Raw genomic sequence first — 57,671 nt, 5'->3', positions numbered from 1 at the left:
ACTACCACGGGGCCGGCAAGCCGAACCTCATCGGGGAGAACACCACCGATCTGGACACGGTCGCCGAGCTGATGGATATGGCCTCCGGATCGCCAGCCTACGGGCGGGTGCAGGGGCTCTGAGGGACTCCGGCTGTGCTGGTCGGCGGGGTTCCGTACACTGGGTGTCCATGACACAGGACGAGACCATCTCCGCTCCGGCGCCCCAGCGGGCCAAGCGGATGCCGCGAGAGATGCGGCGACGCCAGCTGCTGGACTGTGCCCTGCAGGTCTTCGTGGCCAAGGGGTACCACAGCGCCTCGATGGACGACATCGCCGACGTCGCGCAGGTCTCCAAACCCGTGCTCTATCAGCACTTCCCGGGCAAGCATGAGCTGTTCCTGGATCTGCTGGACTCCCACCTGGGCCAGCTGGAGCAGATGCTCACCCAGGCTCTGGGCTCCACGGAGGACAACAAGGAGCGCGTCTCGGCCACGATGACGGCGTTCTACGAGTTCATCTCCCGTGAGGACGAGGCCTATCGGCTGCTCTTCACCTCGGGGATGGACAATGACGAAGCCGTGCAGCCCCGCATGGACCGGTTCCATGACAACGTCGCCGTCGCCATCGCCGAGGTCATCGCCGACGACACCGGTCAGCCGATGGCCGAGGCCACGCTGCTGGGCCACGGGCTCATCGGCATGGTCACCTCGGCGGCCCGGCACTGGAGCAGACTCTCCGAGCGGCCGGACCTGGATGTCTCCTCGCAGCTGACCTCTCGTTTGGCTTGGCGCGGAATCTCGGGCTTCCCCAGGGAGCAGGACGGCGTCGTGCCGACACAGTAGGTAGTATCGGATCGGCACAGATCGCGCCGAGTCGAAGGAGTGGCATGGAAATTCGCATCGGAATCCAGAACGTCTCCCGCGAGATCGTCATCGAGACGGACGTCTCCGCGGAGGAGGTCGAGAAGTCGGTGGCCGACGCACTGGAGAACGCCAAGCCGCTGCTGACCCTCACGGACCGTCGTGAGAAGAAGATCGTGGTGCCGGTCGCCAGCATCGGATATGTGGAGATCGGCTCCGACACCAAACAGACTGTCGGCTTCGCCGCAGTCGCCGAATGAAAGTACCTATGACTGAAAAGACTGCTGAATCGGCCGAGGGCCTCGCGCAGGACGACGGCGGCGAGACCGCCGAGTCTGTCGTGACCTTCGCCGACTTCAACGTCCGCCCAGAGATCGTCGAGGCGCTCGCGGAGAAGGGGATCATCACGCCGTTCCCCATCCAGGCCGAGACGCTGCCGATCGCCCTGGGCGGCTATGACATCATCGGGCAGGCCAAGACCGGCACGGGCAAGACCCTCGGTTTCGGAATCCCCGCACTCCAGCGCGTCACCGCGCCGCAGGACCCCGGTTTCGACGAGCTGCCCGTCCCGGGTGCGCCGCAGGCGCTGGTCGTCGCGCCGACCCGTGAGCTGGCCGTGCAGGTCGCCTCGGACATCAAGGTCGCCGGCTCCACGCGCGGCGCCCGGGTGGCCACCATCTACGGCGGACGGGCCTACGAGCCGCAGATCGAGGAGCTGCAGCGCGGCGTCGAGATCGTCGTCGGCACCCCGGGTCGTCTCATCGACCTGCACCGCCAGCGGCACCTGAAGCTGAAGAACGTCCAGATCGTCGTGCTCGACGAGGCCGACGAGATGCTCGACCTGGGCTTCCTGCCCGACGTCGAGACCATCCTCGGCGCTCTGCCCCCGGTGCGTCAGACGATGCTGTTCTCGGCCACCATGCCGGGTCCGGTGGTGAGCATGGCCCGCCGCTACATGACCAAGCCGACCCACATCAGCGCGGCGGACCCCCTGGATGAGGGTGTGACCAAGAAGGACATCCGGCAGGTCGTCTACCGGGCGCACCACCTGGACAAGGACGAGGTCGTGGCCCGGATCCTGCAGGCCGAGGGCCGGGGCCGGACGATCGTCTTCACCCGGACCAAGCGCCAGGCCGACAGGCTCTCCACGGAGCTGATCTCTCGTGGCTTCGCCGCCGGCGCCATCCACGGCGACCTCGGTCAGGGCGCTCGCGAGCAGGCCCTGCGGGCGTTCCGCAATGAGAAGATCGACGTCCTGGTCGCCACCGACGTCGCCGCCCGGGGCATCGACGTCACCGACGTCACCCACGTCATCAATCTGACGGCCCCGGATGACGAGAAGACCTACCTCCACCGCATCGGTCGCACCGGCCGGGCCGGGCAGAAGGGCACTGCGGTGACCTTCGTGGACTGGGAGGACGTCCCGCGCTGGAAGCTGATCAACCGGGCGCTGGACCTGGGCATCGATGACCCCGTGGAGACCTATTCCTCCTCACCGCACCTGTTCGCCGACCTGGACATCCCCAAGGGCACGAAGGGGCGGCTTCCGCGCCATAAGCGCTCCAAGACCAACCTGGACGACGAGACTCTCGAGGACCTCGGCGGGCCCTCTGCCGGCAAGGGCCGCGGCGGCTCCCGCGAGGGCCGCGACTCCCGTTCCGGCGGAGGCTCCCGTGAGGGCGCCCGTGAAGGCTCCCGCGGCGGTTCGCGCGGTGGTTCTCGGGGCGGCCGCGACCGTACGCGTCGTTCCTCCGAGGGGGAGCGTCAGGAGTCCGGGGAGAAGCAGAACGGCACCACGGCCTCGGCCCAGAGCGAGGAGGCCTCGGGCGGGCAGCGGAGGCGCCGCCGCCGTCGTCGCACCGGCTCCGGCTCGAACTCGTCCTCCGCCGACTGAGCGTCCCCGGACCTGCGAGGACCCGAGGATGACCACCTTCGCCGTGGACGGGCCGTCGTTGGTGCTCGAGGGAGAGAACCTCGAACACCTGCGGCGGCTCCCCGACGGGGCCTTCGCGATGATCTACCTGGATCCGCCGTTCAACACCGGGCGGGCCCAACGGGCGGTCCGCACCACCACCGTCCGCCGTCAGGAGGGCACCGGTGGACGCGTCGGATTCGCCGGGCGCAGCTATGACACCTTTCGTGAGCTGCTGGCCCAGTATGACGACTCTTTCCCGGACTACTGGGAGTTCTTGGAGCCCCGCCTGCTCGAAGCCTGGCGGCTGCTCGATGAGACCGGAACCCTCTACCTGCACCTCGATTACCGCGAGGTCCACTACGCCAAGGTCATGTGCGATGTGATCTTCGGGCGGGACAGCTTCCTCAACGAGATCATCTGGGCCTATGACTACGGCGCCCGTACACGGAAGCGCTGGCCCACCAAGCACGAGACCATCCTGGTCTATGTGAAGGACCCCTCGAAGTACCACTTCGACTCCGAGGAGGTCGACCGCGAGCCCTACATGGCCCCCGGTCTCGTGACCCCGGAGAAGGCCGCCCGGGGCAAGCTGCCCACCGACGTCTGGTGGCACACGATCGTCTCCCCGACGGGCAAAGAGAAGACCGGTTACCCCACGCAGAAGCCCGTGGGCCTGGTCCGCCGCATGGTGCAGGCCTCCTCGCGCCCCGGCGACTGGGTGCTCGACTTCTTCGCCGGGTCCGGGACGCTCGGCGCGGCCGCCGTCGAGACCGATCGTCGGTTCGTCTGCATCGACTCCTCCGCGGAAGCCGTGGACGTCATGGCCTCGCGCCTCGAGGAGCACGCGGAGGTGCATCGGGCGCTGCGCGAGGACACTGCGGCAGATGCCGTCCTGGTCGGCGATGAGAGGGAGGCCCCGGCATCATGATCGAGTTCGACCAGGTGACCAAGACCTATCCGGACGGCACGACGGCGGTGCGCAGCTTCAGCCTGACCGTGCCCTCCCACACGACCACAGTGCTGCTGGGCTCCTCCGGCTGCGGCAAGACCACGTTGCTGCGCATGGTCAATCGGATGGTGGAGCCGACCTCCGGGGCGGTGCGCATCGATGGCCAGGACATCGCCGCCCGCCCACCGGTGCAGCTGCGGCGCAGCATCGGATACGTCATGCAGCACTCCGGGCTGATGCCGCACCGTCGGGTGCTGGACAACATCGCCACCGTGCCCCGGCTCAACGGGGTCTCCCGCGCGGAGGCGCATGGGCGCGCCAGGGACCTCATGGAGCTGGTGGACCTGTCTGCGGAGCTGGCGCAGCGTTTCCCAGGCCAGCTCTCCGGGGGGCAGCAGCAGAGGGTTGGTGTGGCGCGTGCGCTGGCCGATGACCCGAACATCCTGCTGATGGACGAGCCCTTCGGCGCGGTGGATCCTCTGGTGCGTGTGGAGCTTCAGGTGCAGCTGAAGCGGCTGCAGGAGGAGCTGCGCAAGACGACCATCTTCGTCACCCATGACATCGACGAGGCGCTCACCCTGGGTGACCAGATCGTGGTGCTGCGCGCCGGGGGAGAGGTGGCGCAGGTCGGTTCTCCCCGCGAGCTCGTGGAGGACCCGGCCGACGCCTTCGTCTCGCGCTTCCTGGGTCTGGAGGAGGGCCGGCGTCGCCTCCATGCCTCACCCCGCGCCGATGGCGGGTGGACCGTCACCGACGGAGTCGGGCGGCCGGTGGGACTGATCGACGGAGCCGCTGGCGCCGAGAGCCTGGGTCATCTGCCCGGAGAGCACTGATGGAGTGGATCCTGGCGAACCTGCCACGCATCCTCGGCCTGACCGCGGACCACCTTCTGCTCAGTCTTCCTGCCGTGGCGGCCGCGTTCCTGATCTCCCTGCCGGTGGGGCGACTCGCCGATCGGCTCGGGCGGCTCCGTGAGCCGCTTCTCGGCTCGGTGGGGCTGCTCTACGCGATCCCGTCCCTGCCGCTGTTCATCGTCCTGCCGATCCTGATCGGTACCGGTGTCCGTGACAGCCTGAACGTCATCGTCGCCCTCACCCTCTTCGGCCTGGCCCTGATGGCCCGTTCCTCTGCGGACGCCTTCGCTGCCGTGTCCGAGGACGTCCGGCTGGCCGCCACGGCGGTGGGCCACTCCCGGTGGGGCGGGTTCCTCACCGTGGAGCTTCCGTTGGCCGGGCCGGCGCTGCTCGCCGGGCTCCGGGTGGTGTCGGTGAGCACCATCAGTATGGTCAGCGTGTCCGCGGTGCTGGGGGTGACCAGCCTCGGATCGCTGTTCACCGACGGGTTTCAGCGCGGCATCGTGCCCTCGATCGTGGCGGGCATCGTGATGACGGTGCTGCTCGCCGTCGTCGTGGACCTGTTGCTGGTGGCGCTGGGTCGGCTGGTCATGCCCTGGCAGCGCCCCCGGAGCCGGGCAGGTGCGGCATGAACCAGCTCGTCGAAGCGCTCCACTGGGTGCTCAGCGCCGAAGCCTGGGCCGGTCCTGGCGGGCTCGGGGCGCGCACGGCCGAACACCTCTGGTACACCCTGATCGCGGTCGGACTCTCGGTGCTGGTGGCTCTGCCGGCGGGCCTGATCATCGGCCATACGGGCCGGGGGCGTGCCGTGGCGGTGCTCTCCACCGGAGCCGCACGCGCGCTGCCCACTCTGGGGCTGATCACGCTGGCCGCACTGGCGGTGGGCATCGGACTCACAGCGCCGATGATCGCCTTCGTGGTGCTCGCGGTGCCCTCGATCATCGCAGGGGCATACTCCGGGGTGGAAGCAGTGGATCGGCGGGTGGTCGACGCGGCCCGCGCACAGGGGTTGAGTCCCTGGCAGGTGCTGACCACGGTCGAGGTGCCGCTGGGGTTGAGGATGATCCTCGGCGGCATCCGCCTGGCGACGCTCCAGGTCATCGCCACAGCCACGCTGGCCGCTTACGTGGGTGCCGGGGGCCTGGGCCGGCCGCTGTTCCTGGGCCTGCGCAACCATGACTATGCCATGATGCTGGGAGCGTCGCTCATGGTCATCGCCGTGGCGGTCCTGGTCGACGCCATGTTCGTCATCGCCCAGCGGACGCTCAGGAGGATCCCCGGGATCGTCTGAGCCTCAGGAGAGGATGGTCCCCGTGCCCAGCCCCATCAGTGAATCTTCCGGCCCTCGCACCGTTCGTGTGCGTCTCGCCCTCTCCTTGGTCGGCGTGGCCGCTCTCGGTCTGACCGCCTGTGCAGCGGATGATCCGCTGGCGGAGGGCGGGGGTGGCGACGACGGCGGGGGAGAAGGGGGCCCGATCGTCGTCGGCTCCCAGCAGTACTACTCGAACACGATCATCGCGGAGCTGTACGCCCAGCGTCTGGAGGCGGCCGGCCACGAGGTGGACCGGCAGTTCGACATCGGCCAGCGGGAGGTCTACATGCCGGAGCTGGAGGCCGGGGACATCGACGTCTTCCCCGAGTACGCCGGGAACCTGCTGCAGTATGTGGACTCGGAGTCGGAGGCCGCGGACCTGGAGAGCATCCTGAGCGGTCTCGAGGAGGGCCTGCCGGAGGGGATCACCGCGCTGGCGCCTGCCGAGGCCACCGATCAGGACAGCTTCGTGGTCACCGAGGATTTCGCCCAGGAGCATGGGCTCAGCAGCGTGGGGGATCTGGCCGGGGTCGAGGAGGAGCTGCGGATCGCGGCGAACTCCGAGTTCGAGACCCGGCCCTACGGGCCGGACGGCCTGCAGGAGGTCTACGGGGTGGAGGTCACCCTGGTGCCGGTGGAGGACTCCGGAGGGCCGTTGACCGTGCAGGCGCTGCTGGACGGCGACGTGCAGGTGGCCGACATCTACAGCGCCGATCCCGCCATCGAGGCCAATGACCTGGTCATGCTGGAGGACCCTGAGGATCTGGTGCTTCCGCAGAACATCGTCCCCCTGGTCTCGGAGGCCGTGGATGAGGAGGCGGCTGCGCTGATCGAGGAGGTCAACGCGGAGCTGACCCAGGAGGAGCTCAACGGACTCAACGCCGTCAGCGTCGATGACCAGGCCGCGGCCGCGGACGTCGCCGCCCAGTGGCTCGAGGAGCAAGGGCTCGACGACGCCTGAGCACCTCCGCCTCTCATCGAGTGGGGGATCCACTGCCGCTATGGCGCCGATTTCGCCTGAAAGCGGTAGCGAATCCCCCACTCGACGGGATCGGCAGCGCGTCCGCGGCTCCGTCGCGACCACCGCGCAATCCTGAATGAACACATGAACATAGATGACGGCATATGACGTCTTATCTTCTCCTGTGCCCTGACGTGCAGTAGCGTGGTGCTCACCACCGACCATCCAGAGCGGCCGAGAGATCTGGCTCCACGACGCCGCAGCAACCCGGGAGAGCCGGGTGCTCACGCCAGAACCGATGGAGGAGCATGAGCACCGATGTGTCTGCCGTGTCCACTCGCCGGCCGCAGAAGCGCCCGAACGGACAGTGGAAGATCGATGGCACCGAGCCGCTGAACCACAACGAAGAGTTCAAACAGGACGACAACGGATTGAACGTCCGCGAGCGCATCGAGACGATCTACTCGAAGCAGGGCTTCGACTCCATCGACCAGGACGACCTGCGCGGCCGCTTCCGCTGGTGGGGTCTCTACACCCAGCGCCGCCCGGGAGTGCCGGCAGGCGCGCACAACTCGCTGCCGCCCGAAGAGGTGGATGACAAGTACTTCATGCTCCGGGTGCGCATCGACGGCGGCGCGCTGACCACCGAGCAGCTGCGGGTCATCGGGGAGATCTCCCGGGAGTTCGCCCGAGACACCGCCGACGTCACCGACCGGCAGAACATCCAGCTGCACTGGGTCGCCGTGGAGGACGTCCCGGAGATCTGGCGCCGTCTCGAATCCGTCGGCCTGGGCACCACCGAGGCCTGCGGGGACACCCCGCGGGTGATCCTCGGGTCTCCTGTGGCCGGCATCGCCGCCGACGAGATCATCGATCCCACCCCGGTCATCCAGGAGATCGCACAGCTCTACATCGGAGACCCGGAGCTGGCGAACCTGCCGCGCAAGTACAAGTCGGCCATCACCGGCCACCCCTCCCAGGACGTCGTCCATGAGATCAACGACTTCGCGCTGGTCGGCGTCGTGCACCCCGACCACGGCCCCGGCTACGACCTGTGGGTCGGGGGCGGACTCTCCACCAATGCCCGGCTGGCCGAGCGGCTGGGGGTCTTCGTCCGGCAGGAGGAGGCCGCCGAGGTCTGGCACGCCGTCACCCAGACCTTCCGCGACTACGGCTTCCGTCGGCTGCGGAACAAGGCCCGGCTGAAGTTCCTGCTGGCCGAATGGGGTCCTGAGAAGTTCCGTCGGATCATCGAGGACGAGTACCTCGGCCGGCGTCTCACCGACGGTCCGGCGCCCGCCGCCCCGGACACCCCGGGAGACCACGTGGGCGTCCACCGGCAGAAGGACGGGAAGTTCTACATCGGGATCACCCCCACGGTGGGTCGGGTCTCCGGCACGCTGCTGGTCCAGCTGGCCGATCTGCTCGAGAAGCACGGCTCCCACCGGCTGCGCACCACCCCCCACCAGAAGCTGGTGGTCCTCGACCTCCCGGAGAAGGAGGTCGAGGCCGCCTCCGCCGCGCTGGCCGACCTGGGGCTGGACCCCCGGCCGAGCGTCTTCCGCCGCTCCACCATCGCCTGCACCGGCATCGAGTTCTGCAAGCTGGCCATCGTGGAGACCAAGACCACCGCGGCTCGGACCATCGACGCCCTGGAGGAGCGCCTGGCCGACGTCGCCGACCAGATGCCGGTGCGGCTGACCCTGCACATCAACGGCTGCCCCAACTCCTGCGCCCGCATCCAGACCGCCGACATCGGGCTCAAGGGCCAGCTGCTGCCCGACGGCGACGGCGGCACGAGCCCGGGGTTCCAGGTCCATCTCGGCGGCGGGCTCACCTTCGTGGACCGCGACGAGGCCGGCCTGGGGCGCACCGTGCGCGGACTGAAGGTCACCGCCGAGGAGCTCGTCGACTATGTGGAGCTGCTGGTGCGTCGCTATCTCGCAGGACGCCAGACGGGCGAGACCTTCGCCCGATGGAGTCACCGCGTGGACGAGTCCGAGCTGCAGAAGGAGGCCGAGCCGGCATGACGGCCACGACTGACCCCCAGACCGACCAGCAGCTGCGGGCGCTGGCCGCCGCCGGCGCCGAGGAGCTCGGCTGGGACGCCCCTGCCGAGCAGATCATCGGCTGGGTGGCTCGGAACGTCGCCACCGCCGACGTCGCCGTCGCCTGCTCCATGGCCGACGCGGTGCTGCCGGCGCTGGTCGCCGAGCAGCTGCCCGGGGTGGATGTGCTGTTCCTCGAGACCGGCTACCACTTCAGTGAGACCATCGCCGCCCGTGACGAGGTCGCCCGCCGGCTGGACGTCAACGTCGTCGACGTGACTCCGCGGCTGACCGTGGCGGAGCAGGATGTCGAGCACGGCAAGGACCTCTTCAGCAGGGACCCCGCCGCCTGCTGCCGGATGCGGAAGATGGAGCCCCTCGGGGAGGCGCTGAGCGGGTACAGGCTCTGGTTCACCGGAGTGCGTCGTGACGAGGCGCCCACCCGCGTGGACACCCCGCTGATCACCTTCGACGAGCTGCACGGGCTGATCAAGGTCAACCCGGTCGCCCCCTGGACCTTCGACGACCTCGTCGACCACTCGAACCGTCACGACCTCCCGGTGAACCTGCTGCTGCAGAACGGCTACCCCTCCATCGGCTGCCGTCCCTGCACCCGCCCGGTCGCCGCGGGCGAGGACCCCCGAGCCGGCCGCTGGGCCGGCAGCGGGAAGGTCGAATGCGGCATCCACACCACCACCGCCACAGGAGCCTGAGATGAGCACCGCCACCGCCGCACCCGCCCAGCGGGCCGCCGACGTCGTCGACCTCACCGGCCAGTCCGCCCTGGCCCGGCTGGAGGCCGAGTCCATCCACATCATCCGCGAGGTCGTCGCCGAGTTCGACCGCCCCGCCATGCTCTTCTCCGGAGGCAAGGACTCGGTGGTGATGCTGCACCTGGCTGCCAAGGCCTTCTGGCCCGGGAAGATCCCGTTCCCCGTGGTGCACATCGACACCGGCCACAACTTCGAGGAGGTCCTGGACTTCCGGGACCGCACCGTGGAGCGGCTCGGCCTGAAGCTGGTGGTCGGCAGCGTCCAGGAGCTCATCGACTCCGGGGAGCTGGCAGAACGTGCCGACGGCACCCGGAACCCGCTGCAGACCGTGCCGCTGCTGCGCACCATCGCCCAGCACCGCTTCGACGCCGTCTTCGGCGGCGCCCGCCGGGACGAGGACCGCGCCCGGGCCAAGGAGCGCATCCTCTCGCTGCGTGACGAGTTCGGCCAGTGGGACCCGCGCAGCCAGCGCCCCGAGCTGTGGAACCTCTACAACGGTCGCCACCGCCCGGGCCAGCACGTGCGGGCCTTCCCGATCAGCAACTGGACCGAGCTGGACGTGTGGCGCTACATCGCCGCCGAGGAGATCGAGCTGCCCCCGCTGTACTACGCCCATGAGCGCGAGGTCTTCCACCGCGACGGCATGATCCGGGCCGTGGGGCCGCACAGCCTGCCCACCCCTGAGGAGCCCACGGAGCAGCTGCGCGTGCGCTACCGGACGGTGGGGGACATGTCCTGCACCGGGGCAGTGCTCTCCGATGCCGCGGACAACGCCGCGGTGCTGCGCGAGGTCGCCGCCGCCACCATCACCGAACGTGGCGCGACCCGCGCTGACGACCGGCTCTCCGAAGCTGCCATGGAGGACCGCAAGAAGGACGGATACTTCTGATGACCGCCACACTGTTCCGGCTGGCCACCGCCGGCAGCGTCGACGACGGCAAGTCCACCCTGGTGGGCCGCCTGCTCCACGATGCCCAGGCCATCCTCTCCGATCAGCTCGACGCCGTCGCACGCTCCTCCAAGGACCGCGGCTTCGGCGAGGACGGCGCGGAGCTGGACCTCGCCCTGCTCACCGACGGTCTGCGCGCCGAGCGCGAGCAGGGGATCACCATCGACGTCGCCTACCGCTACTTCGCCACGGATCGGCGCAGCTTCGTGCTCGCCGACTGCCCCGGGCACGTGCAGTACACGCGCAACACGGTCACGGGCACCTCCACTGCGGATGCGGTGGTGCTGCTGGTCGACGTCCGCCACGGCGTGGTCGAGCAGACCCGTCGCCACCTGGCGGTGGCGCACCTGCTGAGGGTGGAGCATGTGATCATCGCGGTCAACAAGATCGACGCGGTCGACCACCGGGAGGAGCCCTTCCGACAGGTGGAGGCCGACGTCGCCGGCATCGCCGCCGAGCTCGGAGCGGGCTCCAGCGGAGTCTCCGGAGCGTGCGCCCCGATCGTGGTCCCGGTCTCCGCGCTGCGCGGAGACAACGTGGTGGCGCCCTCGGATAACACCCCCTGGTACGAGGGCGAGGCGCTGCTGCCCATCCTGGAGCGGCTGCCCGACGCCGACCACGCCCGGCGCCGCACCGAGCCGCTGCGGCTGCCGGTGCAGACCGTCATCCGTCCCCATTCGGAGTTCCGCGGCTATGCCGGACAGATCGTCTCCGGCTCCCTGGCCGCCGGGGACGAGGTGCTGATCCAGCCCGGCGGGCATCGCACCGCGGTGACCGCCGTGCACCGGACCGCGCTGCAGGCCCGTGCCGCCGCAGAGCAGGGTGGAGCGAGTCTTCGCGCCGAGGCTCCGGAGTCCGTCGTGGTGGAGCTGGCAGGTCAGTTCGACGTCGCCCGAGGCCACCTGCTGGCCGCTCTCGAGGCTCCTGCCACGGAGCGTGACGAGCTGGCCCTGGCCCTGGCTTGGCTCGGCGACGGCGCGCTCACTCCGGGCGCCCGTGTGCTGGTCAAGCACGGCACCCAGACCGTGAAGGGCCTGGTCGAGGAGATCACCGATCGGCTGGACCTGGCCACGCTGACCGCCCAGCCGACCCGGGAGCTGGTCCTCAATGACATCGGGACCGTCACCCTGCGGCTGGCCGGAGCGCTGCCGGTGGACGACTACGCCACTGCCAAGCGCACCGGCGCGGTGCTGCTCATCGATCCGGACAGCGGGGACACCCTGGCCGCCGGCATGGTGCGTCTTCCGGTCCTCGAGGAGTCTGAGGACCAGGACGACGACGCCGCGTGGCTGGCGGGGTGAGCCATGCGTCGCGTCCGCATCACCTCTGAGCTGACGACTGCGCCCGACGGGCGGGTCCTCACCCGGGCCGCGGGGCCGCGGCGCGCGCTCGTGCTCGCCGTCGCCTCCGGCACCGCCCTGCTGGTGGGCAGCACCGCGGTGTTGGGAGCGACCTGGCAGGGAGAGCCGGAGCCTGGTGCGGAGATCTCCGCCGAGGAGCTCTACGCCGGGGACCAGCGGGCAGACTCGGTGCGACTGGGGTACTTCCCCAACGTCACCCACGCTCCCGCACTGGTGGGTCTGCAGGCGGAGCTCTTCACCGAGCATCTCGCGGGGACCGCCTTTCACGCCGAGACCTTCAACGCGGGCCCTGCAGCGGTGGAGGCGCTCACCGCCGGTGCGGTGGACGCCGCGTTCATCGGTCCCACCCCAGCGATCCACTCCTACGCCCAGTCGGCGGGGGAGAGCCTCTACGTGGTCTCCGGGGCGGCAGCCGGAGGAGTCCAGCTCATCGTCCGAGAAGGGATCGAGAGCCCGGAGGACCTGGCCGGGGCCGACCTGGCCACCCCGCAGCTGGGAGGGACCCAGGACGTCGCCGCCCGGGTGTGGCTGGCCGAGCAGGGCCTGACCGAGGACGTGGCGATCACGCCCACGGACAATCCGCAGGTGCTGCGGCTCTTCGAACAGGGCAGGATCGACGCCGCCTGGGTGCCCGAGCCGTGGGCCTCCCGGCTGGTGCACGAGGCCGGCGGGCAGGTGCTCGTCGACGAGCGGGACCTGTGGCCCGAGGGCCAGTTCCCCACCACGGTGCTCGCGGTGAACCAGGAGTTCGCCCAGACATATCCGCAGACGGTCAAGGATCTGGCGGCAGCCACGGAGGCCGCCGTCACCTGGCTGGACGACACCGACGAAGGCCAGGTGCACCGCACCCTGAACGCCCAGCTGGACGAGGATCTGGGCCTGGAGCTTCCTGCTCCGGTGCTCACGCGGTCCCTGGAGCAGCTGAGTTTCACCACCGATCCGCTTCAGGAGGCCTTCCCCCAGCTGGTGGAGGACTCCGAGACCGCCGGCACCGGTGAGGCCGTCGACGTCGGCGGCTTGGTCATCCCGGCACCGGGGGAGACCCCCACAGACCAGAACGGCGCCCCGGGCGTCGAGGAGGAGGACTGATGAACGAGGCCGTGGTCTTCGACGCCGTGGACAAGTCCTTCGCCGCGGGACCGGAGGTGCTCTCCCAGGTCAGCTTCGACATCGCCGAGGGAGAGTTCGTCTGCCTGCTGGGCGCCTCCGGATGCGGGAAGTCGACCCTGCTGAGCATGATCGCCCAGCTGGAGCGGCCCACCGGGGGCGCCATCGAGGTCACCGAGGGCGGGGCGGCGTTCATGTTCCAGGACCCCTCGCTGTTCCCCTGGCTGACCGCCGAGCAGAACATCATGCTCGCCCTGCGTCTGGCCGAGGGCCGCTGCCAGATCCGTCAGCGGAAGGCTCGGCGCGAGCGTGCGGCCGCGCTGCTGGATCTGGTGCGGCTCTCCGACCACGCCGGCCGCCGGCCCCACGAGCTCTCCGGCGGCATGCGCCAGCGGGTGGCACTGGCCCGTGCGCTGGCGCAGGAGCGGCCGGTGATGCTCATGGACGAGCCCTTCGGAGCCCTGGACGCCATCACCCGCTCCCTGCTGCACGAGGAGCTCCTGCGTATCTGGCGGGCCACCGGGCGCACCGTCGTCTTCGTGACGCACTCAGTGGACGAGGCGGTGCATCTGGGGCAGCGGGTGCTCCTGCTCTCCTCCCGCCCGGGCCGGATCATCGGTGAGTGGGAGGTCGAAGAGCAGGACCGTGAGGGCGCTCGGCGAGCAGGACTGGTCGACGAGATCACCGAGCGGCTGCGGAACGAGGTGGGGCGCCATGGTGGTCACGCGAACTGAGGAGCACGCCCACCACGGTGCCTCCCGGGGCACCGGGCAGGGCCTCGGCGGCGCCGAGGCGGGCACCGGCTCCCAGACCCTCCCTGGCGGGTCAGCGCCCGACGTCGCCGACGTCTCCCGCGGCCTGGACGCTCTGGAGCCCCCGGGTTCATCCGCCCGGAGGCGACTGGACCCGCAGTCGGTGCTGCTGCCGGTGGCCGCCCTCGCGGTGGTCATCGTCGCCTGGCAGCTCTACGTGATGACCGGCCACCGGCGTGGGGACCTGGTCCCCGGGCCCTTCGACGTCGCCGCCACCGCCTGGGAGCTCTGGCTCACCGGAGCGTTCTGGGAGGCGGTGAGCACGTCACTGGGGCGAGGGCTCACCGGATTCGCGCTGAGCATCCTCATCGCTACCCCGGTCGGGCTGATCATCGCGCAGGTGCGTCTGCTGCGGCAGGCCTTCGGCCCGCTGATCTCCGGGCTGCAGGTGCTTCCTTCGGTGGCCTGGGTGCCCGCGGCGATCATCTGGTTCGGACTCACCGACGCCACCGTGTACTTCGTGATCTTCATGGGCGCCATCCCCTCGGTGGTCAACGGGCTCATCGCCGGCGTGCGGCAGGTCCCGCCCCAGCACCATCGGGTCGGCCGGGTGCTGGGAGCCGGGCGATGGCAGATGACGACCCGCATCCTGCTGCCGGCCATCCTGCCCTCCTACGTCGGGGGCCTGCGGCAGGGCTGGGCCTTCTCCTGGCGGTCGCTGATGGCCGCCGAGATCATCGCCACCGGTGGCTCCATGGGCTACGGGCTGGGCACGCTGCTGGACCAGGGACGAGCGCTCGCCGACATGTCGGTGGTATTGACCGCGGTGCTGATCATCCTGCTGGTCGGGGTGATCGTGGAGCTGCTGGTCTTCGCCCCGATCGAACGCCGTCTGCTGAAGACGAGAGGACTTCTGGAACGATGAGAGAGACCACGAACATCCATCCCCGCACCTCGCGGACCGACGTGCCCGCTCCGGGCGGCCATGTGGCCCTGATCGGCGGAGGCCCGGCCCAGGCGGACCTGATCACCCATCGCGGCCATGAGCTGCTGCTGGCCGCCGACGTCGTGGTGGCAGACAGGCTGGGCCCCCGGGCCCTGCTGGAGGAGCTCGCCGAGGGCGTCGAGGTGATCGACGTCGGCAAGGCTCCGGGCTGCCACACCGCCACCCAGGACGAGATCAACGACCTGCTGGTGGACCGGGCGCTGCGCGGACTGCGGGTGGCCCGGCTGAAGGGCGGCGACCCCTACGTGCTGGGCCGCGGATCCGAGGAGCGGGAGCATTGCCGCCGCTTCGGGATCCCCGTGGAGGTGGTCCCCGGGATCACCTCGGCGGTCGGAGTCCCGGCGGAGGCCGGCATCCCGCTGACCCACCGCGGTCTGTCGCGCGGCTTCACCGTGATCACCGGTCATGACGACCTCGATGTGGTCCCGCGCTCCGAGCAGCACACTCTGGTGATCCTCATGGGTGTCTCCACCCTGCGGCGCACCGCCACACATCTGATGGTCAACGGTCATGACGCATCCACTCCGGTGGCGATCATCGAGTCAGGCGGCACCCCGGAGCAGCGGGTCACCCTGTCCAGGCTCCACGCGGTGGCCGACGTCGCCGCCCGCCGGAAGGTGGCCAATCCTGCGGTGATCGTCGTGGGTGCGGTGGTGACCTTGGCCGACGACTGGCCGCTGGAGCTCGACACCGACGCTCCGCTCTCGGGCCGCCGCACCGCGGCCACTGTGACCTCCCCCTGACGAACGAAGGACAGACAAGACTATGAGCACTGACATCACGCATCGCGTCGCCGTGGTCGGCGCCGGCCCGGCCGGCGTCTACGCCGCCGACATCATCGCCCGCTCGGAGCATGGCGAGCAGATCGCCATCGATCTCTTCGACCGCTATCCGGCGCCCTTCGGACTGATCCGCTACGGCGTCGCCCCGGACCACCCGCGGATCAAGGGCATCATCAAGGCATTGCACAAGGTGATGGACCGCGGCGGCATCCGGTTCATCGGCAATGTGGACTTCGGCACTGACATCACGCTGGCGGAGCTTCAGGAGCATTACGACGCCGTCATCTTCTCCACCGGGGCGATCGACGATGCCGCACTGAACATCGAGGGCATCGACCTCGAGGGCTCCTTCGGCGCGGCCGACTTCGTCTCCTGGTACGACGGGCACCCCGACTACCCCCGCGAGTGGCCGCTGGAGGCGAAGGAGATCGCGGTGATCGGCAACGGGAACGTCGCCCTCGACGTGGCCCGGGTGCTTTCCAAGCATGCTGACGACCTGCTCACCACCGAGATCCCGGACAATGTGTACCAGGGGCTGAAGGCCTCCCCCGTGACGGACGTGCATGTCTTCGGACGTCGTGGCCCCGCACAGGTGAAGTTCACCCCGCTGGAGCTGCGTGAGCTGGCGCACAGTCATGACGTGGACATCGTCCTGCACCCGGAGGACTTCGAGTTCGACGCCGGCTCTGACGAGGCGATCAAGTCCAACAACCAGGTCAAGACGATGGTCAACACCCTCACCAACTGGCTGGTGGAGCAGGAGGAGCGTGAGGAGGACCCGGAACACCGCCCGGCCTCCCGGCGGCTGCACCTGCACTTCCTGCAGTCCCCGGTGGAGATCCTCGCCGGCGAGGGGGATCGGGCCGGGAAGGTGGACGGCATCCGGCTGGAGCGCCAGGAGCTCGACGGCACCGGCAACGTCCGCGGCACCGGAGAGTTCCTCGAGTACCCGGTGCAGGCGGTGTATCGCGCGGTGGGCTACTTCGGCTCTCCGCTGGCGGACATCCCCTTCGACGCCGACCGCGGCGTCATCCCGCACGAGGCCGGACGGGTGCTCGGCGAGGACGGCCAACCGCTGCCCGGCGTCTACGCCACCGGCTGGATCAAGCGGGGGCCGGTGGGGCTGATCGGCCACACCAAGGGCGATGCGCTGGAGACGGTGGGCTGTCTGCTGGAGGACCTGCCCGCGCTGCCCGGCCGGACCGGGGGAGGGGAAGAGGTCGACGTCGTCGAGCTGCTCGAGTCCCGCGGGGTGGAGGTCACCTCATGGGATGGCTGGCTGCGGCTGGACGATCACGAGCGCACCTTGGGGGCGGAGTACGGCGAGCTGCCGGACGGCTCGGCCCGCGAGCGGGTGAAGGTCGTCGAGCGCGCGGAGATGGTGGGCGTCTCCCGCAGCGGCAGCGCCGTGCGTGTGTGAGGCGCCCCTAGCATCCGTTGAGCTGGTGAGTTTCCGCCCGAATCAGCGCTCACAGAGCCGCATAAGGGCGGAAACTCACCAGCTCAACGTGCTTTCGGGTGGGAACGTCAGTGGGTGATCGTAGTCTGCTGGTACAGGACCAGCCGGGCACGTCCGTCGAGCAGTCGGTATGTGCTGGACATGAGCGCCACGAACGGGTCCTCACCGGTGCGGGAGGCGCGGGCCCGATACATCAGCGCCGCACAGTCTGCACCCAGCGGGATCAGCGCCGGGTCGGTGATCTCGTAGGTGTCCCAGGCGGGAGCCCCATCGAGAGAACCGACGACGCCGTCACGGTCCAGCACCATACCGTTGACCAGGATCATCCGCGCGTCGGGGGCCATCAGGTCGCCGTAGAACGCGCCGCCCCGATTCTCACACAGGGCGTTCCAGCCCTCGTGCTCCAAGGTCAGCAGGGTCGAGAGATCGAGCATGAGGGCACGGTAGCAGCGGAGGCGATGTCCTGGGCACCGTGAGCGACCAGCGCCTCTCGCGCCGGGAAGAGCGGGGCCCGGAGACGGGGAAGGGAGATGCTGTGCGGGAAGGCCCTCAGGAGGCTTGGGCCTCGGCCAGCCGCTGGGCGATCGCGAGGCGCTCCACGGCGAACTCACCGGGGCGGTGGTGCTGGCAGAAGCCTCCGTCGGGGACCTTCTGCAGGTGCGCGGCCATCTGGGCCAGCTCCACGGGGCTGAACTCCTCGGCACGACGGCGCTTGGCCGGCTGCGCGCGTTCGGGCCTGTCCCGCGGCTCGACCTCCAGGCCGAACACGTCCTCCAGCGCCTTCACATAGTCCTCGGTGCGGCCCTCGGCGGCCAGCTCCCGGGCACGGACGGTGGGGGTGTGCAGCAGCTTGCGGACGATCCGCCGCACGGCGAACTCGACCTCCTCGGCCGCCGCGGTGCAGCCGTGCTGCCTGCGGACCTTCTCCATCTCCCCGTCCAGCACGGACTGGGTGTGGCGGCGCAGCGCCACGATGGCGTCGTCGGCGCTCCGCTGCTGACGCTCGGTCAGGTACTCCTGGACCGCCGACTGCACGACCTCGCGGGCCTGCTCCAGGGAGTCCTCGGTCTCGGAGGGGGCTGCCATCTTCACCGACTCCAGGGTGATCAGCTCGACGCCGGGCAGCTCGGCCACATCAGGGGTGAAGTCGTGCGAGAGCGCAAGGTCGATGATCGTCAGGTCCTTCTGGCGACCGGTGGGGCCGACCCCGGCCAGGGAGCGGATCTCCCGGGCGGTGATCTGCCGGTTTCCCCCCGAGCAGCCGATGATGAGGTCCGCGGAGGCGAAGGCCTCGGCCAGATCCTCCATCCTCAGCGCACGGGCCGCGGCACCACGCTCGGCGACGAACTGCTCAGCACGTCCGGAACCGGAGAAGACGGCGATGTCGTGCACCCCGCGTTCCTGCAGCTGGGCCAGTGAGGTGCCCGCGTAGGCGCCGGTGCCGACCAGCACGACGGAGGCGCCGCGATAGAAGGAGGCGCCGTCGCCACGCATGTCTCCGGCGATGTCCAGGGCCACCGAGACGATGGAGCGGCCGCGGGAGCCCAGAGCGGTGCGGGTGCCGACGTCCTTGGCGGTGCGGGTGGCGGTCTCGAACAGCCGGGTGAGGCTGCCGGAGACGGTGCCGGAGTTCTGTGCGTCGGCCAGGGACTTGCGCACCTGTCCGGCGATCTCCCGCTCACCGACCACTGCGGAGTCCAGGCCCGCACCGACCTCGAAGAGGTGGCTGACGGCGTCGTCCTCCACCAGAGTCCGGAACGTGGAGGCGATGGTCTGGCGGTCGACGCCGGAGGTCTCGGCCACCGCGTCGATGAGCTGCTCACGGCTGGACTCGACGGCGGCGGGATCGTCGGCGGGGGACTCGGCGTAGATCTCCAGGCGATTGCAGGTGGCCAGCGTGACGGCAGGCACATTGACAGAACCGGCCACTTCGGCCGCTCCTGAGCTGAGGATGCCGACGGTCTCGAGATCGAGATCGGCGTGGGTTGCCACCAGGGAGAACAGAGTCACGACAGAGTCAATTCTACAACGCGTCGTAGAAAGAGGCAGAATTGGGGGCATGTCTTCTGAAACATTCTCCGGCATGGCCGCCACCTCGCCCCTCACGGCACCCGTGCGGACCGTCGAGGTCCGCCGCGCCGCGGCCGGCAGGAACACCCGGACCGTCGGGTCCGCGCTGCCCGCCGACCATCCGCTGACCAGCGGCGTCACCGCGGACTCCCCGCTGCTCGTGGAGTACCGCGGTGGTCGCGACGCCGCGGGGAACCCGGCCCGCCCGGACCGCCGCCCGGTGTGGTTCATGCGACAGGCCGGCCGCTCGCTGCCGGAGTACCGGACGCTGCGCGAGGGCACCTCCATGCTCGACGCCTGCCTGGACCCGGAGATGGCGGCGGAGATCACCCTCCAGCCGGTGCGCCGCCACGACGTCGACGCCGCGATCTTCTTCTCGGACATCGTGATCCCGCTGCGCCTGGCCGGCATCGACGTCGAGATCGTCCCCAATGTGGGCCCGGTCCTCGGCAGCCCGGTCCGCACCCGTGCAGACGTCGAAGCGCTGCCGACGCTCGACGACGACGCCTTCGCGCCGATCACCGAGGCAGTACGTCGGACCGTGGAGCAGCTGGGCTCCACCCCGCTGATCGGCTTCGCCGGTGCGCCGTTCACCTTGGCCGCCTACATGGTGGAAGGGCGTCCCTCACGTGACCACCTGGGTCCACGCACCATGATGCACGCGGACCCGGAGACCTGGGACGCGCTGGCCTCCTGGGCCGCCGACGTCTCCGGCCGATTCATGCGAGCCCAGCTGATGGCGGGCGCCTCGGCGGCGCAGCTCTTCGACTCCTGGGCCGGTTCGCTGGGCCGGGACGACTACGCCGCTCACGTCCAGAAGCACTCCGCCGCCGCGTTCTCCCACGTCGCCGGCCTCGGCGCCCCGCTGATCCACTTCGGCACCGGCACCGGCGAGATTCTGGACCTGCTGAAGGAGGCCGGGGCTGACATCGTGGGCATCGACTACCGGGTGAACCTGGCCGAGGCCACCCGCCGCCTGGGCGCGGAGACCCCGCTGCAGGGCAACATCGACCCGGCGCTTCTCACCGCGGACTGGGACGTGCTGGAGGCCCATGTGCGCGAGGTCATCGCCGCCGGCTCCGGGGCTGCGGGCCATGTGCTCAACCTGGGCCACGGAGTGCCGCCGAGCACCGATCCGGAGGTCCTGACCCGGGTGGTCTCGCTGATCCACGAGATCAGCCCCGCGCAGCCATGAGGCGGCGGGTCGCCGTCGTCGGCGGGGGAATCGCCGGTCTGGTGGTCGCCTGGGATCTGGTCCGCGGCGGCTGCGCGGTGACCCTCCTCGAGGCCGGTCCCCGGCTCGGGGGAGCCATCGGCACTCATCGGCTGGGCGGCGTCGAGGTCGACGCCGGCGCCGAGTCCTTCGCCACGCGCTCCGCCGCGGTGCCCCGGCTGATCGGGGAGCTGGGCCTGCAGGACTCGGTCATCGCGCCTGATCCCTCCGGGGCCTGGCTGCAGCTGCCCGACCTCGCCGCGCCGCTGCCGGCCACCGGGATCCTGGGCATCCCCGCGGACCCGCTCGCCGCTGACGTGGTGCGCATCATCGGTGCAGAGGCCGCCGCGCGGGCGGCGGAGGATCGTGGGATGCCGGTGGATGCCTGGCGCGGACGTGAGGACATCACCGTCGGGGAGCTCGTGCTCGAGCGGATGGGCCCGGCAGTGCTGGAGAAGCTGGTCACGCCCATCGTCTCCGGGGTGCACTCGGCCCGGCCCGAGCAGCTCGACGCAGGCAACGCCGCCCCCGGGCTGGTCGAGGCGATGCTGCGCGAGGGGTCTCTGGCCGGAGCGGTGGCCTCGGTGAAGGCCCAGGCCCCGGCCGGCGCGGCGGTGAACTCGCTGCACGGGGGTCTCTCCACCCTGATCCGCGCGCTCGAGGAGGCGCTGCGCGCCCAGGGTGTCGAGGTCCGGCTGGGTGAGCGGGTCACGGATCTGCCGGCGCTGCTGAGCGCGCACGACCATGTGGTGCTGGCCGTCGACGCCCCGGCCGCCCTCCGGCTGCTGGAGCCTGTCGCCCCGCAGGCGTCCGCGCAGCATGACACCGGGCAGCACGACACCGGCGCCCCGGGTGAACCCGCTGCGTCCCGCGTCGGACGCGGCGTCGCCCTGGTCTCCCTGCTGCTGGACGCGCCCGAGCTGGATGCCCGCCCGCGGGGCACGGGGATGCTCGTGGCCCCCGGCGTGGACGGGGTGGGTGCGAAAGCCATGACCCATGTCTCCTCGAAGTGGCCCTGGGTGGCCGAGGCGCTGGGGCCCGGTCGGCATCTCGTGCGGCTCTCCTACGGGCGTGTCACGGACGTCCCGGGCACCGGTGCACTGGGCTTGGAGTCTGCTGATGAGCTCCTGCTCGCTGCTGCACGCGCCGACGTCGCCACGCTCTTCGAGCTGCCGCAGCTGGGGGAGCAGGTCCTGGAGGCCGATGTGGTGCGCTGGGAGAAGGCGCTGCCGCAGGCCTCGGCCGGGCACGCCCGGCGGATCCGAGGCCTGCGCGAGGAGCTGGCCGACTCGGCCGTCAGCGTGGTGGGTAGCTGGTTCGCCGGCACGGGTCTGGCCCGGGTGGTGCCCGACGCCCGGAGGGCTGCGGCGGAGATCCTCGCCACATGACCTCGGCGGTGACTTTGCGGAGCACCGAATTTTCTACAGAATGTAGAAGGACGATCCGGCGCCGTGTCATTCCCTCCCGCTAGGCTGGGACGGCGTCGAGAAGCAGGAGGAATACATGAGCTACGGTCGCAATGCCCAGAGGACCCCGGAAGAGGTCAACGCCTCGGGACGGGACTGGTACACCCTGTACACCGTCTTCGCCCGCGCGGACAGCTCCGATCGGGTCGTCCGCGGCCCGCAGGCCAGCCCTGAGGAGATCGCGCCGCTGGCCGAGGAGTTCGACGCCGTCGTCGCCGGCTTGGACCAGGACGAGGTCATCCTTCGCGGGGTCTATGACGTCTCCGGGATGCGTGCCGAGGCCGATGTCATGACCTGGCTGACCGGCCACTCCGCCGAGGCCCTGCAGGCTGCCCTGCGCCGGCTTCACCGCACCGCCCTGCTGGGCTCCTCGCGCATCGTGTTCTCGGCTCTGGGCGTGCACCGCACCGCGGAGTTCGCCCGCAGCCATGTGCCGGCCTTCGCCCGCGGCGTCGAGGCCGAGGACTGGCTGGTGGTCTACCCGTTCAACCGGTCCTATGACTGGTACCTGATGGACCCGAAGAAGCGCGGGGCCCTGCTGCGTGAGCACGGCATGCTCGGCCAGGAGTTCCCCTCCGTGCTGGCCAACACCACCAGCGCCTTCGCCCTGAACGACTGGGAGTGGCTGCTCGCCCTGGAGTCGCCCCAGCTGACCGACCTCGTGGACATGATGCGGCGTCTGCGGGAGTCGGAGACCCGATACCACGTCCGGGACGAGACCCCGTTCTACACCGGACGCCGCCTCCCCACCACCACCGAGATCGCAGAGGTGCTGCGCTGACATGAGCTCCCCGACGAATGACGCCGGCTTCGACCCCCGCCAGGGCTACGACACCGAGGGCGTCATGGCACCCAAACAGTACGATGCCGTCCTCCTCGCCTCCTTCGGGGGGCCGGAGGGGCAGGATGACGTGATCCCGTTCTTGCGCAACGTGACCCGGGGGCGGGGGATCCCGGATGAGCGCCTCGAAGAGGTCGCCACGCACTACCGGGCCAACGGCGGCGTGAGCCCGATCAATGCGCAGAACCGTGCGCTGAAGGCGGCGCTGGAAGCCGAGCTCGCCGCGCGCGAGATCGACCTGCCCGTGTACTGGGGCAACCGAAACTGGGCGCCCTACGTGCCCGAGACCCTCCAGGAGATCCACGACGCCGGGCACCGTCGGGTGCTGACCGTGACCACCTCGGCCTACTCCTGCTACTCCTCCTGCCGCCAGTACCGTGAGGACCTCGGGGTGGCGCTGCGCGAGACCGGGCTGGAAGGCCGCCTCGAGGTGGACAAGATCCGCCAGTACTTCGACCACCCCGGCTTCGTGAAGGCCTTCCTGCCGGGCCTGCAGGCTGGGCTGGCGCAGATGCGGGAGGCTGCGGGCCAGGACGGCAAGGTCCATGTGCTCTTCGCCACCCACTCGATCCCGAACTCCGACGCCGCCGCGGCCGGTCCGCGTCCGCTGGCCGCCGAGCTGGTCGAGCAGACCGGCGCCGCAGCCGGGGAGGCCAACGGCGCCGACGTGTACTCCGCCCAGCACCTGGCGGTGGCCGAGCTGCTGATGGCGATGGCACCCGAGGCCGAGGGCGTCGACTGGTCCCTGGTGTACCAGTCCCGGTCGGGCCCGCCCTCGGTGCCCTGGCTGGAGCCTGACATCAATGACGCCATGGAGACCCTCGCCGAGGAGCAGGGCGTCACCGCCGTCGTCGTGGTCCCGCTGGGCTTCGTCTCGGACCACATGGAGGTCCTCTGGGACCTCGACACTGAGGCCAAGGAGACCGCGGAGGAGCTGGGCCTGGACTTCGTCCGGACTCCGACCCCGGGCACTCACCAGGAGTTCGTGGGCGGACTCGTGGACCTGATCGGCGAGCGGCTCGCCCAGGCGGAGGACCGCCCTGCCCGGGAGGGGCTGACGGACTTCGGGCCCTGGTACGACGTCTGCCGGCCCAACTGCTGCGTGAAGGTCATGCTGGACGGTACGGAGAAGCCCACGGTGGCCGCGGTGGACTCCGAGGTCGGAGTGCCGCAGGCCTGATGGTGGACTCCCGCATGTTCCGCGTCGGTACGCGCGGCAGCCGGCTCGCGCTGACCCAGACCACCCTCGTGGCCGAGGCGCTCACAGCGGCCTCGGGGATGAGCCATGAGCTGATCACCGTGCGCACCGACGGCGACATCCTCACTGGTCCGCTCGCACAGATGGGCGGCACCGGCGTCTTCGCCTCCGCCCTGCGGCAGGCGCTGTTCGACCGCACCTGCGACGTCGCGGTCCACTCCCTGAAGGACCTGCCGGCCAAGGATCTCGACGGGCTGAGCATCGCCGCGGTCCCGGTGCGCGAGGACGTCCGTGACGCCCTGTGCTCCGCCGGGGATGTGCCGCTGGCCGACCTTCGGGACGGTGCCACCGTGGGCACAGGATCCCCGCGGCGCGCCGCCCAGCTGCTCGCGGCGAGACCTGATCTGCGGGTCGTGGACATCCGCGGCAATGTCGGCACCCGCCTGGCCCGGGTGAAGGGTCGCGAGGACGCCGCCGAGGTCTCCACCCAGGCGCCCGATGCCGCCCGCGGCGACCTGGACGCCGTCGTGCTGGCCGGCGCCGGGCTGCGCCGGCTGGGGCTGGAGCATCACATCTCCGAGCTGCTGGAGCCGGGCATCATGCTGCCTGCTCCCGGGCAGGGAGCCCTGGCGGTGGAGGTCCGCGCCGAGGATGTCGCCGTCGGTGCTCCGTTGGCCGCGGCGCTCAGCGAGTACGACGACGTCGCCGCCCGCCTGGAGACCACCGCCGAGCGGGCCCTGCTGGCGCGGCTCAACGCCGGCTGCTCGGCCCCGATCGGTGGACTCGCGAGGTTCTCTGAGGACACCGACGGCCCGGCGGTGCTGCAGCTGGACTCCATGGTCTGTGCCCCGGACGGTTCGGCCGTCCAGCGCGCGCGGGCCGAGGTGTCCTTCAGCCGCAGCGCAGAGTCCCTGCAGGCGGCCGTCGAGCTGGGCACCCGGGTGGCCGAGCAGCTGCTCGCCGAGGACACCGGGCTGCTGGCCCACGTCATCGACACCTGACCCCCCCCTCACGGTGGAGGGCCTCATCCTGCGGGATGAGGCCGGGTTCAGCCTGTGCTCCGATGCGCCCGGGGCCTCCGGCGGAGGATGCTGGAGGCATGATCACCACCGCCCCGCCTGTGCTGCAGGCGCACTCGCTCTCGAAGACCTATGGCTCCGCCCAGGCGCTCGTCGACGCCGGGCTGACCGTCCACCCCGGAGAATCGGTGGCCATCATGGGCCCCTCCGGCTCCGGGAAGACCACGCTGATGCATGTGCTCTCCGGCATCATCGAGCCGGACACCGGCGACGTCGTCTTCACCCCCGCACCGGGTCACGCGCCGGTGAACCTCGCCACCCGGACCTCCGAACAGCGGGCCCGGCTGCGCCGTGAGCACATCGGGTTCGTCTTTCAAGACGGTCTGCTGCTGCCGGAGCTGACCGCCCTGGAGAACGTGGCCGTCGCCCGCATGGTCGCCGGAGTGCCGCGGGCCCAGGCCCAGCAGGAGGCCGCGGGCTGGCTGGGGGCCCTGGGGCTGGCCGGCTATGAGCAGCGGCGCCCGGGACAGCTCTCCGGCGGTCAGGCCCAGCGGGTCGCCATCGCCCGCGCGCAGGTGACCGGCCCCGCCGTCGTCTTCGCCGATGAGCCCACCGGTGCGCTGGACTCGGCGACCTCCGAGGCGGTGCTGGATGCGCTGCTGGGCTCCACGGTCTCCCGAGGTGCCCCGCTGGTGATGGTCACCCATGACGAGGCAGTCGCCGCACGCTGCTCCCGGCTGATCCGGCTTCAGGACGGACGGGTCGTCCATGACTCCGCAGGGGTGCACGCATGAACCGGCTGTTCCTCTCCCGTCTCCTCTCCCAGCGTCAGGTGTGGGGGCTGCCGGTGGCGGCGTTCGCGATCACCAGCGGCATCGCCTATATGGTGATCGGCGGTGCCGGGTGGTTCTTCCAGCTCGAGGGGGAGCTGGCCGGGCTGTATCTGATGCTGGCCGCCATCGCGCTGGTGCTGCTGGCGGTGCCGATGGTGCTGCTCATGGCATCCTCCGCACGGCTGATGGCCCGACGGCGCGATGAGCGGTTCTCCAGCCTGCGGCTGCTCGGCGCCTCGAGCCGACAGCTGCGCGGACTGGCCCTGTCCGAGGCCGCGGTGCTGGCCGCCGTCGGCGTCGGGCTGGGTGCGGTGCTCTACCTGGCGCTGATGCCGCTGGTGGGTCTGCTGCCCTTCGCCGGCTCCCGGATCGGGACGGAGGGACTCTGGATGGGGCCGCTGGCGCTCGGGGCCACAGCGGCGGGGCTGCTGGCCGTGGCCGTGGCCAGTGCCGCCGCCGGGATGCGGCGCATCGAGATCACCCCGCTGGGGGTGCGCACCCGCACCCTGCCGGCCCGTGTCCATTGGATCCGGCTGCTGATCGCCGCCGTCGGCTTCGTGCTGGCCCAGGTGATCGCCCAGGTGGTCGGCGTCGGATCCATGGCGGTGCTGGTGGCCATGGTCCTGGCGATCATCGCCGTGCCCCTGGTGGCGGTGCATCTGCTCGGCCCCTGGGTGCTGAAGCTGGTGGCGCACCTCCAGCTGCGCCGGGCACGCACCGCGGAACGGCTGATCGCCGCACGCAGCGTGCTGGAGTCGCCGCAGCAGATGTGGCAGCAGATCGGCGGGGTCGCGATCACCACGTATGTGGGGGTGATCGCCGGCGCGGGGATGGGCCTGGCGTCTCTGGGGATGACTGGGGCGGATGCCGAGGAGCTCGTGCTGCTGGGTGACATCCAGCGAGGCGTGCTGCTCACGCTGGGTGTCTCCTTCGTGATGACCGCCTGCGCGGTGGGCATCAGCCAGACCGCCCAGGTGCTGGATCGTCGGGACCTCTACTCCTCCCTGGCGAAGGTGGGCCTGGAGCTCTCGCAGCTCTCGGCGATCCGCCGGCTGGCGGTGATGCGTTCGTTGATCGCCGTGGTGGTCATCGCGGTGATCGCCGCCGCGCTGAGCGCTCTGCCGCTGCTGGGCGCGGCCGTGCTGCTGGCCCCGGCCTCCACCGCCACTGTGGCGGGCGTGCTGATGGCCGGGGTGCTGGTGGTGCTGCTGGGCGTGCTGGCCAGTCGGCCGACGCTGCGCCGGGTCATCGCTGTCTGACGGCCACCGTTCCCGCAGCATACGACGACGCCGGGAGCCGCCCCTCGGCGGCCCCCGGCGGTGAGCGCGTGGCAGACTGTGGGGCATGCGCATCGTCCTCACCCGCTGGCCCCATCAGGCCGGCCGTCTGGAGGAAGGGCTGCGTGCGGCAAGGCTCGAGGTCGGCTTCCTCCCGCTCACCGAGCAACGGCTGCCCGCCGATCTCACCGTGCTGCGGGCCGCGGTGACTGATCTGGCCGAGGGTCGGTTCCAGTGGCTGCTGCTGACCAGTGCCACCACGGTCTGGGCGCTGCAGGAGGCCGGCTGGGACGGCGGCGTGCCCGAGGGCACCCGCATCGGGGTGACCGGCCCCGGGACCGCACAGGCGCTCCCGAGTGCCGCGCCGCAGGCCTGGATGCCCCACCAGGAGGCCAGCGCGGCCGGGATCCTCGCCGAGCTGCCCGCACCGCGCCCGGGGGAGCAGGTCCTGCTGCCGCAGTCCGCCCAGGCTCGGCCCCAGCTGGTCAACGGCCTGCGGTCCGCCGGATGGGAGGTCACCCAGGTGACCGCCTACGAGACCGTGGACCGGGTCCATGAGGGCACCCTGCCGCCGTCGGGAGCCGACGACCGGTGTGCCGGCGTCGTCGGCACCGCGGAGCTGGCCGGGGCCGAGGCCGTGCTGATCACCAGCTCCACAGCCGCTCGTGCCTGGGCTGGTCTCACGCTGCCCGGGGAGTCCGACACCCCCGCGCTGCTGGCGATCGGCAGACCCACCGCGCAGACGCTGGACGAGCTGCAACTCTCGGCCCGGATGCTGGAGGATGTCTCTGCGGCGGCCGTCCTCCGGGCGCTCGGCGTCGCCCCGGGCCCTGAGCGCGCACCGCACAGTCCGGTGGATCGCAGGCCGGGGACCGGTCACTAGAATGGAGGCGGTGCCGGTGCCGCCACCGTGGTGCTCCGACCGCCCGGCGTCAGCCGCAGCCCCTGCGCCGCAGGGCCTGGACCGGCGCCGCACTTCGGCCGCGAAGACCCGTGCGCCGGAGCATCGTCTGCACGATCGCCGTCCCCGACACTCTGGAGAGCCTGCGTGAGTTTCCCCGCCCGCCGTCCGCGACGGCTGCGCCGCACCCCCGCCCTGCGCCGACTGGTGGCCGAGACCCGGCTGCACCCGGCCGACCTGATCCTGCCGGTCTTCGTCCGGGAGGGTCTGGACGCGCCTGCTCCGATCAGCTCCATGCCCGGGGTGGTGCAGCACAGCGAGGCCTCCCTGCTGGAGGCCGCCGAGGAGGCCCGCGAGCTGGGGCTGGGCGGCATCATGCTCTTCGGCATCCCCGCCGTCCGAGACGCCGTCGGAACCGCCTCCCTGGATCCGGAGGGCATTCTTAACCGCAGCATCCGTGAGGTGAAGGCACGGGTGGGGGTGGACCTGCCGGTGATGAGCGACCTCTGCCTGGACGAGTTCACTGATCACGGCCACTGCGGAGTGCTCACCGCCGAGGGCGCGGTGGACAACGACGCCACCCTGGAGATCTACGCGCAGATGGGTGTGGCCCAGGCCGAGGCCGGTGCCGACGTCGTCGCGCCCTCCGGGATGATGGACGGCCAGGTCGCGGTGATCCGTCAGGCGCTCGACGAGGCCGGTCACCAGGAGGTGCCGATCCTGGCGTACTCGGCGAAGTACGCCTCGGCGTTCTACGGTCCCTTCCGAGAGGCCGTGGACTCCCAGCTCACCGGGGACCGGCGCACCTACCAGATGGACGCCCCGAACCGCACCGAGGCGCTGCGCGAGGCCGAGATGGACATCACCGAGGGCGCGGACATGATCATGGTCAAGCCCGCCACCGCCTATCTGGACATCCTGGCCGACGTCGCCGCGTTCAGCGACGTCCCCGTGGCCGCCTACCAGGTCAGCGGCGAGTACGCGATGATCGAGGCCGCCGCCGCCCAGGGCTGGGTGGATCGCCGAGGGGTCATCCTCGAGTCCGTCACCGCGATCCGCCGCGCCGGAGCGACGAACGTGCTGACCTATCACGCCGCCGAGATCGCCGGCTGGCTCCGCGAGGGCTGAGGCCCGCGCCGCCGTCGTCGCGCCTGCGGCCCCGACCTTGCCGAACCCCCGACCTTCCTTAACCATTGACCCCGTGATCCGAGAGGACCCTGTGACTGACCCGCAGACCACCAACCAGCAGCTCTTCGACTCGGCCCGTGACCTGATGCCTGGCGGGGTGAACTCCCCGGTGCGAGCGTTCGGCTCGGTCGGCGGCACCCCGGCGTTCATGGTCTCCGCGGAGGGACCCCACCTCACCGACGCCGAGGGCACGCAGTACGTGGACCTCGTCGGCTCCTGGGGCCCGGCCCTGCTGGGCCACACACACCCTCGTGTCATCGAGGCAGTCCACGCCGCCGTCGACGCCGGCCTGGGCTTCGGCACCTCTCACCCCTCAGAGACCCGACTGGCCGAGCTGGTGCGCTCCCGAGTGCCCGGGGCGGAGATGATCCGCATGGTCTCCACCGGCACCGAAGCCACGATGACGGCGATCCGCCTGGCGCGCGGGGCCACCGGCCGCAACCTGGTGGTCAAGTTCGCCGGCTGCTACCACGGCCACTCCGACGGGCTGCTCGCCGCCGCCGGATCCGGGGTCGCCACTCTGGGGCTTCCAGGCTCCGCGGGCGTCACCGAGGCTCAGGCCTCGGAGACCATCGTCGTGGAATACAACGACCAGGAGGCCCTGGAGCAGGTCTTCGCCGAGCGGGGCGACGACGTCGCCGCCGTCATCACCGAGGCCACTCCGGCCAACATGGGCGTGGTGCCCCCGGCGGAGGGCTTCAACGCGTTCCTCCGGGAGATCACCGAGCGGCACGGTGCGCTGATGATCTTCGACGAGGTCATGACCGGCTTCCGCATCACCGAGGCCGGCTACTGGGGCGCCTCCGGGCGCACCGAAGGCTGGACCCCGGACCTGTTCACCTTCGGGAAGGTCATCGGCGGCGGCCTGCCCACCGCGGCGGTGGCCGGGCGCCGCGACGTCATGGAGCACCTGGCGCCGACCGGGCCGGTGTACCACGCGGGCACGCTGTCCGGGAACCCGGTGGCGATGTCCGCCGGAGTGGCCACCCTGGAGCACGCCACCTCGGAGGTCTACCAGCACATCGACCGGCAGGCCGAGGTCGTGGCCTCCGCCCTGGGTCAGGCGTTGGACGCCGCCGGGGTGGACCACTCGATCCAGAAGGTCGGCTCGCTGTTCTCGCTGGCCTTCGGCACCTCCGCCACCGGGGTGAAGGACTATGCCGCCGCCCAGGCGCAGGAGACCTTCCGGTACGGCCCGTTCTTCCACGCGATGCTTCAGGCCGGGGTGTACCTCCCGCCGAGCGTCTTCGAGGCCTGGTTCCTCTCCGCCGCGCATGACGACGCCGCCGTCCAGCGGATCGTCGACGCACTGCCGGCTGCAGCCGAGGCCGCGGCCGCTGCAGAGGCTCCCGCGGGCTGAGGCCCCAGATAGACCGAGTGGCCACGAATCACCGGATCTTCCGGGTGACACGCCGTGCGTGCCCCGGAGATGCCGTGATTCGTGGCCACTCGATATGTGTGAGCAGGCCTCAGGGCCTGGGCCGGCTCAGCGCCCGGCGTCGCGGATGGTGCCGTACTCCAGGGCGGACCAGAAGTCGCCGCGCACGTATCGCTGCTCCGGCTCCGGGTTGAAGTCGAAGCTGCGGACCGTGCCCTGCTGCAGCGACGAGGCCACCAGACGACGGCGGCCCTGGCTGGCCAGGACCTTCGCCTCCAGCCCGGTGAGGTCGTACCGCGCGTCCAGCTCTGCGTGCAGGGCGGCGACGACGTCGGCATGCCCCGGGTCCGAAGCCAGGTTGCGCAGTTCGTCTGGATCAGTCTCCAGGTCGAAGAGCTGGTCCGGGTCCCCGGGGCAGGTGATGTACTTGTGCCGCCCGCGCACGATCGTCAGCTGGGGACGGTAGGTGCCCTCGGCCAGATACTCGATGACCACGTCCCGATCCTCCGGACCCAGCTCCCCGGCACGCTCCCGGCGGGCCACCTCCAGCACAGAGTCCCCGGGGGTCTCGGCCGCGGGTGCCCGGCCCAGCTCCAGCAGGGTGGGCATCAGGTCCAGCAGCGAGACCGCCGTGCTGAACCGTCCGCGCGGCACCAGACGCTCCGGGCCATAGACGATCAGCGGCACCCGCGAGGACTGCTCATAGGGGGACATCTTGTACCAGAGGCCCTTCTCACCGAGCATGTCGCCGTGGTCGGAGGTCACGATGATCACCGTGTTCTCCGCCAAGCCGAGCGTGTCGAGGCGCTCGCGGATGCGACCCACGTGGTCGTCGATGTAGCTGACGGCCGCGTAGTAGGCGCGTCGGGCTCGTCGGACCTCCTCGATCCCCGGCTCCCGGACGTCGAAGCCGCTCATCGCCCGCAGCCGGTGGCTGTGCGGGTCGGTCGCGGCGTCGGGCACCTGAGGATGCGCGGGGTCGGGAATGTCGCTGTCGGTGAACCGGTCCCAGTGCTCCGGCGGCGGCTCGTAGGGGTCGTGCGGGTGGATGAAGCTGCTGACCATCAGGAATGGCCGCGCCTGTTCGCCGTGGGAGGCTGCCCACTGGTTCGCGCGGGCCCGGTCGTTGAGATGGCGCAGCGTGCGGAAGCCCACCTCGTCGTCGAAGTCCTGCTGGACGGTGGCCTTCGAGACACCGGCGGAGAAGACGGCGTCGGCGTCGTGGTACCACTGCAGCTTCTGGTCCAGCGGCCGGGTCCAGTCCGGGACCATGTCCAGATCGGCGGGGTAGACGTCGGTGGTGAGACGCTCCTCGAACCCGTGCTGCTGGTCCGGGCCGATGAAGTGCATCCGGCCCACCAGCGCCGTGTGGTATCCGGCGTTGCGCAGATGGTGCGCGAAAGTCGGCGTCGAGGATTGGAAATCATCGCCGTTGTCGTAGCAGCCCAGCTCCGAGGGCATGAGGCCGGTCATCATCGACGCGCGGGACGGGGCGCACAGCGGGGTGTTGCAGTACGCCCGGTCGAAGACGGCTCCCTCGGCGGCGAGGGCATCCATGTGCGGGGTCTTCGCGGCCTGATCGCCGTAGGCCCCCATCGCCTGGGCGGCCATCTGGTCCGCCTGAATGACGACGATGTTCGGAGGGGAGACGGTGGCTCCGTCGGCAGGGGGAGACACGGTTCCGTCGTGGTGGGAGACGTGTTCTGCTGTCATCCTGCATCCCTCCTTCGGGGTCGTTCCGGGGTGACCTGCGACGTGCAGGCCGTGGCCAGCGTACAGGTTCGCGATGGCTAAGCTGGAGGGCATGGTCTCCACGCATGACGCACCCTCCTGCTGCGGAGCCTCCCGCGGAGAGGTCGACGACGCTGGCGCATCAGAGTTTGCGGAGAGCGAGTCCGGTGGGCCAGGTGCCATGCCGGCCCCGCCCCGCGAGATGCTCCAGGCGCTCACGGCCGCCGCCCCGGGGCAGCTGTCCCTGCTGGGGCTCGACGGCGGCGCCTTCCAGATGGGCAGCGAGGATCAGCTGGCCTATCCGCAGGACGGCGAAGGGCCGGTGCGACGCGTGAAGGTGACGCCGTTCGCGATCGCGGCGACCACGGTGACGGTGGCGGAGTTCGCCACATTCGTGCTGGCCACCGGGTATCGCAGCGATGCGGAACGAATGGGGGACTCGCTGGTGTTCAGCGGAAAGCTCGAGTCCGGGGTGGCTGATTCGCTGCCCCGGGTGGCGGACGCGCCCTGGTGGGCTGTGGTGCCGGGGGCCACGTGGTTCTCACCCGAAGGGCCAGGCTCCGAGGTGCGCGGACGCGAGGATCATCCGGTCACCCACGTCTCCCAGCGGGACGCTCAGGCCTATGCCGAGTGGGTTGGGGCTCGACTGCCCACTGAGGAAGAGTGGGAGTTCGCGGCCCGTGGGGGCCTGGACCAGCAGCCGTACCCGTGGGGTGGGGTGCGGGATCCTGAGGGGCAGCGTCGCATGAACATCTTCCCGGGCAGCTTCCCGGATGCTCCCGACGGGCCGGTGGGCACCGTCCCGGTGCGGTCCTACGCGCCGAACGGGTATGGGCTGTTCAACGTCACCGGCAACGTGTGGGAGTGGACGGCGAGCCCGTTCCACGGCGACCGGGCGGTGCCGGCGATGCGCGGCGGCTCCTATATGTGCCATGAGTCCTACTGCCGCCGGTACCGGACCTCGGCACGCAGCTCGGCCACGGCCGACACCTCGCTGGGGCATACGGGGTTCCGGCTCGCGCTGAGCCGCTGAGCCGCTGAGCCCGTGGCCGGGGCACAGACGCTGCTTCGGCCGGTGGACTTCAGGTGAGCTCGGAGCTCTTCTGAGGGTCGTGGGAGATCACGGCCTGCAACGGCGCGACGGCCAGCGTGGCGATGGTCAGGCAGGCGATGGCGTAACCGACGTGGCTGTCCAGGGAGTCCCGCAGGTGCGGAAGCACCCACATGATCAGTGCCGTCACCGCGGCGAGCAGGGACATCAGCGGCATCGCAGCACCGGTCAGGTGTGTGGCACCGTGGGCGCGCATTCCGTAGTGGATGGATCCGATGACTGCACCGCCGAGGAGGACCGTGTTCAGAAGAAGCAACATCCAGTAGCTGGGTGAGTGGTGCTCGGTGAGGACTGGCAGGGATCCGTGGCCGAAGAAGAACGCCGCCGCCGAGATCGTCAACAGGAATGCCGCGTACCCGTCATGAGGTGCCCCGAGACCCGGTTTCGCCACGGTCGTGTCCTGGTTCTGTTCCGTCTGCGGATCAACCATGGATCCACTGCATCACACCGGCCAGCTCGGATCCACGACGGCGTCCGGCCGGGTCTTGCGGAAGTGGTCCTGCAACGAGGCGGCCTGCTCGGCCTTCCACCCGATCTGCAGCTGGTGGAGCTCGTCCGCGGCGATCTGGATCTGCGGGAAGCGGGCGGCCAGGGCATCGGCGACCTCGACGGCGGCTCGGGCGTCGGCGGAAGCCGAGTGGGCGTCGTCGAGCACCACGCGATAATGCTCGGAGAGGTGGCCCAGGGTGCGCTTGCCGCGGCGGAACCTGTCCACCTGCTTGTCGATCACCAGGGGGTCGATGACCGGAGCCGCCTCGGGGAAGTCTGCCCCGTAGCGCAGGGCCTCCTCGGCGAGGACGGTGAGGTCGTAGGGAGCGTTGAAGACCACCACCGGGGTTCCGGTGGCGAACTCCTGGGAGAGCGCGTAGACGATCTGCGGGATCGCTTCGGCGGCGAGCTGACCCTCGGCCTGCGCACGTTCAGTGGTGATGCCATGGATGGCGGTGGTCTCCGCGGGGACCTCGACCCCCGGGTTGACCAGCCAGTCCTGCACACGCACTGCGGGTTCGGGTGCGCTCAGGCCGGGAGCGACCTCGGCCTGGGGTTCGAAGATCACCAGGGCCGCGGAGACGATCCGAGCGACTCGGGGGTCTCGGGAGGTGGTCTCCAGGTCGAAGCCGACTCGGCGGCCGAGGTGCCATGAGTCGCCGTTGGCGGGGAGGTCGAAGAGCATCGGGTTGTCCACACCTCCAGACTATCCCGGTCCCATGACATGTCTGCGACGGTCATGCGGGCCGGGACCTGCGTGTCACACCGCTCTGGTTGAATGACTGGCATGGAGTTCGATGAGTCCCAGCGCCAGGTCCTCGCCGCCGTCGCCGAGCCCGGCCACGGCCCGATCCTGGTGCACGGCGGACCAGGCAGCGGCAAGTCCACGCTCGCGGTGGAGCTGGCCCTGCGTCACCTGGAGTCCGGCCAAGACTCCCATCGACTCCTCGTGCTCTCACCCACCCGGGCGACGTCGGCGGCGCTGCGCGACGAGATCGAGACCTCCTGGGCGCGCCGGGACACCAGCGGCCGCGGCGGCTCCCTCTCCGAGCAGCCGTCGCGTTCCTTCTCCTCCTACGCCTTCTGGCTGCTGGGCGAGGCCCGCCGCCGCGAGATCCTCACCTTCCGCGCCCGCCAGCCACGCCTGCTCTCCGGTGCGGAGCAGGACAGCATCATTCGTCAGCTGCTGGCACCGGACCCCGCCACCGGGCTGACCACGATCAGCTGGCCGGCCGCACTGCAGGAAGCGGCAGGCACCGACGGATTCCGCAAGGAGATCCGCGAGCTCTTCGACCGCGCCGCCGAGTACGGGGTCTCGCCGGAGCGCCTGCGCGCGCTGGCCGAGTCCTGCCGTCGCCCCGAGTGGCGGGCCGCGGCCGACCTCTACGAGCAGTACCGGGAGGATCTCGATGCCGGCTCCAACGCGGACGCCTTCGACCCCGCCGGGCTGATCAACGAAGCCTGCAACCTGTTGGAGGAGAACCCTCAGCTGCTCGAGGACGAACGCCTGCGCCTGCGCCGGATCATCGTCGACGACATCCAGGAGGCCACTCCCAGCGTCTTCCGTCTGCTGCGGCTCGTCGGCGCCGGTGGGGACGTCGTCGCCTTCGCGAATCCGGAGACGGCGGTCCAGGGATTCCGCGGCGCCCGTCCGGACAAGCTGCGCAATTGGACGACATCTCCGCAGCGTCTCAGCTCCGAGGCCGCCGCCGGACTGGATCCGGAGACCGACCTCGACGTGGACGGCATCGTGCGCCGCAGCGTCTCCGGGGCGATGACGCCGGATCCGCACGGTGGACTGCCCGGGGCAGAGCCTGCAGTCATGGGGCTGGAGGAGAACCACCGGATCGCGCCGGCGCTGGGCCGGGTCTACGCCCGGGTGCTGCGTCGGCTGGCTCCGATCGGACCTCAGTCGGCCCGCAGGCGATGGGAGGATCTGCTGGCGGCCGGTGGTGAGGACGTCGGCCAGGGCACCAGCACTCACGACGGCGAGGAGGACGACGCCGTCCCCGGCTCCTGCGCTGTGGAGGTCGTGCCCCAGGACTATCTGGCTGAACAGTTCGTGCTCCAGGAGGTGCTCGACCGGCATCACCGGGCCGGAGTGCCCTTCGAGGAGATCGCCGTCATCGCCCGCAACGGGACCATGCTGACGCGTCTGGTGCGCATGTTCCAGGCCCAGGGCGTCCCGGTGCGGCAGTCGATGAGCGACGTCATCCTCAACCAGGAGCCCGGTGTGGCGCCGCTGCTGCAGGTGCTGAGCATCGTCGCTGACCCGGAGGCCAGGGAGGTCGAGCTGCCGGAGGTGCTGGTGCTGCTCACCAGCCGCTACGGGGATGCTGACTCGATGTCACTGCGCAGCCTGCGCCAGGTGCTCCGGCAGCAGGAGCGCCGCAGCGTCGAGGGTGAGCCGCGCAGCTCGGACGAGCTGCTGTGTGCGGCGATCAACTCCCCGGAGGATCCGGTCGTCGCCGCGGTGCGTGCCCAGGAGCGATACCGGCACCTCACCCGCGGGGTGGAGCGTATCGCCGCGATGATCCGTGCCGGGCGCACGGCCTTCGACGCCGCCGCCGGGCCTGAGGAGCTGCTCTGGGAGATCTGGGATGCCGCCGGGGTCAGCGCCCACTGGGCGGGGGTCTCCCGCAAGCCCACCGCTGAGGGTCGGGTCGCGGACCAGGACCTCGACGCCGTGATGGCGTTGTTCCAGGCGGCCGAGCGCTTCGCCGACCAGAATCCCGGGGCCACGCCGCAGGCCTTCGTGGATCACATGGAGCGCCTCGAGCTGCCCATGGACACCCTGGCAAAGACCTCCGCGGGCGACCATGCCGTGGAGGTGCTCACCCCCGCCAGTGCGGCCGGGCGGGAGTTCGACACGGTGATCCTCACGGGCCTGCAGGAGGGCGCCTGGCCGAACCTGAATCCGCGAGGCCAGCTGCTCGGCAGCGGACAGCTGGTCGACGTCGTCGAGGGGCGCACTGATGCCGCGGCCCAGTCGCCGCTGGTGAAGCGGATGCACGTGCTGCAGGACGAGTACCGGCTCTTCGCCTCCGCCGTCTCCCGCGCCAAGCGCCGGCTCTTCGCCGTCGCCGTCCACGGGCAGGAGGAGAGCCCTTCGATGCTGCTGGACCTGGTGGTCCCTCCGGATGAGCGCACGGCCCGCGGATCGGCCATCCCACGGCCCATCACCGCGCCCCGGCTCATCGCGGAGCTGCGCCGTCACCTGGAGGACAGTGTCCAACAGGAGCTCGACGGCGCCGAGGTCGGTCCCGCGGTTGTCCAGGAGCGGGAGGCTGCCGCTCGGGCACTGGCCCGCCTGGCTTCGGCCGGCCTCACCGGAGCCGACCCGGACCAGTGGTGGGGCCTGCCCGAGCTCAGCACCGATGCGCCGTTGCTGGGCCCCGAGGAGGTCGTGCGCGTCTCGCCGTCGAGCGTGCAGACCGCTGTGGAGTCGCCGCTGCAGTGGTTCACCCAGGCCGCCGGGGGAGTGGAGCCCACCGACTTCACCCGCATGCTGGGCTCGTTGATCCATGAGATCGCCGAACACCACCCCACAGAGACCGACCTCGAGGTGCTGCACCGGGAGCTGGAGGACCGGTGGCACACCCTGGGGCGCGATGAGGGCTGGGAATCCGAGAAGGACCGGCGGCGGGCCGAGCAGATGATCGGCAAGCTGGCCCAGTACTATCGCGCCGTCGAACGCGACGGCCGCGAGGTCGCCGCCCGAGAGCTGAAGGTCGAAGCGACCCTGGAGGTCCCCGCGGCCGAGCCCGACCATGGCGGTGCCGAAGCTCCCGGGCGCCGCACGGTCCAGATCCGCGGTGTGATCGACCGGGTCGAGCGCACGGAAGACGGCCAGCTGTTCGTCATCGACCTGAAGACTGGAAAGAGCAAGCCTCCTGACAAGGACATCGCCACCTATGCCCAGCTCGGTGCCTACCAGCTGATGGTCTCACTCGGCGCTGTCGACGCGGCCCTGGCCGGTGACGAGGGGGCATCCGGAGGAAGCGGAGAGGACGGTTCGCCGGATGCCGGCTCCGAGTCCCTCGGCGCTGCGCTGCTGCACGTGGGGAGGGGCGTGGCGAAGGTCGACCTGCAGGGACAGCCCGCCCTGTCCGAGGACGAGGACTGGCCGGTCCAGCAGGTCACTCTGGCGGCTCGGGTGATGTCCGGGTCCCGCTTCGACGCCTACCACCCCAATGGCCAGCAGTCCTGCCGCATCGGGGCACTCTGCCCGCTCTGCGAGGACGCGAAACAGGTGACCCAGCCATGAGCACACCGACGCACACCACGACCACGGGGGAGACCATGACTGCCCGCCTTGCGGTGCGCTACACCGCCTGTGACATCGTCGATGCCCTGCAGCGGGACGTCCCGCCGGAGAAGCGTCTCTATCCCACCGCCGAACAGCAGGCTGTGATCGAGGCCGGCATGGATCCGATGCTCGTGGTCGCCGGCGCCGGCTCGGGGAAGACCGCCACCATGGCTGACCGCGTGGTGTGGCTGGTGGCCAACGGCATCGTCCGGCCGGATCAGATCCTCGGGGTCACCTTCACCAAGAAGGCCGCTGGGGAGCTCAAGGAACGGATCGCCGGACGGCTGCGCCAGCTCGTCGACGCCGAGCTGATCGCCCCGGAGGACATCGTTCCCGCCGAGCTGGCGGAGTCGGCCCGCACCCAGTCCCTCTCCGATCTGCTGGCCCCGGCGGTGTCGACCTACCACTCCTATGCGAACACTCTGGTCAGCGAGTACGGACTGCAGATCGGCCTGGAGCCGGAGACCCAGCTGATCGGTGAGGCCAAGGCCTGGCAGATGGTCCACCAGATCGCGAGCAGCTATGAACGAGCCCAGGTGCTGGTGGATGCGGATCAGTCCGCCGGCGCCCTGGCCGGGCATGTCATGCAGCTCGCCTCGGACTGTGCCGAGCACCTGCGCACTCCCGACGACGTCGAGGCGCACCTGGACATCGAGCTCGCCCGCTACGACGGGTGGGTTACCGCCGGGGCGAAGCCGACCAAGGACCAGTCTGGGCTCGCCCAGAACCTCCGGGTGCGCCGGGAGATGGCCGAGTTGGTGCGCCGCTTCCAGGACACCAAGCACCGCGAGGGCGTGATGGACTTCGGTGACCTGCTGCGTTTCGCCGCGCGCATCGCCATGGAGGTCCCCAGCGCCGGAGCCGCCGAGCGGGAGAAGTATCAGGTGGTCCTCCTGGACGAGTTCCAGGACACCTCCTACGCCCAGCTCGCCCTTTTCTCCAGCCTCTTCGGTGTCGGCACCGGCGGAGATGGTGGAGCCGGAGACGGCGATGCCGGGGCAGGGGCTGGTCACGCGGTCACGGCTGTGGGTGACCCGAACCAGTCGATCTACGGGTTTCGGGGCGCCTCGGCCGGGCAGCTCTTCGACTTTCCCCATACGTTCCCCGCCGTTGACTCGGCCAGTGGTGAGCGTCGTCCTGCTGATTTGAAGCAGCTCACTGTGGCCTGGCGCAACGGGCGCAGCATCCTGGATGTCGCCAACCGGATGGTGGGGCCGTTCCGACCGGACTCGGCGGACTCTCTGGGCAAGCCCTGGAGGCAGCACAACGCTCTTCTGCGGGACCAGCTCAAGCCGCTCAGCTCCCCGTCCGGCGCGGCCGGTGGCACGGTGAGCTACGGCTGGTTCGCCTCGGAGGCTGAGGAAGCCGGTGCCATCGCCCAGCAGCTGGGGGCGGCCTTGGACGTGCCGGACGCCTCGGCACGGCCTAGCTGCGCGGTGCTGGCCCGCACTCGGGCGCAGCTGGGGACCGTGGCGGAACATCTGCGGGCCGCGGGCATCGAGTATGAGCTGGTGGGGCTCTCGGGCCTGCTACGGACCCCGGAGGTCGCGGAGGTGCTGGCCTATCTCCGCGTCATCGCGGACCCGGGCCGCTCGGATGCGCTGATCCGCATCCTGGGCGGTGCGCGCTACCGGATCGGTCCGAAGGACCTCGTCCAGCTGCAGCGCTCGGCGCGTGACCTGGAGGGCTTCCGACAGCGTGTCGACAGCGGCGGCGAAGTGCAGAGCGAGTCGGCCGACGCCCCGGATGCCGAGGACCGGTATGAGTCCACGGTCCTGGAGATGGACGAACGGTCGTCTCTGGTGGAGGCTTTGGAGCGGCTGCGGGACGCCCCAGAGCAGGCGGAGCGTCTGGGACTCTCGGCGGAAGGACACCGCCGGCTGCTGCTGGCCAAGGAGCAGATCCGTCGCCTGCGGCAGTGGGCCGGACTGGACCTGGGCGTGCTGATCCAGCGGATCGTCAGTGACACGGGCCTGGATGTGGAGGTCGCGGCCCGCCCCTGGGAGGAGCAGCACTACGCGACTCGGCAGCTGGACGCGCTGATCGATGAGGCGGAGGGCTACGCCTCCACCGAGACCACGCCGGATCTGCGCAGCTTCTTGGACTGGCTCGATGCCGCCGAGGAGAAGGAGCGAGGGCTCGAGCAGGCCGACATCGAACCCCAGGAGGGCGCGGTGCAGCTGCTGACCATCCATGCCTCGAAGGGCTTGGAGTGGGACGTGGTCGTCGTCGCCGGGCTGCGGGAGGAGAAGTTCCCCACCCAGCAGACGGACCGGTGGACCGGGAAGAAGGGGATGCTTCCGGCCCGGCTGCGGGGTGACCGGCTGAGCATTCCGCAGTGGGAGTCGGATCAGGACACCTTGCAGGAATGGGCTGTGGCCGCCGGTGCCGGGAACTTGAAATCGTTCACGGACGAGAACTCTGTCTACTCGCAGGACATGGAGGACTTCAGCCGGGAGGAGGAGCGTCGCCTGGCCTATGTGGCCGTCACCCGGGCGAAGAAGCTGCTGATCTGCACAGGAGCGTGCTTCTACGCGCATACCAAGGGCAAGGGGCCCTCGGAGTTCCTGGAGGAGATCCGCGAGGTCCTCGACGCCGGCGGTGGGGCTGGGCGGAACCAGTTGGCGTGGGCCGAGGTCGAGGACATGACCTCCAACCCGTTGGCGGGGCAGATGTTGGGGGCGCACTGGCCCTATGATCCGCTGGCGCCGATGCCCATCGCCCGCTATCAGGAGCAGAAGGCGCCCGAAGGTGAGGCCCGGCTGGCGACCAAGGAGCAGATCGACGCCCCGGCGCAGGATCCTGGACGCCGTCCGGCACTCACCCGCGCCGCGGAGATGGTCCGGCAGGCCAGGGGACGGGAGGCGTACTCGAGCGAGGGCGAGCTGACTCCGTGGGAGCAGGAGGCCAAATGGATCGTGGACCGGGCCCGCGCTCAGCAGCGGGGCAGCGGGTTGCCGGCGTTCCCCGCGCACATCAGTGTCTCTGGAGTGGTGGGCATGGCGCGCAATGCGAAGGGAATGGCCGAGTTCGCGAGGCGGCCGGTGCCGGTGAAGCCCTCCCAAGCCGCCCGCCGCGGCACGGTGATGCATGAGTGGATCGAGGAGTTCTACGAGACGCGCAGTCGCCTGCCGGACATCGAGGAGCCCGGGCGTGGAGACGAGGAGCTCGACGACGCCTTCGACCTGGCCCGGGTCAAGGAGCAGTTCACCCGGACCGAATGGGCGCAGCGGCAGTTGTACGCGGCCGAGATACCGGTGGAGACCTCCATCGACGGCGTGGTGGTCCGCGGACGTATTGACGCCGTGTTTGGGCGGACCGAGGACGGCCGCGACCTCACCGCTGCGGACCAGCACCGCTGGGAACTGATGCCTGGAGAGGAACGCGACGCCCAGATGCGCCGCTGCACCTGGCACCTGGTGGACTGGAAGACCGGCATGGTCCCCACCGGCAAGGACCTCACCGAGAAGCAGCTGCAGCTGGCCGTCTACCGACTGGCCTTCCACCGGCTCTACGGAATCCCGCTGGACCAGATTGAGGCCTCGTTCTTCTACGTGGAGCGCGGGGAGACAGTTCCCGGGACCAACCTGCCGGAGGCCGAAGCGCTGGAGGAGCACATCCGATTCGCACGTTGTCACTTCGGATAAGAGACAGTCCTTCGGCCTTGAGGGAAGTCGCAGCAACTCCATCGATGATGGTTGCGTTGCATGGTTGCTGCGACAGCACGGTCGCAGTTGCCCGGGAGGCTGGAGTTTCCGCTCGGAAATGGGCTTCGCCCCTGGATCTGGCGCAGCGGCCCTGAGGGTGGGGCCAGCACCGTTACTTCCACAACTGTGATCTCTTGACCGACTTCGACGGACTGCACGTCATCGATGTCCAACGTCCGGCCCGGAGGGGCTCACTTCACCGGTGCGCCTCAGTGCCGCCCCAGGGTCGCTTCTGACGAGGCAGTGTACGGCCTCTGGGATCATCATGATGCGCCGGGAGAACTTCTCCGTGGTGTAAGCAGGCTCGCCTGCTCGGCGTCGATTGATATACCACCCGGAGAGCCATCCGTCCCCTGCCGGAGGCCTCCGCAGATGACATTCAGAACTGGTAGGCAGCGTCGAAGAAGGCGCGCTCGATGCCCACCACTCGGTGCCAGCGCACAGCGAGGCGAGCGGCTGCGTCATCGTCCTTCGGCGCGACGCGGTTGAGCTCATCGATCAGGAACTGGGTCCAGGCGCGAAACTCATGGCCGCGGTGGAGGTCGATCCAACCGCGGTGCTTGGGTGCCGTGGGCAACTCACGCTCCAACTCTCCCCAATCCAGGTACAGCCACTCAGCGACCGCCAGAACCACGAGCAGGTCCGCGTAGTCCCGGGCCTGGGCCACCTCCCACATCTGAGCCACGAACTCCTCCGTGGTGCGCGTCAGCTGCGGATCCTCCACATCCTGCTGCGGGACCCCCAGTTCCGTGAAGGCCTGCTGAAAGTAGCCGTCCTCATCCGCGGCGAGCATGCCCAGCTGCTGGGAGAAGCGCAGTCGCGCGGACTTCGAGTCCGTGGTGGCGACGCAGGCACCCAACATGGCCACGAACGCATCGAAGAACTGGTAATCCTGCACCAGGTACCGCGCCAGGACCTCGTCACTGACCGTACTGGCGAAGAGCTCCTCCACGAAACGATGATGCACCGCCGCGTCCCAGTCTTCAGCAGAGGCCGCCCGGAGCCGACCGGCGAAGGAGCCTGGGTGAACATCAGCAGGGGTGGTGAACGACGTGTCAGCCATGCTCCCATCCTAGGTATGCAGCCCAGGGAGCTAGGGGTGAGCATCTTATTAATCTGCCACACCGAGTTCGCCGGTTCGAGTGAAGGTCGCAGATACTGAACCCATGCCCGAAGGTGACAGCGTCTTCCGCGAAGCGGCCATGCTCCACGAAGCACTGGCCGGCCGCACCCTGCTCTCCACCGACTTCCGAGTACCGGCCTTCGCCACTGTCGACTTCGCCGGGCAGACGGTGGGCCGGGTCCAGGCGCGAGGCAAGCACCTGCTGATCACCGTCGGTGACGCCGTCGTGCATTCCCATCTGAAGATGGAGGGTACCTGGCACGTCTACCCGCGCGGTACCGGTGGGCCAGGAGCCAGACGAGGGGGACCCCGGTGGAAGCGCCCCGCCCATACCGCCCGATGCGTGCTGACCGCCGAGCATCACCAGGCGGTCGGCTTCTCCTTGGGGGAGCTGCACGTCTTCACCCCCGCCGAGATGGATGAACACATCGCCCATCTCGGCCCTGACCTGCTCGGAGAGGACTGGAACCCAGCCGACGCTGCACGCCGGATGGGCTCCCAGCCGGACCGGGCCATCGGCGTCGCGCTGCTGGACCAGCGCAATCTGGCCGGGGTCGGCAACGTCTACCGCAGTGAGATCTGCTTCCTCGCCGGCGTCCACCCGGACACCCCGGTCGGCGCAGTCCCGGATCTGAGCCGGATCATCGACCTTGCCCATCGGCTGCTGCAGATCAACAAGCTCCGCGGCCGCCGGAGCACCACCGGCACGCCGACCGCAGCGGTGCAGTACTGGGTCTACGGGCGAGGTGGGAAGCTCTGCCTGCGCTGCCAGAGTCGCATCATCCGGTCCCACTCTGGGGAGGAGTCCCAGCGACGCGCAGCTCAGGAGGACCGGGTCATCTACGTCTGCCCGACCTGCCAGCCATCACCCGGCCAGCCGAGCTGAGCAGGCTTCTACACGACCTGCCCAGCACCTCACCAACCCGGAGGGACTCAGCCGTGCGCCTGCTCCCGCCGGCTCAGCCAGATGACGTACCCGGCGATCAGCACCCCTACCGCCGCGGCGGCGGCGCCGACGTAGCTGGGTGCGCGCAGGCCCCACCCAGCGTCGATCACCGAGGCACCGATGATCGCGCCCAGGGCGTTGGCGGCGTTGAACGCCGAATGATGCAGGGAGGCGGCCAGCTGCGGGGCTCGCGGAGCCGAGTCGATCAGGTAGGTCTGCATCGAAGGACTCAGCGCAGAGGCTGAGGCGCCCACCAGGAAGAGGAACACTAGGGCCAGCAGCGCGATGTGCGCCGTGGCGGCGAAGAGCACCATGAACACGGAGATGAGCGCCATCGAGATGATCACCGTCCCCAGCACGGACTTGTCCGCCGCCCACCCGCCGATGAAGTTCCCGACCACCATGCCGACGCCGTACAGACCCACCACATAAGGCAGGTAGCGGGCATCCAGCAGGGCCACATCCGTCATCACCGGGGAGATGTAGGAGTACAGGGCGAACATTCCGCAGAACCCGACCACGGCCAGCAGGATCCCGACCCAGAGTCGCTGGGACTTCAGCCCCTTGAGCTCTCCCTTCATGGAGGCATGCTTCGAGGGCATCTGCCGGGGCGCGAAGGTCGCCACCGCCGCCATGGTGATCAGCGCCAGCACCATCACGATGGCGAACATCCACCGCCAGCCGAACTGCTGACCGGCCCAGGTCACCACCGGCACGCCGATCACATTCGCGATCGCCAGACCACCCAGCACCGCGGCGATCGCCTTCGAGCGCCGCGTGGGTCCCGCCATCTGGGCAGCCATCAGCGCGGCCACCGCGAAGTAGGCTCCATGCGGTAGGCCCGAGATGAATCGCGCCGCCAACATGGTCTCGTAGTTCGGAGCCAGCAGGCTCAGCCCATGGCCCACCACGAACAGCGCCAGCAGGAACAGCGCGTACTTCCGCCGCTCACGGGTCGCCCCGGGAAGGGCCAGCAGCGGAGCACCGACCACCACGCCCAGCGCGTAGGCGCTGATCAGATGCCCACCCTGGGGGATGGTGATCTCCAGATCAGCCACCGCTTCCTGCAGCAGCCCCATGATGGCGAACTCGGTGACACCGATCGCGAAGCCACCCAGGGACAGCGCCACGATCGCGATGACGATCTGGCGTCGGGAGAATCGCGGATCCTCCGTCACCAGGGGAACGTCGCTGGTGGCAGGGTGCGCGGAGTCGTGCTGAGGAGTGCGGGTGGAGGTCGGCACAGAGAGTCCCCTCGATCAATCAGGTGTGCACGCCAGGGGAGGCGCGGGATACAGGTCTGCGTTCGTCAGAAGAGAGCACACCGATGTGCTGAACACGCAGGCGACAACTCGGCCGGGGGCGGGCCCATTCCCCGCAGAAGGAGAGATTGCTGTCACAGCACAGGGCATGTCACCCGATCGGCGGAGGCCGGTGCATGCCATGACGGCGGTGCGTCGCCCCGCTGGCACAGGGGAAGCGAGCCAGCGAAGCAGCGCTCACCGGTCAGGATCCCGGCGGGCGAAGCCCTGGGTAGGTCGAGTAGATGGCGCTGCGGGGAGAGGAGCCCGACGACGGCGACCCTTCGCCCTCGTCGGTCGGCTCGGACGAGCTAGTGCCCTCCACCGTCGCGTCCCGCTCCGAACTGCCCCGAGCTGTCGGTTCCACGGCGGTGGTTCCCTGCCCGCCGGACTCGTGGGATGGAGACGCATCGCCGCGGGCCTCGTCGGGAACGTCGGCGGGCGGGACCACCGGGTTCGTGCCGGTGTCGGCGCTGGGAGCCGACCGTGCGCTGTCCGCGGACTGCGCGGGGAAGAAGTTCTTCTGCTTGGCCCGCTTCTCGGACTCCGCATCAGCCAGGATCGGCAACGACCCGGACTCCGGCCGCCGTGACTGCCCCTCAGCAGTCTCCGGCACCGGAGAGATCGTCCCGGTCGGGGTGTCGTCTTCGTCCAGGAAGAGCGAATCATCCACGACGCGGGGAATGTCCCCGGTGGGCTGCTCATCCGCGGCGGGGGAGCGCGTGGAGGCGGCACCGTCGTCCACCGGGGAAGCGGGGGAGACCGGAGAAGAGGGGGACTCCGGGGAGCCAGGAGAGGCCGGCGACGCCGGGGACACGGCGGGGAGTTGGCCGGTCGGGGCGTCGTCGTCGAGCGCAAACTCAGCCGGAGCCGTCGCCGGCTCGTCACCGTCGGAGACCTCGGGCTCGTCACCAGGCCCTTCTGCGCTCTCCTCAGCGGCCTCCGAAGGGGAGGGCTCCGAGGAGTCCTCGGCAGAAGCATCGGTGATGACCACCGGCTCATGGTCATCCGCGCCGGACTCGGCCCACTCGCCGGTGTCAGCCACCGTGGCGGCCGCTCCGGCACGGGCCACCGGCCGCGAGTCCTGCTCCGAGGCCGGTTCCTCTCCCTGCATCGGGGTCAGTGAGATCGGCTGTCCACCGTGGGCCTCGATGTCCTCCACCAGCTGACGCAGCAGGCCCCGTGCCTCCTCGACCATCTCCTGGTTCTCGGTGGCGTGACCGCGCACCAGCCACTGGGCCAGCGCGAACTCAGCGGTCAGTGCCGCCCGGCGCATCAGGTAAGGGTCGCTCGGGCCCCTGCGGTGCTGCTGATAGGAGGTCAGAACCGCCTGGGCGAATTCAGGATCGGGGGCGGCGGCCAGCCACGCGAAGTCATCCGCCGGGTCACCGATGTGCAGATCGGTCCACCCGGTCACCGCCACCACGCGCTCGCCCTCGACGAGCAGATTGTCCTCGTGCAGATCCCCGTGGCCCACCGTCGGAGTGAAGTCCCACAGGAGCTTCTCTTCCATGGCATGCTCCCAACGGCGCAGCAGCGAGGAGGGGATCTGGCCGGTGGTCGCGGCCTGGTCGAGCTCGTTGAGCCGCCGCTGGCGGAACCGCTCGGCCGAGTAGCGGGGCAGATCCGCATGGTCCACCACCGACTCATCCAGATCGTGGATCGCAGCGATGGTGCGACCGACGTCCCCGATCACCTCGGCACCGCTGGCGGTCAGCTCCTCCAGCTCGAGGGTGCGTCCCGGCAGATGGTTGTACACGAAGGTGCGCATCTCACCGCGCCGCACCGCACCCGCCACTGACGGCACGCGAAAGGGAAGCTCCGCGCGGATCGCCGTGGAGAAACCACGCAGCACCTGCAGCTCGGTCTCCAGACGCATCGCCGCCTCCTGATGCTGCGGAGAACGGATGCGCCAGCGGTTGCCCTCGGAATCGATGACGATCGCCGAGGTGAAGTCTCGGGCGTCGTCGGCGACGGCGGCCACTCCCGTCGGGGAGAGGCCCGGCACAGCGGCGGTGGCCAGAGCCGCCAGTTCCATCGATGTCCATCGCACGGTCACCAGCGTATGGTCTCCTGATGCTCCTGGTCCGCTAGGGCACGCCGTGTTCCGGAACTTCTGTCATACCTGCCACAGCGCGTGGGCGGCGCCCCGGGCGACGCCGGGAGCCCGACTGGTCCGGAGAGGGCAGGCCTCCTCGGACGCGTGCTCAGCAGTCACCGGTGAGCGCTACGGTAGATCCATGCAGTCTGCACCTGGTGTCCTCGACCTCCCGCTGTCCCGGCCGCGCATCGACCGCCGCGACCAGGACCGCCAGCGCCCCGACTGGCTCGCCCAGGTGTGGCAGTCTCCGGGCGCCCGTGTCCTGCGGCTCGACGACGGCCGCGCGCCCGTGCGGGATGAGGCCGTCGCATCGGACGCTCCGGTCGCAACCCTCGGGCGGGACGGCGCACCGTCTCGCCTCGCCCGCCTGCGACTGGACCTGCGGGCCCCGCACGGGGCGCTGCCTGCGGATGCCGTCTACCTGGGTGCGGACGGCACGGCAGCCGACGGGTCACCGCGTCATCTGGTGGCCGTGCCCGCGCCCGGCGAGGCCCATGACGGCGAACGGGCTCCATCGCGCACCGGCCACGCGGACAGCGGGGTGATGCGTCGCGAGACCGACGCCACCGAGGCAGACGGCCGACCCTCGGTCCGCTGGGCTGACCTACGCAGGGCCGGCGCGCACCTCGACGCCCTGGAGGCCGAGCTGCTCACCCAGGCCACCGCTGTGCTGAACTGGCACGCCACCTCCCCCTTCTGTCCCCGCTGCGGCTCCGCCACCGAGATCCGCAGCTCGGGCTGGATGCGACGGTGCCCCGCCTGCGGGGCGGAGCACTTCCCCCGCACGGATCCGGCCGTGATCACCGCCGTCGTCGCCCCTGATGACACGCTTCTGCTGGGATCGGCCACCCGCTGGGACGCTCGCATGTACTCGACCTTCGCCGGATTCGTGGAGGCTGGCGAGTCCCTGGAGGACGCCGTGGTCCGTGAGGTCGCCGAGGAGGCAGGGGCCACAGTGGAGCGCGTCGAGTACATCGGTTCCCAGGCCTGGCCGTTTCCACGCTCGCTGATGCTCGGGTACCTCGCCCACGCACGGGACACCCAGGCCCGTGCCGACCAGGACGAGATCCGCGACGTACGCTGGTTCACCCGCACCGAACTCCACGAGCAGGTCGCCGGCGGGCACGTGGGCATCCCGCCCCGATCCTCGATCTCTCGGGCGCTGATCGAACACTGGTACGGTGACACGTTGCCCGACGTCGACATCTGGAGCAGAGGAGTGCGATGACCTCGTCCCCGTCCGACCCCCAGGCTCCGGACGCGGTCCTCGACGGGCTCGACGAGGAGCAGCGCCAGGCCGCCAGCACCCTGAGCGGACCGGTGTGCATCCTCGCCGGTGCCGGGACCGGCAAGACGCGGGCGATCACCCACCGCATCGCCTACGGGGTCCGCGCCGGCGTCTACGATCCCCACCGGCTGCTCGCGGTCACATTCACTGCCCGCGCAGCCGCCGAGATGCGCTCCCGGCTCAACGCCCTGGGCGCCCCCGGTGTGCAGGCCCGCACCTTCCACGCCGCGGCCCTGCGCCAGCTGCAGTACTTCTGGCCGATGGCCATCGGCGGGGTGATGCCGGAGATCCTCGACCACAAGGTCCGGCTGCTCACCGAGGCCGCCCGGCGCCTGCACATCACCACGGACCGGGCCGCCCTGCGCGACCTCGCCTCCGAGATCGAGTGGGCCAAGGTCTCCACCCTGACCCCCGACTCCTACCTGGAGCTCGCCGGGGACCGCCCTCCGCCCGGGGGAGTGGACCACCGGACGTTCGCCAAGCTGTACCAGTCCTATGAGGACGTGAAGCTGGACAAGCACCTCATCGACTTCGAGGACGTGCTGCTGCTGACCGTGGGCATGCTCGAGGACGACGAGCGGGTCGCTGCCCAGGTCCGCCAGCAGTACCGGCACTTCGTGGTCGACGAATACCAGGACGTCTCCCCGCTGCAGCAGCGCCTGCTGGACCTCTGGCTCGGTGGCCGCGAGGAGCTGTGCGTGGTGGGAGACGCCTCCCAGACGATCTACTCCTTCACCGGTGCGACCCCCGACTACCTGTTGAAGTTCACTCGACGCCACCCGGAGGCCACGGTGGTCCGGCTGGTCCGCGACTACCGCTCCACCCCTCAGGTGGTGCAGATGGCCAACGTGCTGCTGGCCGACCGCACCCGGGAACAGGCGCGGATTCGCACCCAGCTGCAGGCCCAGGGCGAGTACGCGCCCTCCTGGCCGGACCCGCTGCGGCTGATCTCCCAGCGTGAGCACGGCCCTACCCCCTCGGTCACCCAGCACGCCGACGACGACGCCGAGGCCCGCTGGATCGCCGAGCAGATCGGTGCCCTGCAGGAGAAGGGCGTGCCGCTGAGCGAGGTGGCGGTGCTCTACCGCACCAACGGGCAGTCCCAGGCCTTCGAGCAGGCACTGACCTCGGCGGGGATCTCCTATCAGCTGCGTGGCTCGGAGCGGTTCTTCTCCCGCCGCGAAGTCCGCGAGGCGCTCGCCGCGCTGCGTACCTCCTCCCTGGTGGAGGAGGGTGAGGACGGTGTGCCGAAGACGGTGCGGAACATCCTCTCCTCCCACGGCTGGCGTCGCGAGGCCCCCGAGGGCACCGGAGCAGTGCGGGAACGCTGGGAGTCGATGGCGGCGCTGGTCGGGCTCGCCGACCAGATCCACGCCGGCAGGGAGGCGCTCGGCGAAACCCTGACCATGCGGGAATTCACCTCCGAGCTGGACGAGCGCTCCGCTGCCCAGCACGCCCCCACCGTGGAAGGGGTCACGCTGGCCTCCTTGCACTCGGCCAAGGGGCTGGAGTGGGACGCGGTGTTCCTGGCCGGGCTCAACGAAGGCCTGATGCCGATCACCTTCGCCAAGACCCAGCGGGAGGTCGACGAGGAGCGGCGGCTGCTCTACGTGGGCATCACCCGCGCCCGCAAGCATCTCTACATGTCCTCCGCGCAGGCCCGGCACTCGGGCGGCCGCGGCCGGCGCAGCCCCTCCCGGTTCCTGCGTCCGCTGCGCCGGGAGCTCGGACTGGAGGAGCCCACCCGGAAGATCGCGCCGTCCTCGGGCGCGGTGAATCCCAATTCCCGCGCGAAGCGGAAGACGGCGACCTGCACCACGTGTGGGATGGTGCTGACCACCGGGACGGAGGTCAAGCGCCGGCGCTGCGAGGACTGCCCCGCACGCTATGACGAGGAGCTCTACGCCCGCCTGCGCACCTGGCGCTCCGCCCACGCCAAGGAGCTCGACGTGCCGGCCTTCGTGGTCTTCACCGACGCCACCTTGGAGGTCATCGCCGAGCGGCTTCCCCGCACTGACGCGGAGCTGCTCGAGGTCCCCGGGGTGGGGGAGCGGAAGCTGGAGAAGCACGGCGAGGCGCTCAAGTCGGTGCTCAGCGAGGCCACCGAGGCACGACGCGGCTGACGTCGCACCGGCCTGCCCACGCCCGTGACGTGATCCGGAGCGCGACGGAGGCTCACCATCGGCTCACCGCGGGTGGTTCCAGCCGAAGCTGACCCCCTCCAGGAACGCATCGGCCTCCCGGGTCCGCGGGTATCTGGCCACCAGCGCCTGGAACTGGGGGCCATGGTCGGGCTCGATCAGGTGCGCCAGCTCGTGGACTAGCACCGCGTCCTGCACCCACAGCGGCATCTCCTGGAGGCGGGTGGACAGCCTGATCGTGCCGTCGGTGGAGGTCGTGGAGCCCCAGCGGGTCGACTGCCGGGTGGACCACACCACGCTGGTGGGATCCGGGATGCCGTCGAGGTGTTGCCGGGAGAGCTCCCTGGCGCGGCGGAGGAGGTCGTCGTCGCTGCGCCGGCGTCGGGCAGAGCGGCGCTTCAGCTTCTGCTGGAACGCTCGGGCATGCTCGTCCACCTGTGTCCGACTCAGCCGGGACGGCACTCTGAGCCGCAGCCGTCCGTCCACCTGGTCGGCGGTGACGGTGCGTGTCCGCCGAGGCGAACGGATCACCAGCACCTCGGCGCCGTCCACCATGATCGTCTGCTCGGCCGACTGGCCGCCGGAGCCGCTGCGGCGGGTGGTGCTGCGAGGCATCGGTCCTCCTGGAGGGGTCTCGGGCGGGACAGGGGATCAGTCGGGGATCAGTCGGGGATCAGGCGGGCAGATCCTCAGGTGGGCAGAGCACAGTGCGCGACGAGTCTAACCCTGCGGCCTGTGGATAACTCCGGATGCCCACGGTCGAGTTCTGCCACCATGTCTGCATGGACGTCACGACATCTGCTCTGATCTATCGGCTGCCGCCGGACGCCGTCGCCACGGTGCTAGACGAGGCCACTGTGCGCCTGCAGGCCGGAGATGCCTCCGTGCTGGTCGACGGCGACGCCGAGACTGTCCTGGCCGCCACCAAGAGCCTGGCCTGGGGAGTCCCGGTGGCCGCCGCCCCCGAGGTGGTGGAGCAGCTCTGGACCCACGGGGTGCTTCAGCGCGACGACGGCGCCCCCACCGCCGAGCTGCGCCGGGCCCGGCTGGCGATGTCCTGCGTCCTGGTGGACGGTCTCAGCGACTGCGGGGCCCGCCTGGCCGAGCTGCTGGTGGACCTGGGGGTGGGGACGGTGGTGCTGCGTGACGGCACCGAGATCTCCGAGGAGGACGAGGGCGAACGCCTCCGAGTGGGGCACCGAGGACGCCGGCGGGCCGAGGTCCTCACCGAGCTGCTCCGCGGGTCCGCTGGCGGGACAGCCGTGCTGGAGTGCCCGCCCGAGGGCGGCGTCCAGGGCGCTGATGTGCAGGTTCTGGTGCGTGCTGAAGGGGCGTCCTGGCCCGTCCGGGAGCAGCTCCAGGCCCGGCTGCGGGAGACCTCACGGGTGCTGCCGATCAGCGTGGGGGAGCAGGGCGCGCTGCTCGGGCCGGTGGTCGCAGCAGCCGGCCCGTCGCCCTGCCCTGCCTGCCTCGAGAGTCATCGCCCCGGCACAGCAGAGGCGTCGCCCTCAGGGGCCCGATCGACGGGCGGCTCGCCGCTGCCCGGGTTGTGCGCCCACCTGGCGGCTCTGCAGCTCAGAGAGCTTCTGGCGGGGCAGCAGCTCCCGGACCTGACGGACACCGTGATGCACATCGACGCCGGCACCGGTACGGTCCGTTCCCGGCCGGTGCCACCCGCCGCGGACTGCCCCTGCCGGGCTCAGTCCGAGCTGTTCGGGGTCCCCTCAGAGTCACCAGCGTCACCAGCGTCACCAGAGTCACTGGAGTCACTGGAGTCACCGGAGCTGTCGGAGGTCCCGGGGTCGTCGGAATCGGTCGACGTCGAAGGACCGTCGTAGCCGCCGTCGAGCAGCTTCTGCAGCTCCTCGTCGATGCGGGCCGATTCGGCCTCGCGCTCGGCCTGCCGGGCGAGGAAGCCGTGGGGGTCGTCCAGGTCCTCCTCGGTGGGCTGCACATCTGGGTGCGACCACACCTCGTCGCGACCGGACATCCCGGAGGTCTCCCGCAGATGAGCCCACAGGGCGGCGGCGTCACGAAGGCGGCGCGGGCGCAGCTCCAGGCCCACCAGGGCGGCGAAGGTGTCCTCAGCCGGGCCGCCCACCGCACGGCGTCGGTTCAGCGTCTCGCGCAGCGCCGGAAGCGACTCCAGATGTTCGGCCGCCTGGGCGACGACGTCGTCCACCCAGCCCTCGACCAGGGCCAAGGTGGTCTCGATGCGGGTCAGCGCCGCGTCCTGCATGGGAGTCCGTTCGGGGGTGAACAGACCCTGTGACAGGACCTCCTGCATGGCCTCCGGGTTGGTGGGATCGATCTGGGAGGCGGCCTCCTCGACCCGGCTCATGTCGATGTGGATGCCGGCGGCGTACTGGGCCACCGCGTTGAACAGATCCTGCTCCAGCCACGGGCAGCGCGCGAACAGCCGCATCCGTGCGGCCTCGCGCAGCGCCAGGAACAGCAGCACCTCCTGCTTGTCCACCTGCAGGCCCTTGCTGAACTCCCCGACGTTCCTGGGCAGCAGAGCCATCGTCTGGCCGGCCAGAGGAAGGCCGATGTCTGAGGAGGAGTGGACCTCCTTGGCCAGCGTGCCCACGGCCTGGCCCAGCTGCATGCCGAAGGCCATGCCGCCCATGGACTGGATCATCCCGCTGATCTGCTCGGAGCCGGCGCCGCCCATCATCGCTTGCATCTCCGGGGGGACCGCTGAGCCCTGCTCGTCGAGCTGTTCCTTGATCGCCCCGGAGAGCGCCTCGGAGACGGACTCGGCCACCGGTTCGGTCAGCCGGCGCCAGGCGTCGAACGTCTCCTCCACCCACTGCGCCCGGGACCAGGCCTTGCCGATCTGCCCCACCGACTCGAAGCTGGTGGCGCCGTCGAGCCACATGTCAGCCAGCCGCAGGGCCTCGTCGATGGCGCGGCTCTCGGCGGGGGAGACGCTGGGGTCATCCCCGGCGGCGGCCTGTCGGGCCGCCTGCTTGGCCATGTTCCAGTTCACGGGGCCCTGGCGGTCGCCCTCGGAGGAGGACTGCATCGCGGAGAACATGGCCTGCACCTGGCCCATGATCTGCTGCATCATCTGCGGGTCCATCGGCGGCAGGCCCAGCTGCGCGGGGTCGAATCCCTCGGGGAGCTGGGGGCCGCCCTGTCCTGGGGTTCCGGTGAAGCCGATCGACGGTCCCTGGCCGGGCGTCGCGGGGCCCTGGGCGGCGTCCCCGCCGCCGAAGAGCTGACGGAACATCTCCTCCATGGGGTCCTGGGGCTCACCGCCCTGGTTCTCGTCACGGCCCTCGTCGTCACGGCCCTCGTCATCGCGGCTCCCGCCGCGGCGTCCGGAATCGTCGGCATTCATGAGCTGCTCCCTGACTGGTCGATCAGCATGGGTCTGGAGCTCCAAGACTACTGCCGCCTGTGCGGCGCTGTCTGTGCGCCGTGTGGCCAGTTCGCGGAGGGAGGAAGCGCCTGGTGGGCCGAGTTCGCCGTCGTCGGCGCGTGATGAGACAATGGCCCGGATCACTATGACTGAAAGATTCACATCCCCGGGCCGGCCGTCGGAATCGTCGCGCCCAGGAGACGCTGCAGCCGGTGGGGACCCGGCGCAGCGGCCCGGACCGGCAGAATCCATCCCAGCGCCCTGGGAGGCTGACGCGCTTCCACCCGGGCCCACGCACAGTTGGACCCTGCGTCGCACCGTGCGGCTGGGCGCCGGCCTGGGGGCCGTCGTGCTCGGCGCGGCGCTGCTGGGCACCCCGGCCCCCTATCTGACCGAAGCGCCCGGGCCGGTGTTCAACACCATCGGCGAGTTCGGGGATGAGCCGATGATCAGCATCTCCGGGCAGGACACCCACCCCACTGAGGGCGCGCTGAGCATGACCACCGTCTTCGTCAACGGGGCCCCAACCTCCACCGTCTACGTCCCGCAGGTCATCAAGGGCTGGTTGGACCCCAGTGTGGACGTCATGCCGCAGGAGCTCGTCTATCCCTCCGGGACCACCGCCGAGGACGTCCGGCAGATGAACACCGCCGCCATGACCAGTTCCCAGGATCTGGCCACCGCTGCGGCCCTGGACGCCTTGGACATCGATCACAGCCAACGCCTGCGCGTCATCGACTTCACCCCGCAGGCCGCCGACGTCGGCACCACTGAGGTGCTGGAGGTCGGCGACGAGGTCCTCGCAGCCGAGGGCGAGCCCGTCACCGGGGTGGAGGGCCTGCGTGAAGTGGTGAACGACGCCGCAGGTCAGCCGGTAGAATTGACGGTGACCAGAGATGGTGAGGACCTCGACGTCGAGGTTCCCACCTATCAGGAGGCCGACGGGGACTACTACGTGGGCATCCTGCTCCAGGGTGACTTCGACTTCCCTGTGGATGTGGAGATCACCTTGGAGGACGTCGGCGGGCCCAGTGCCGGGCTGATGTTCACCCTGGGGATCATCGATCATCTGACCGAGACGTCGATGACCGGCGGGGAGGACTGGGCCGGCACCGGCACCGTGGACCCTGACGGCACGGTCGGCCCCATCGGCGGGATCGCGCAGAAGGTCGTCGGAGCCCGCGACGCCGGGGCGGATCATTTCCTGGTCCCGCGCGAGAACTGCGCCGAGCTCGAGGGCAGGGTCCCGCGCGGACTGGAGGTCCACGGCGTCGACGACGTGGACCAGGCCCGCCAGGTCGTCGAGGCGGTGAGGGACGCGGACGACGCGCTCCTCGAATCCCTCGAGAGCTGCGGGAGCTGACGTCCGGGAAGCCCCGGGCCCGTGCAGCACACAGACGTTCAGACACACCAGCGCAGAACTCCACCAGCAGACCAGCACAACAGCACAACGTCCCGCGCAGGCCGAGCACCGACGGCCCTGACCGGGACGAAGAGAGGGTAGATGTGAGTTTCTCCCAGGGATTCGGTTCGACGAACCCCTTCGGCGGCTCCGGCCTGTTCGGCTCGGGCGGCTCCGACGACGGCGGCTCCGACCGCGGAGGTTCCGGCGGAGGGAGCGGGGGTCCGCAGCGCAGTCAGCGCAGCGGACCGCGCCGTCCGTCGGCGCTGACGCTGACGATCATCATCATCGCGCTGCTGATCGGCGCGTTCGTCATATTCTCCGGCTTCTATGCCGAGATCATGTGGTACAACCAGCTGGGCTACTCGGAGATCTTCTGGACCGAGCGCCTGAGCCGGCTGGGCATCTTCGCCGCCGGTTTCGTGGTGATGGGCTCCCTGGTCTGGCTGAGCCTGTTCCTCGCGTTCCGGAGCCGGCCGCAGACCCTGGACCGGCAGATGAACGAGTCCATCCAGCGGTATCAGAACACGCTGACGTCCATGCGCCGGCTGCTGATGATCGGTCTGCCCGCCCTCATGGGCTTCTTCGCCGGGACTGCCGCCTCGGGAGCCTGGGAGGACGTGCTGCTGTTCTTCAACCAGGAGCCGTTCGGGATGACCGATCCGGAGTTCGGCCTGGACTTCGCGTTCTTCGTCTTCACGATGCCCTTCCTCGGCTTCATCAACGGATTCCTGATCTCGGCGGTCCTGGTGGCTGGGATCGCCGGCATCATCTGCCACTACCTCTATGGCGGCATCCGCATCGAGCCCAGCGGCAAGTTCGTCATCGAGAAGGCCGCCCGGTGGCACATCGCCGTGACCGCTGCGGTCTTCGTGGTGCTCCAGGGTGTGAACTGGTGGCTTGACCGCTACGGCACCCTGACGAGCCAGGACGGCAACTGGGCTGGCGCGATGTACACCGATGTCAACGCGGTCATCCCGGCTCAGGCGATCCTCGCGGTGGCCGCAGTGCTGGTGGCCGGCATCTTCATCGTCACCGCGGTCACCGGCCGCTGGCGGTTCAGCATCATCGGCACGGCCATGCTGATCGTGACCGCCATCGTCGGCGGTGCGGTCTACCCGTTCCTGGTGCAGGAGTACCAGGTGCGTCCCTCGGAGCGCACCCTGGAGAGCCAGTACATCGAGCGCAACATGGAGCTGACCCGGTACGCCTACGGGCTGCAGGACATCGAGCAGCAGGGCTATGACGCCGAGGTCTCGGCAGCAGAGGGCGCGCTGGCCGAGGACGCGGCCAACATCCAGAACATCCGTCTGTTGGACCCGAACCTGGTGTCGGCGGCCTTCGGCCAGCTGCAGCAGTTCCGTCAGTACTACGCCTTCAGTGACACGCTGAGCTTCGACCGCTACGAGATCGACGGCGAGAACGAGGACACGGTTATCTCGGCCCGAGAGGTCAACGTCGCCGACGACGCCTCCTGGGTCAACAGGCACCTGATCTACACCCACGGCTACGGACTCGTCGCAGCGAACGCCTCGGCGGTCTCGCCGGAGGGGCGCCCGGACTTCACCCTGCAGGACATCCCCACTCAGGGCGACCTGGCCAGTGATGAGGACTACGAGCCGCGCATCTACTTCGGTGAGAACACCACCGACTTCTCGATTGCTGGGGCTCCAGAGGGTGCGGACCCGATGGAGCTGGACCGTCCGGCGTCGGCGAACTCGGATGCGGACACCGTCTACACCTTCTCCGGCGACGGCGGTCCCTCGGTGGGTAACCTGCTCAACCGGGTGATCTATGCGATCCAGTTCCAGTCCCCGGAGATCCTGCTCTCGGGGGACATGAACGAGGAGTCTCAGATCCTCTACGACCGTCACCCGCGGGAGCGCGTGGAGAAGGTCGCGCCGTTCCTTGAGGTAGACCAGAACATCTACCCGGCGATCGTCGACGGCCGCGTGCAGTGGATCGTGGAGGGTTACACCACCTCGGAGAACTTCCCGTACTCCGCTGAGCAGCAGCTGGAGTCGGCCACCACCGACGCCCTGACCCAGGGCGGGCAGGTCCTCTCCGGGCAGGTCAACTACATGCGTAACTCGGTGAAGGCCACCGTGGATGCCTATGACGGCTCGGTCACCCTCTACGCGTGGGACGAGGAGGATCCGATCCTCAAGGCCTGGGAGAACGTCTTCCCGGAGTCCCTGGAGC

46 protein-coding genes and 1 riboswitch (2 of these 47 cut by a window edge) are annotated in these 57,671 nt (G+C 70.0%); of the genes, 36 read left to right on the top strand and 10 right to left on the bottom strand.

Annotated elements, in window-relative coordinates:
* The 18 genes from ODE13_RS02020 to ODE13_RS01935 form a co-directional block, all read left to right on the top strand.
* A protein-coding gene (locus tag ODE13_RS02020) for a PHP domain-containing protein (protein WP_322477765.1) crosses the window boundary here: on the top strand, positions 1-122 show its 3' portion. The gene continues 739 nt to the left of window position 1, outside the view; the window shows 122 of its 861 coding nt (coding positions 740-861); the start codon falls outside the window, past its left edge; the stop codon is at positions 120-122.
* A 47-nt stretch (positions 123-169) separates the two neighbouring features.
* Entirely contained in the window at positions 170-823 is a 654-nt protein-coding gene (locus ODE13_RS02015; RefSeq protein WP_322477764.1) for a TetR/AcrR family transcriptional regulator, read from the top strand.
* Between the two features lie 44 nt (positions 824-867).
* Positions 868-1,101, top strand: a complete 234-nt coding sequence (locus ODE13_RS02010) for a DUF3107 domain-containing protein (RefSeq protein ID WP_179542178.1) — start codon at positions 868-870, stop codon at positions 1,099-1,101.
* A gap of 8 nt (positions 1,102-1,109) precedes the next feature.
* Positions 1,110-2,735, top strand: coding sequence for a DEAD/DEAH box helicase (locus ODE13_RS02005; protein WP_322477763.1), 1,626 nt, complete (start codon positions 1,110-1,112; stop codon positions 2,733-2,735).
* Between the two features lie 28 nt (positions 2,736-2,763).
* Positions 2,764-3,684 (top strand): site-specific DNA-methyltransferase, encoded by a 921-nt coding sequence (locus ODE13_RS02000; protein WP_322477762.1) that lies wholly within the window; start codon positions 2,764-2,766, stop codon positions 3,682-3,684.
* Positions 3,681-4,538 carry an ABC transporter ATP-binding protein gene (locus tag ODE13_RS01995; protein ID WP_322477761.1) on the top strand — a complete coding sequence of 286 codons (858 nt, stop codon included), beginning with the start codon at positions 3,681-3,683 and terminating at the stop codon, positions 4,536-4,538. Before ODE13_RS02000 ends, ODE13_RS01995 begins: the two co-directional genes overlap by 4 nt.
* Positions 4,538-5,191 (top strand): ABC transporter permease, encoded by a 654-nt coding sequence (locus tag ODE13_RS01990; RefSeq protein ID WP_322477760.1) that lies wholly within the window; start codon positions 4,538-4,540, stop codon positions 5,189-5,191. Before ODE13_RS01995 ends, ODE13_RS01990 begins: the two co-directional genes overlap by 1 nt.
* Entirely contained in the window at positions 5,188-5,850 is a 663-nt protein-coding gene (locus ODE13_RS01985) for an ABC transporter permease (RefSeq protein WP_322477759.1), read from the top strand. The genes ODE13_RS01990 and ODE13_RS01985 overlap by 4 nt, the downstream gene beginning before the upstream one ends.
* Before the next feature lie 22 nt (positions 5,851-5,872).
* Positions 5,873-6,832 (top strand): ABC transporter substrate-binding protein, encoded by a 960-nt coding sequence (locus tag ODE13_RS01980; RefSeq protein ID WP_322477758.1) that lies wholly within the window; start codon positions 5,873-5,875, stop codon positions 6,830-6,832.
* 218 nt (positions 6,833-7,050) lie between these two features.
* A riboswitch (SAM riboswitch) is annotated at positions 7,051-7,137 on the top strand.
* A gap of 3 nt (positions 7,138-7,140) precedes the next feature.
* Positions 7,141-8,862, top strand: coding sequence for a nitrite/sulfite reductase (locus ODE13_RS01975; RefSeq protein WP_322477757.1), 1,722 nt, complete (start codon positions 7,141-7,143; stop codon positions 8,860-8,862).
* Positions 8,859-9,593 (top strand): phosphoadenylyl-sulfate reductase, encoded by a 735-nt coding sequence (locus ODE13_RS01970; protein WP_322477756.1) that lies wholly within the window; start codon positions 8,859-8,861, stop codon positions 9,591-9,593. Before ODE13_RS01975 ends, ODE13_RS01970 begins: the two co-directional genes overlap by 4 nt.
* A 1-nt stretch (position 9,594) precedes the next feature.
* Positions 9,595-10,542 (top strand): sulfate adenylyltransferase subunit CysD, encoded by a 948-nt coding sequence (gene cysD / locus ODE13_RS01965; RefSeq protein ID WP_179542187.1) that lies wholly within the window; start codon positions 9,595-9,597, stop codon positions 10,540-10,542.
* Complete coding sequence (locus ODE13_RS01960) at positions 10,542-11,903, top strand: sulfate adenylyltransferase subunit 1 (protein WP_322477755.1); 1,362 nt, start codon at positions 10,542-10,544, stop codon at positions 11,901-11,903. Before cysD ends, ODE13_RS01960 begins: the two co-directional genes overlap by 1 nt.
* 3 nt (positions 11,904-11,906) lie before the next feature.
* A complete protein-coding gene (locus ODE13_RS01955; RefSeq protein WP_322477754.1) occupies positions 11,907-13,052 on the top strand; it encodes an ABC transporter substrate-binding protein in 1,146 nt (381 codons plus the stop codon).
* The gene (locus ODE13_RS01950; protein ID WP_179542190.1) at positions 13,052-13,804 is read left to right on the top strand and encodes an ABC transporter ATP-binding protein; all 753 of its coding nucleotides are present in this window, start codon (positions 13,052-13,054) and stop codon (positions 13,802-13,804) included. The genes ODE13_RS01955 and ODE13_RS01950 overlap by 1 nt, the downstream gene beginning before the upstream one ends.
* Positions 13,785-14,747, top strand: a complete 963-nt coding sequence (locus tag ODE13_RS01945; RefSeq protein ID WP_322477753.1) for an ABC transporter permease — start codon at positions 13,785-13,787, stop codon at positions 14,745-14,747. The genes ODE13_RS01950 and ODE13_RS01945 overlap by 20 nt, the downstream gene beginning before the upstream one ends.
* Positions 14,744-15,571 carry a uroporphyrinogen-III C-methyltransferase gene (gene cobA, locus ODE13_RS01940; protein ID WP_179542192.1) on the top strand — a complete coding sequence of 276 codons (828 nt, stop codon included), beginning with the start codon at positions 14,744-14,746 and terminating at the stop codon, positions 15,569-15,571. Before ODE13_RS01945 ends, cobA begins: the two co-directional genes overlap by 4 nt.
* A 22-nt stretch (positions 15,572-15,593) precedes the next feature.
* Positions 15,594-17,030, top strand: coding sequence for an FAD-dependent oxidoreductase (locus tag ODE13_RS01935; protein ID WP_322477752.1), 1,437 nt, complete (start codon positions 15,594-15,596; stop codon positions 17,028-17,030).
* A gap of 107 nt (positions 17,031-17,137) precedes the next feature.
* Here the strand turns inward: ODE13_RS01935 and ODE13_RS01930 are convergent, their stop codons facing one another.
* Entirely contained in the window at positions 17,138-17,503 is a 366-nt protein-coding gene (locus ODE13_RS01930) for a nuclear transport factor 2 family protein (protein WP_322477751.1), read from the bottom strand.
* A gap of 115 nt (positions 17,504-17,618) precedes the next feature.
* Positions 17,619-19,079 carry a glutamyl-tRNA reductase gene (locus ODE13_RS01925; RefSeq protein ID WP_322477750.1) on the bottom strand — a complete coding sequence of 487 codons (1,461 nt, stop codon included), beginning with the start codon at positions 19,077-19,079 and terminating at the stop codon, positions 17,619-17,621.
* 73 nt (positions 19,080-19,152) lie between these two features.
* Between ODE13_RS01925 and hemE the strand changes: the two genes are divergently transcribed.
* The 10 genes from hemE to hemL all read left to right on the top strand — a co-directional run bounded on the left by hemE (position 19,153) and on the right by hemL (position 30,435).
* Positions 19,153-20,334, top strand: coding sequence for a uroporphyrinogen decarboxylase (hemE, locus tag ODE13_RS01920; protein ID WP_416210528.1), 1,182 nt, complete (start codon positions 19,153-19,155; stop codon positions 20,332-20,334).
* A complete protein-coding gene (hemG, locus tag ODE13_RS01915; protein ID WP_322477748.1) occupies positions 20,331-21,740 on the top strand; it encodes a protoporphyrinogen oxidase in 1,410 nt (469 codons plus the stop codon). Before hemE ends, hemG begins: the two co-directional genes overlap by 4 nt.
* Before the next feature lie 115 nt (positions 21,741-21,855).
* Positions 21,856-22,599, top strand: coding sequence for a hydrogen peroxide-dependent heme synthase (gene hemQ, locus ODE13_RS01910; protein ID WP_322477747.1), 744 nt, complete (start codon positions 21,856-21,858; stop codon positions 22,597-22,599).
* Position 22,600: 1 nt separating this feature from the next.
* Positions 22,601-23,839 (top strand): ferrochelatase, encoded by a 1,239-nt coding sequence (locus ODE13_RS01905; protein WP_416210510.1) that lies wholly within the window; start codon positions 22,601-22,603, stop codon positions 23,837-23,839.
* Positions 23,840-23,853: 14 nt separating this feature from the next.
* Positions 23,854-24,858 carry a hydroxymethylbilane synthase gene (hemC, locus tag ODE13_RS01900; RefSeq protein WP_322477746.1) on the top strand — a complete coding sequence of 335 codons (1,005 nt, stop codon included), beginning with the start codon at positions 23,854-23,856 and terminating at the stop codon, positions 24,856-24,858.
* A 98-nt stretch (positions 24,859-24,956) separates the two neighbouring features.
* Positions 24,957-25,670: an ABC transporter ATP-binding protein gene (locus ODE13_RS01895; RefSeq protein ID WP_322477745.1), complete on the top strand. Its 714-nt coding sequence runs from the start codon at positions 24,957-24,959 to the stop codon at positions 25,668-25,670.
* A complete protein-coding gene (locus ODE13_RS01890) occupies positions 25,667-26,968 on the top strand; it encodes an FtsX-like permease family protein (RefSeq protein WP_322477744.1) in 1,302 nt (433 codons plus the stop codon). Before ODE13_RS01895 ends, ODE13_RS01890 begins: the two co-directional genes overlap by 4 nt.
* Positions 26,969-27,053: 85 nt before the next feature.
* Complete coding sequence (locus tag ODE13_RS01885) at positions 27,054-27,869, top strand: uroporphyrinogen-III synthase (protein WP_322477743.1); 816 nt, start codon at positions 27,054-27,056, stop codon at positions 27,867-27,869.
* A 165-nt stretch (positions 27,870-28,034) separates the two neighbouring features.
* Positions 28,035-29,015 carry a porphobilinogen synthase gene (gene hemB / locus ODE13_RS01880; RefSeq protein ID WP_322477742.1) on the top strand — a complete coding sequence of 327 codons (981 nt, stop codon included), beginning with the start codon at positions 28,035-28,037 and terminating at the stop codon, positions 29,013-29,015.
* Positions 29,016-29,106: 91 nt separating this feature from the next.
* Positions 29,107-30,435: a glutamate-1-semialdehyde 2,1-aminomutase gene (gene hemL / locus ODE13_RS01875; RefSeq protein WP_322477741.1), complete on the top strand. Its 1,329-nt coding sequence runs from the start codon at positions 29,107-29,109 to the stop codon at positions 30,433-30,435.
* A 126-nt stretch (positions 30,436-30,561) separates the two neighbouring features.
* Here hemL and betC read toward each other — a convergent pair whose 3' ends face one another.
* On the bottom strand, positions 30,562-32,166 hold the full coding sequence (gene betC, locus ODE13_RS01870) for a choline-sulfatase (RefSeq protein ID WP_322477740.1): 1,605 nt from the start codon (positions 32,164-32,166) through the stop codon (positions 30,562-30,564).
* 73 nt (positions 32,167-32,239) lie between these two features.
* On the opposite strand from betC, the gene ODE13_RS01865 reads away from it, so the two are divergent.
* Complete coding sequence (locus ODE13_RS01865; protein WP_322477739.1) at positions 32,240-33,217, top strand: formylglycine-generating enzyme family protein; 978 nt, start codon at positions 32,240-32,242, stop codon at positions 33,215-33,217.
* Positions 33,218-33,266: 49 nt separating this feature from the next.
* On the opposite strand, the gene ODE13_RS01860 is transcribed toward ODE13_RS01865, so the two are convergent.
* Positions 33,267-33,725 (bottom strand): hypothetical protein, encoded by a 459-nt coding sequence (locus tag ODE13_RS01860; RefSeq protein ID WP_322477738.1) that lies wholly within the window; start codon positions 33,723-33,725, stop codon positions 33,267-33,269.
* A 12-nt stretch (positions 33,726-33,737) separates the two neighbouring features.
* The gene (locus ODE13_RS01855) at positions 33,738-34,481 is read right to left on the bottom strand and encodes a 3'-5' exonuclease (RefSeq protein WP_322477737.1); all 744 of its coding nucleotides are present in this window, start codon (positions 34,479-34,481) and stop codon (positions 33,738-33,740) included.
* Between the two features lie 90 nt (positions 34,482-34,571).
* Between ODE13_RS01855 and ODE13_RS01850 the strand changes: the two genes are divergently transcribed.
* Together ODE13_RS01850 and ODE13_RS01845 are read left to right on the top strand one after the other, a co-directional pair.
* Positions 34,572-38,051 (top strand): ATP-dependent DNA helicase, encoded by a 3,480-nt coding sequence (locus tag ODE13_RS01850; protein WP_322477736.1) that lies wholly within the window; start codon positions 34,572-34,574, stop codon positions 38,049-38,051.
* Positions 38,048-41,740, top strand: coding sequence for an ATP-dependent DNA helicase (locus ODE13_RS01845; RefSeq protein ID WP_322477735.1), 3,693 nt, complete (start codon positions 38,048-38,050; stop codon positions 41,738-41,740). The genes ODE13_RS01850 and ODE13_RS01845 overlap by 4 nt, the downstream gene beginning before the upstream one ends.
* A 439-nt stretch (positions 41,741-42,179) precedes the next feature.
* Here ODE13_RS01845 and ODE13_RS01840 read toward each other — a convergent pair whose 3' ends face one another.
* Positions 42,180-42,863, bottom strand: a complete 684-nt coding sequence (locus ODE13_RS01840; protein WP_322477734.1) for a TenA family protein — start codon at positions 42,861-42,863, stop codon at positions 42,180-42,182.
* 103 nt (positions 42,864-42,966) lie between these two features.
* On the opposite strand from ODE13_RS01840, the gene ODE13_RS01835 reads away from it, so the two are divergent.
* A complete protein-coding gene (locus ODE13_RS01835) occupies positions 42,967-43,809 on the top strand; it encodes a DNA-formamidopyrimidine glycosylase family protein (RefSeq protein WP_322477733.1) in 843 nt (280 codons plus the stop codon).
* A gap of 47 nt (positions 43,810-43,856) precedes the next feature.
* Here ODE13_RS01835 and ODE13_RS01830 read toward each other — a convergent pair whose 3' ends face one another.
* Together ODE13_RS01830 and ODE13_RS01825 are read right to left on the bottom strand one after the other, a co-directional pair.
* Positions 43,857-45,113: an MFS transporter gene (locus ODE13_RS01830; protein ID WP_322477732.1), complete on the bottom strand. Its 1,257-nt coding sequence runs from the start codon at positions 45,111-45,113 to the stop codon at positions 43,857-43,859.
* Positions 45,114-45,375: 262 nt separating this feature from the next.
* A complete protein-coding gene (locus ODE13_RS01825; RefSeq protein WP_322477731.1) occupies positions 45,376-47,223 on the bottom strand; it encodes a phosphotransferase in 1,848 nt (615 codons plus the stop codon).
* A 187-nt stretch (positions 47,224-47,410) separates the two neighbouring features.
* Between ODE13_RS01825 and nudC the strand changes: the two genes are divergently transcribed.
* Both nudC and ODE13_RS01815 read left to right on the top strand, forming a co-directional pair.
* Positions 47,411-48,499, top strand: a complete 1,089-nt coding sequence (nudC, locus tag ODE13_RS01820; protein ID WP_322477730.1) for an NAD(+) diphosphatase — start codon at positions 47,411-47,413, stop codon at positions 48,497-48,499.
* On the top strand, positions 48,496-50,682 hold the full coding sequence (locus ODE13_RS01815; RefSeq protein ID WP_322477729.1) for an ATP-dependent DNA helicase UvrD2: 2,187 nt from the start codon (positions 48,496-48,498) through the stop codon (positions 50,680-50,682). Before nudC ends, ODE13_RS01815 begins: the two co-directional genes overlap by 4 nt.
* Before the next feature lie 63 nt (positions 50,683-50,745).
* Here ODE13_RS01815 and ODE13_RS01810 read toward each other — a convergent pair whose 3' ends face one another.
* Both ODE13_RS01810 and ODE13_RS01805 read right to left on the bottom strand, forming a co-directional pair.
* On the bottom strand, positions 50,746-51,315 hold the full coding sequence (locus tag ODE13_RS01810; protein ID WP_322477728.1) for a M48 family metallopeptidase: 570 nt from the start codon (positions 51,313-51,315) through the stop codon (positions 50,746-50,748).
* A gap of 1,084 nt (positions 51,316-52,399) precedes the next feature.
* Positions 52,400-53,944: a zinc-dependent metalloprotease gene (locus ODE13_RS01805; protein ID WP_416210526.1), complete on the bottom strand. Its 1,545-nt coding sequence runs from the start codon at positions 53,942-53,944 to the stop codon at positions 52,400-52,402.
* Between the two features lie 442 nt (positions 53,945-54,386).
* Between ODE13_RS01805 and ODE13_RS01800 the strand changes: the two genes are divergently transcribed.
* A complete protein-coding gene (locus tag ODE13_RS01800) occupies positions 54,387-55,430 on the top strand; it encodes a PDZ domain-containing protein (protein ID WP_322477726.1) in 1,044 nt (347 codons plus the stop codon).
* 143 nt (positions 55,431-55,573) lie between these two features.
* On the top strand, positions 55,574-57,671 hold the 5' portion of the coding sequence (locus ODE13_RS01795) for a UPF0182 family protein (protein ID WP_322477725.1). It continues 1,040 nt past the right edge of the window; 2,098 of the gene's 3,138 nt are visible here — the first part of the coding sequence; it begins with the start codon at positions 55,574-55,576; the stop codon falls past the right edge of the window.

Source organism: Nesterenkonia sp. HG001 (assembly GCF_034438835.1).
Lineage (GTDB): Bacteria > Actinomycetota > Actinomycetes > Actinomycetales > Micrococcaceae > Nesterenkonia > Nesterenkonia xinjiangensis.
Note: the sequence above shows the minus strand (reverse complement) of the source record. Positions and strands in the feature narration are given on the sequence as shown.

Bases quoted from the DNA above. Each gene is read 5' to 3' on its own strand.
- hemQ (WP_322477747.1), top strand. From the start codon at position 21,856: ATGAGCTACGGTCGCAATGCCCAGAGGACCCCGGAAGAGGTCAACGCC.
- ODE13_RS01860 (WP_322477738.1), bottom strand. From the start codon at position 33,725: ATGGTTGATCCGCAGACGGAACAGAACCAGGACACGACCGTGGCGAAA.
- cobA (WP_179542192.1), top strand. From the start codon at position 14,744: ATGAGAGAGACCACGAACATCCATCCCCGCACCTCGCGGACCGACGTG.
- ODE13_RS01935 (WP_322477752.1), top strand. From the start codon at position 15,594: ATGAGCACTGACATCACGCATCGCGTCGCCGTGGTCGGCGCCGGCCCG.
- ODE13_RS01805 (WP_416210526.1), bottom strand. From the start codon at position 53,944: ATGGAGGAGATGTTCCGTCAGCTCTTCGGCGGCGGGGACGCCGCCCAG.
- ODE13_RS02015 (WP_322477764.1), top strand. From the start codon at position 170: ATGACACAGGACGAGACCATCTCCGCTCCGGCGCCCCAGCGGGCCAAG.
- ODE13_RS01955 (WP_322477754.1), top strand. From the start codon at position 11,907: ATGCGTCGCGTCCGCATCACCTCTGAGCTGACGACTGCGCCCGACGGG.
- ODE13_RS01890 (WP_322477744.1), top strand. From the start codon at position 25,667: ATGAACCGGCTGTTCCTCTCCCGTCTCCTCTCCCAGCGTCAGGTGTGG.
- ODE13_RS01975 (WP_322477757.1), top strand. From the start codon at position 7,141: ATGAGCACCGATGTGTCTGCCGTGTCCACTCGCCGGCCGCAGAAGCGC.
- ODE13_RS01810 (WP_322477728.1), bottom strand. From the start codon at position 51,315: ATGCCTCGCAGCACCACCCGCCGCAGCGGCTCCGGCGGCCAGTCGGCC.
- ODE13_RS02000 (WP_322477762.1), top strand. From the start codon at position 2,764: ATGACCACCTTCGCCGTGGACGGGCCGTCGTTGGTGCTCGAGGGAGAG.
- ODE13_RS01960 (WP_322477755.1), top strand. From the start codon at position 10,542: ATGACCGCCACACTGTTCCGGCTGGCCACCGCCGGCAGCGTCGACGAC.
- ODE13_RS01895 (WP_322477745.1), top strand. From the start codon at position 24,957: ATGATCACCACCGCCCCGCCTGTGCTGCAGGCGCACTCGCTCTCGAAG.
- hemE (WP_416210528.1), top strand. From the start codon at position 19,153: ATGGCCGCCACCTCGCCCCTCACGGCACCCGTGCGGACCGTCGAGGTC.
- ODE13_RS01815 (WP_322477729.1), top strand. From the start codon at position 48,496: ATGACCTCGTCCCCGTCCGACCCCCAGGCTCCGGACGCGGTCCTCGAC.
- ODE13_RS01905 (WP_416210510.1), top strand. From the start codon at position 22,601: ATGAGCTCCCCGACGAATGACGCCGGCTTCGACCCCCGCCAGGGCTAC.
- ODE13_RS02005 (WP_322477763.1), top strand. From the start codon at position 1,110: ATGACTGAAAAGACTGCTGAATCGGCCGAGGGCCTCGCGCAGGACGAC.
- cysD (WP_179542187.1), top strand. From the start codon at position 9,595: ATGAGCACCGCCACCGCCGCACCCGCCCAGCGGGCCGCCGACGTCGTC.
- ODE13_RS01990 (WP_322477760.1), top strand. From the start codon at position 4,538: ATGGAGTGGATCCTGGCGAACCTGCCACGCATCCTCGGCCTGACCGCG.
- ODE13_RS01950 (WP_179542190.1), top strand. From the start codon at position 13,052: ATGAACGAGGCCGTGGTCTTCGACGCCGTGGACAAGTCCTTCGCCGCG.
- ODE13_RS01930 (WP_322477751.1), bottom strand. From the start codon at position 17,503: ATGCTCGATCTCTCGACCCTGCTGACCTTGGAGCACGAGGGCTGGAAC.
- ODE13_RS01850 (WP_322477736.1), top strand. From the start codon at position 34,572: ATGGAGTTCGATGAGTCCCAGCGCCAGGTCCTCGCCGCCGTCGCCGAG.
- ODE13_RS01885 (WP_322477743.1), top strand. From the start codon at position 27,054: ATGCGCATCGTCCTCACCCGCTGGCCCCATCAGGCCGGCCGTCTGGAG.
- ODE13_RS01835 (WP_322477733.1), top strand. From the start codon at position 42,967: ATGCCCGAAGGTGACAGCGTCTTCCGCGAAGCGGCCATGCTCCACGAA.
- ODE13_RS01985 (WP_322477759.1), top strand. From the start codon at position 5,188: ATGAACCAGCTCGTCGAAGCGCTCCACTGGGTGCTCAGCGCCGAAGCC.
- ODE13_RS02010 (WP_179542178.1), top strand. From the start codon at position 868: ATGGAAATTCGCATCGGAATCCAGAACGTCTCCCGCGAGATCGTCATC.
- ODE13_RS01970 (WP_322477756.1), top strand. From the start codon at position 8,859: ATGACGGCCACGACTGACCCCCAGACCGACCAGCAGCTGCGGGCGCTG.
- ODE13_RS01945 (WP_322477753.1), top strand. From the start codon at position 13,785: ATGGTGGTCACGCGAACTGAGGAGCACGCCCACCACGGTGCCTCCCGG.
- ODE13_RS01840 (WP_322477734.1), bottom strand. From the start codon at position 42,863: ATGGCTGACACGTCGTTCACCACCCCTGCTGATGTTCACCCAGGCTCC.
- ODE13_RS01995 (WP_322477761.1), top strand. From the start codon at position 3,681: ATGATCGAGTTCGACCAGGTGACCAAGACCTATCCGGACGGCACGACG.
- ODE13_RS01865 (WP_322477739.1), top strand. From the start codon at position 32,240: ATGGCTAAGCTGGAGGGCATGGTCTCCACGCATGACGCACCCTCCTGC.
- hemG (WP_322477748.1), top strand. From the start codon at position 20,331: ATGAGGCGGCGGGTCGCCGTCGTCGGCGGGGGAATCGCCGGTCTGGTG.
- betC (WP_322477740.1), bottom strand. From the start codon at position 32,166: ATGACAGCAGAACACGTCTCCCACCACGACGGAACCGTGTCTCCCCCT.
- ODE13_RS01845 (WP_322477735.1), top strand. From the start codon at position 38,048: ATGAGCACACCGACGCACACCACGACCACGGGGGAGACCATGACTGCC.
- hemC (WP_322477746.1), top strand. From the start codon at position 23,854: ATGTTCCGCGTCGGTACGCGCGGCAGCCGGCTCGCGCTGACCCAGACC.
- nudC (WP_322477730.1), top strand. From the start codon at position 47,411: ATGCAGTCTGCACCTGGTGTCCTCGACCTCCCGCTGTCCCGGCCGCGC.